The following is a 57,671-nucleotide window of genomic DNA, read 5'->3' on the forward strand; positions in this document are numbered from 1 at the left end:
CATTGCAAGGAAACATCATGGATACACAACTGGGTCTGGTGCATTTCTGGCAGCAGGGGGATGCGGTATCCCACGTGCTGGCCATCTTGCTGGTATTGATGTCGATTGCCAGCTGGAGCCTGTTGCTGATCAAGCTGCTGGAGCAGTGGCGCTTGCGCCAGGCCCTGCGTCATGCGCTGCCAGCTTTCTGGCAGGCAAGCAGCAAGCAGGCTGCCCGGCAGGCACTGGCAGCACGGGACGGCAGCCAGTTGCTCAGCGGTATTGCACAGCAGGCCGACGAGGCTGCACAGGCCTACGCGGGCAAGTCCGGCCTGGGCCTGGGTGGCGAGCTGGATGCGGGTGAGTATCTGGGCCGCACCCTGCAACAGGCCTTGTTGCAAGCGCAGTCCCGGCTGGAGCAGGGCCTCACCGTGCTGGCTTCCATCGGTGCCACCGCGCCTTTCATCGGCCTGTTCGGTACGGTATGGGGGATTTATCACGCCCTGATCAATCTGTCCGGCCATGGCCAGATGAATATCGATCAGGTGGCCGGCCCGGTGGGCGAGGCGCTGATCATGACCGCCATCGGCCTGTTTGTCGCCATTCCGGCGGTACTGGCCTACAACGCCTGCACCCGCAGCAACCGCCTGATGCTGGCTGCACTGGAAGGCTTTGCCCATGGCCTGCATGCCTATCTGGTGGCCGGGGTACGCCAGCCCCAGTCCCAAACCATGCCCGGCGGCTCATTGCAGCCGCAGTCTGCCGGCAAGGGGGCTTGAGCAATGGCATTCCACGGCTTTTCGTCTTCAGGCCAGCATGGCCAGCCCATGGCCGAAATCAACACCACTCCGCTGGTGGATGTGATGCTGGTGTTGCTGGTGGTGTTCATGATTACCGCGCCCTTGTTTCATCAGGCAGTGGGCATTGACCTGCCCAGAACGGTGGCCACGCAGGACAAGCCACAAGAGAAAGTGTTGCACCTGAGCTTGGCACGCGACGGCAGCGTGACGCTGGATGGCAAGGCCATCAGCCAGGCGGCCCTCAGTCCACAACTGCAAGCTGCCAGTGTGGGGAATCCGGAGCTGCAACTGCAGGCGGATCAGGCCACGCCGTATCAGGCGGTCGCGGCGGTGATGGCACTGGCCCAGCAGGCCGGGGTCAACCGCATTGCCTTTGTCACCCAGCCGCAGGCGCATTGAAGCGCCTGGGCCAATGCCCGCCACCCAGCGCAGGGGGCGCGACAGTTGACACCCGCTTGCCTACCTGCCAACCTGCCGCCTTTGTTTCCACGCTTATTTTGCTGCCATGAAAATCACCAAAAATTCCGCCGTTACGCTGCGCATGAAAGTGACCGACGCCCAGGGTCAGGTTTACGACGATGGCAAGCATCCGGTTTCCTATCTGCATGGCGATTACGACAATCTGTTTGCCAAGCTGGAAGAAGCACTGGAAGGTCAGGAAGCCGGTTTCCAGACTGCACTGGAACTGGCATGCGAAGACGCCTTTGGCGAGCGTGACGAAGCGCTGGTCACCACCATGCCCAAGGCTGAATTCCCGCCCGGTATCAAGGTGGGTGGCCAGATCCAGCGCATGGGCCCGGACGGCCAGCCGCGCTATTACTTTGTCACCAAGATCAAAGGCCCTACCGTGCTGCTGGATGGCAACCATCCGCTGTGCGGCAAGGCGCTGCGCTTTGCCATTACCGTGCTGAGCGTGCGCGAGGCGACTGCCGAAGAAATCGCCCACCAGCATGTACATGGCGAACACGGCCATCAGCATTGATTGACGGAGTTTTCCCGCCCGCCTGACGGCTTGATATCAAGCTGTCACATGAAAAAAGCCCTGAATGTTCAGGGCTTTTTCTTGTCCGTTTGCCGGTATCCAGCCTGTCGCTGCACAGAGAGCGGGCCTCACAGCGCGCGCATGTATTTGAAGCGGATATCAATGAATTTGCGCCGCCAGTCAAACAGGTCGGTGAGTGACATATTGTAAGGCTTGATGACGCAGCCTTCCTGATGGGCCCGTACCGGGACGCGCCACAAATTGCCCATATCGATGTCTTCAATGAACAGCTTGTCACGCACACACTGGTCAAACACCGGTGTGCCGGGGAAGGGAATCAGCGTGCCAACCCAGTTGCGATCCAGTTGCAGCTCATCAATCATGTCCATGGTTTCCTGCAGCGTTTCATTGGTGTCTTCAGGAAAACCCATGATCCAGTTACCGGCCAGACTGACGCGATGCTTTTTCAAGTCTTCAACGACTTTATAAATCGTGTCGCGCTTCAAGCCTTTTTTGATGACGGTATTGCGGATGTATTCTGATCCGTGCTCGGGTGCCAGCAGGGCGGAGGTCATGCCTGCCGCCACCATGGCATCAATCACCTCGGTTTTCAGGCTGTTCATGCCCAGGCCACCGGCAGTGGTGAACTGGATATCCAGGCCACGGCGCAGGATTTCATTGCAGATGCCCAGAATATGCTTGTTGTCGACCGTCAGGTTGTCATCCATGAAGGTGAAGAAGCGCTGGTTCTTTTCATTGACCAGATACTCCAGCTCATCAACAAAGCGCTGCGGAGTACGACGACGGAGTTTTCTGCCTTGCACGATATACATGTCGCAGAATGTGCATTTGAACGGGCAGCCACGCTCGGAGATGACAGGAACGACATTCTTGATATCGTGCCCTTTGAAGTTGGAATAGCCGCTCAAATCCATCTCGAATTCGGTGAAATCAACCATGTCCCATGCCTGCATGGGGAGGTCTTCATAGTTGATCCACTCGCGTTCTTGATTGACATGCACCTTGCCATCCTGGTCGCGGAAGGCGAAAGACTTAATTTCTTTCAGATTACCCAGCTCACCCGCGGCCATTCTGTTGGCAATGGCGACCATTTGCGGCTCACCCTCACCCAGTGCGATGTAGTCGAAATCCGGGCAGTTTTTCAGGATTTCATGCGGGTAGGTGGTGGCATGAATTCCCCCGGTAATGATTTTCAGGTCCGGGTTGGTCTGCTTTACCGTACGCGCATAATCCATGGCGGTTTGCATGAAACCGGAAAACAGAAACGAGATGCCTACCAGGTCGGGGTTTTCCTGTTTGATGGTCTGGATGATACGGTCATGGCAGTAACGGGTGGGTTCTGCCTGTTGGTGGGTTCTTTTACTGTTCAGGTCCAGCAGGATGGGCTGATGACCTTCATTGCGCAATACCGCAGCCAGGCTGAGTAATGCGGCAGAGGGAAGAAAATCGTTACGCTTGATGGTCGGGTCATCAAGGTAGGGACAGATTAATAAAACCTTCATGATATTCTCCCCATCCGGATCGGGATGTTAATTTCTTTTGTTGTTCAACTATTTTTACTCCAATTTTCAATCCTACCTGTTTTGCCATGGCTAAGCCATATTAATAAAATGGTATTTGTCATAAGCTATCGATATTTATTGATAATAGCCATTTTGTATTTCACTGGCATGTCAAAAACCAGACCCTCCACACTGCGTCGGGTCTGGTTTTTCAGTCTGGCTGCCTGATCAGTGCAGGTTCTGCTGGAAGAAGCGGGTGATCCGGTCGAAGGGGATTTTGTCCATGCGGTCATACAAATCCACATGGTTGGTATTTTTCAGGATCAGCAGCTCCTTTGGTTCGGCAGCAGCCTGATAAATATCCTCGCTGAAATAGCGGGAGTGGGCATTGTCACCGGCAATCAGCAAGATCGGGCGCGGGGAGATTTCCTTGATATAGCTGAGCAGCGGCATGTTCATGAAGGAAAGCGCACTGGTGGCGGTAAAGGCGCCGCTGGAGTTCACCGAATTCTGGTGAAAGCCGCGGGCAGTACGGTAGTAGTCGAAAAACTCCTTCACGACCGGGTGCGGGTTGTCCGGCAGGGTTTCCGGCAGCAAACGCGCGGGCATCACCACCTTGCCGTCTGCGGCGATGTAGATGCCGTGGCTGCCTGCTGTCGGGTAGCCATTTTGTGCATCCTGCCAGCGTTGCTGGCTGAGCATGTCGAGAATCTTGCTGCGGTCCGCCGCCGACAGGGTGTCGCCCAGCCCCCTGGCCATTACCCGCGACATGTCATACATGGAGGTGGTGACCACGGCCTTGATGCGCTTGTCCACGGCTGCTGCATTCAGGCTCATGCCGCCAAAGCCGCAGATGCCGATCAGGCCGATTTTTTCCCGGTCCACCTCGGGCAGCAGTCCCAGATAATTCACCGCCGCGCTGAAGTCTTCGGTATTGATTTCCGGGGACGACACATTGCGCGGTTCACCACCGCTCTCGCCGGTGTAGGACGGGTCGAACGCCAGGGTCACAAAACCGCGCTCTGCCATGGTTTGTGCATACAGGCCGGATGATTGTTCTTTCACGGCACCAAACGGGCCGCTGACGGCAAGGGCGGCCAGTTTCTGCTGGCCCCGGTTTTTCGGCAGGTAGAGGTCGGCGGCCAGGGTAATGCCGTAGCGATTGCGGAAGCTCACCTTGCGGTGATCGACCTTGCTGCTTTGCGGGAAGGTTTTGTCCCATTCCTGGGTCAGATGAAGCATGTTTTCTCCAGAGGATGTGCTGCTTGCTGCCTGTGCAGGCAGGGCGCTGATGAACAAGGCCGTGCAGGCGAGCAGGGCGGATTGCAAGAAGGCTTTGCGCGTGAGTTGCATGGTGTGACTCCTGAGTGAAGGCATGGCGTGCAAGAGGGCAGGTTTTCCTGCCACGTGTTGCTGCGTATTGTTCAGGAGGTGTGGCGCAGGCCGGTACATGAATCCTCGGCATTTCTTGCCCAATCCTCTGGTGGCGGGTGCCGGATGCCGGTGTGCAGTCTGTATGGACTGCAAGCAGGCTGTGCCTTGGCTTCAGCAAATACCCATGAAAAAAGCCCTGAATGTTCAGGGCTGCAGATGATTGAAAAATAAGCGGAGTGATGGCGAATCAGCGTGGAATCCGCACTGCGTCTTCGTTGAAATCGCCTTTGGCGGCACCGCTGTGGCAGGCCTGGCAATTGGCGGCACTGCCAACGGCTTTGCGCTTCCAGATTGCGGGGCTGATTTCATCATGCTTGCGCACAAACCAGCCGGTGCTGGTGATGCGCGGTGGCTCACCCTTGCTGTTGCTGTAGTCCGGGCCATTGCTGGCGGCTGCCATGCTCAGGTAGCTGCGGATGATTTTTTCGTCCTCGGCAGTGAGCGTGGCATTGACGCCATAGTGGTTCTGCAAATTATCCATCTGCTTTTTCCAGGCCGATGCCGGCAGCAAACCGGGCGGGTAGGCCATATGGCAGCTGCCGCACTCGGTTTTCCATACGGCAGGTGCTTGTGCCAGGTTGCGGCCCAGTTGTTTCGGTCGTTTACCTTCGTGGTGTTCCCCCTCATCGGCCATGCTCAGGCCAGCTCCCAGAGCAATGCACGCCACTACAGCGGCTAATAAAAGTTTGTTCATGACCGGCTCCTTATTTCACGCTGCTCAAATAGGTCAGGAAATCGCCTTTTTCCAGCGCTGTGCATTCACGTTTGAATACATCATCGCAATTGCGGCGGAACCATTTTTCCACTTTCTTGTTATCGCTAAAGCGGCTGGGTGTCACAGAAGTAGCCATTGGCTCAATACTGCGAAATGCCGGTGTTTTACCAGGCTGGCGTGGGTCGGCAGAATGACAGCTGGCGCAACTGATATTTTTGCCATTTTGCACGGTCTCCCGATAATAAAGCGCCTTGCCGCGCTCGGCGGAAAATCCGTTGAAAGCGGGATTGGCTTGTTTTGCTTGTGCGGCATATTCACTCAAGATGGCCGGTGCTGCATGGCTATATGTACTGGCCAGGGCCATGGCCAGGATAATGACGTTGCGCATGATGCTCTCCTGATATCCGGGAGCTTTTACCTTAAAAGCCAAAGCTTAATGCAGGATTAATTCATGGCTAAATCATTGATAATGAAACTGATTATTATTTGTTGTCTGCTGAATTAATTCAGGGTTAAGTTTCCGGCGGCACAGTAAATACCGTATGGCGGATTGCAAGGAGAACATCATGCGGAATTTACAGCGCTTTCACGTTTATCACTGGTTGCTGGCCGGTTTCTTTGTCGTGGCTTATCTGAGCGGAGACGACGCAGGCCTGGGTCATGCTTGGCTGGGTTATGGCTTGCTGCTACTGCTGTTGTTCCGGCTGGCCACCGTGCTGACCGGCAGCCGAGGTTTTCCCCGCTTGCGCCCTGTTGCAGGTGCCGCTACCGGGGGCTGGTCCGCAGCCATCTGGGGCAAGGGGCTGATCTGGAGCATGCTGCTGGCCTTTGTGCTTTTACTGGTGACGGGGGTGTTGATGGTAGACAACGCCGCCGTGGTGGACGCCGGTTTGCAACTGGTTCTGCCTGTGGCGATGGCTACTTCCATCAGCCAGTTGCTGGCAGGTTGGCCGCAATGGGATGCCGCGCAGTGGCATGAGCAGATTGCCAGCCTGAGCCTGGTGCTGATTGCCCTGCATATCGGCTGCTTGTTGTGTTTCCGGCTACCCATGGTGCGCTGGATGCTGGGGCTGGCCAGCCAGGGCAAGGCGGCACCGGACCAGGCTGCAGGTCACGCATTACCGCAGCCCGTTCCATACCGCCTGACGGTAAGCCGCTTGCGACCGGAAACAGCGGATACGCTCAGCATCGAACTGGCTTTGCCTGCTGCCTTGCAGCCATTGTTTTGTTTTCAGCCGGGGCAGTTTGTGAGCATTGGCGTGGAGGTGGATGGTGCGTGCTTGTGGCGCTGTTATTCCATTACCAGCCAGCCGGGAGAATCGACGCTGTCCATCACCGTCAAGCGGGTGCCGGGTGGCAAGGTTTCCGGCTATCTGCACGATGCCATGCAGGTGGGCATGACGCTGTTGGTGCTGCCGCCTGCGGGTAGCTTCCGTCCGCGCAGCCCGGCTGCGGATTTACTGCTGCTGGCCGGTGGCAGTGGCATCACTCCGCTTTATGCCATCCTGCGTCATGCCTTGCAGCAGGGCAGTGGCCGGGTGCGGCTGGTCTACGTCAGCCAGCAGTCGGACAGCGTCATCTTTGGCCCGGCCCTGGCCGCCTTGCAAGCACGCTATCCTGACCGGCTGTCGCTGACCCTGCACCTTTCCGCAAGCCAGGGACGCCTGGATGCCGCCGGGCTGACCACATTGCTGGCCGACGGCTGCCATGGCGAGGTTTTACTGTGCGGGCCGGAGGGCCTGCTGCAACTGGCGCAAGGCTGCCTGTTGCAACTGGGTGTGCCTGCATCCGCCATCCAGCAAGAGCGTTTTGGCCCGGCCGCTGCGCCGCTTGCTGACGGTGGCAATGCTGTTTCGGCGCAGATTACCCTGCACGGAAAACAGCATGCCATACTGCTGACACGGGGCAGCACGCTGCTGAATGCGCTGGAAGGGCAGGGGGTGCAGCCGCCCAGCCACTGTCGCGCCGGTGTATGCGGCACTTGCCGCTGCAAGGTCAGCCATGGCCGGGTAAGCATGCAGAGCAATCAGGTACTGACCGCCGAAGAGGTGGCATCCGGCTGGGCCTTGGCCTGTCAGGCCGAGCCCCTGGACAGTACGCTGCATGTATCGTTCGACGAGCCAGTGCCTGCTGCGCGTGCGCCAACCGCTGTCATCAGGAGTGTTGCGTGGGGAAAAAACAAAGTCTGATTCATGCCGTCTTGCTGCTGCCGCCGGTATTTGCCTTGCTGCTGTGGAGTGTGCAGCAAGTCCGGGACATTGCCTTGCCGGTGACCGGGCTGTTGTTGCTGTCTGCCATACCAGCCTTGTTGATGTTGTTGTCCGAGGCGGTCAGTGCCTTGCGGCGCAAGACGCTGGGGGTGGATCTGCTGGCCTTGCTGGCCATTGGCGGTGCCATGTGGCTGGACCAGGCGCTGACTGCGGCCATCATCGCTGCGATGGCAGCTACCGGGCGCTGGCTGGATGACTACGCGGCTGGCCATGCCGAACGGGAAATGAGCAGCCTGCTGGCCAAGGCACCGCGCCATGCCAACCGTCTGGAAGGCGGGCAGCAGCAGCGCGTGCCGCTGGATGCAGTACAGCCGGGGGACTGCCTGTTGGTGAAGGCGGGTGAAGTCATCCCGGTGGATGGCCGGCTGGACGATGCGCTGGCAGTACTGGATGAATCCACGCTCACCGGCGAGGCGGTCCCGGTTACCGTGCATGCTGCTGCCTTGCTGCGTAGTGGCAGCCTCAATGCGGGTGATGCCTTTCGCATGACTGCTACCGCCACCGCGGCATCCAGTACCTTCAGCGGCATTGTCCGCATGGTGGAGCAGGTGGGCCGTGCCAAGGCTCCGGTGATGCGGCTGGCAGACCGCTATGCCTTCTGGTTCATTCCGCTGGCCCTGTTGCTGGCGGGTGGGGCCTGGCTGGTCAGTGGCGATGTATTGCGTGCCCTGGCCGTGCTGGTGGTGGCGACACCTTGTCCCTTGCTGCTGGCGGTGCCGGTGGCGATGATTTCCGGCATTTCGCAGTGTGCTGGCCGTGGTGTGCTGGTGAAAAGCAGTGAAGTGCTGGAGGCGCTGGCGCGCGCCACGCTGCTGTTTTTCGACAAGACCGGCACGCTGACCGGTGGCAAGGCCAGGCTGGTGGCCATTCATGTGCCGGATGGCGCAGCAACCGACGATGTATTGCGGCTGGCCGCCGCGCTGGACCAGATGTCCAACCATGTAATGGCCACCGCAGTGGTGCAGGCGGCGCATGAACGCGGCCTGGGCAAGCTGCCGTTGCCGACGGCGGTCAACGAGGTGGCCGGTGCCGGGCTGAGCGGCGAGCTGGAAGGCCGGCGCGTGGTGCTGGGCAGTCTGGCTTATGTCAGCAGCCAGCTGCCGTCCTTGTCGCCCTGGGCGCAGTCCTTGCAGGCAAGGCTGGATATGGAAGGGGCCAGCGTGGTGTATGTTGCCTGCGATGGCGTATTGCTGGGTGCGCTGGAACTGGCCGACCGCTTGCGGCTGGAAACCCCGCGTGCGCTGCGCATGCTCAAGCGCTGCGGTGTCAGCCATATCGCCATGCTGTCCGGTGACCGGCAGGATGTGGCCGAGGCGATTGGCCACGGCATTGGCGTGGACGAAGTGTTTGCCGGTTTGCAACCGCAAGACAAGCTGGCCCACATCCATCAGGCCAGAGCGCGCGGTGTCACGCTGATGGTGGGGGATGGCGTCAACGACGCTCCCGCCTTGCGTGCGGCCGATGTCGGCGTGGCAATGGGTGCGCAAGGGGCTGCAGCCGCCGCGGAAAGTGCAGGGGTGGTGCTACTCAACGACCGGCTGGACCGGCTGGCCGAAACGGTGATGGTGGCCCAGCGCAGCATGGCGATTGCCCGCCAGTCGGCGGTGGCCGGCATGGGTCTTTCGCTGCTGGCCATGCTGGCCGCCGCGCTGGGCTGGCTGCCACCGGTATACGGTGCGGTGTTGCAAGAGCTGATCGACGTGGCGGTGATCGTGAATGCGCTGCGCGCCCTGTCGCCACCTGCCGGTCTGGGCCAGCAGCAGAAACTGACGGTGGAAACCGTGGCGCAACTGAACGAGGAACATGCGCTGCTCAACCCGCTATTGCAGCAACTGGCAGCACTGGCACGCGCCGTCCCGCAACTGGAGCACAGCCAGTTGCGGGCCGAACTGGACCAGTTGCAAACCCTGCTGCACGAGCGCCTGCTACCGCATGAGCAAAAGGAAGAAGGGCAGCTTTACCCGGCCATGGCGCGGCTGTTGGGCGGCGAGGACCCGCTGGCCGCACTCAGTCGCAGTCATCAGGAAATATTCCGCCAGTCGCGCCGCCTGACCATGCAGATAGAGGCCTTGCCGGTACCCGCCTCGCCGCTGGAATTACAGGAGTTGCAACGCACCCTGTACAGCCTGGACACCATTTTGCAGCTGCATTTTGCCCAGGAAGACGAGCTGTACCAGAGCATGAGCTGAACGCTCGCATCCCTTACAGGGGGGCGGGGGAGCGACTGCTGTCCTGGCCATGCAGTTGCTGACGGTACTGGCGCGGGGTAAAGCCGGTCAGCGCCTTGAACTGGCGGCTGAAGGCGCTGTGGTCGGTGTAGCCGCAGTGCAGTGCTACATCGGTGATGGCCATGTCACCGTGCAACAGGCGGTGGGCATGTTCCAGCCTGGCCTTGTGAATCATCTGGCGCGGGGTCAGGTGAAACACTTTCTTGCAGTAGCGTTCCAGCTGGGCGGGGGAGACGCCGGCAATGGCGGTCAGCTCGTCCATGCTGATGGAACGGCTGAAGTGGCTGCGGATGAACTCGTCCACCGCCACCAGCCGGGTGTAGGCGGGGTGGGTCTTGCTGGCGGCCTGCAAATCCAGCGAGATGCCGATCAGCCCGATGATGTCGCCCGCCGCACTGTATAGCGGCCATTTGTAAGTCAGGCACCAGCCGGGCTCCCGGCTGTTGAACAAATGCAGTTCCAGCTGGCTTTCCAGTACCAGCCCGTCCTTCAACACCTTGATGTCTTGCGCGGTATAGCCCGGCCCCAGCTGCGAGGGAAACACCTCGGCGCTGGTCTTGCCCAGCAAGGGTTGCAGGCTTTTCAGCCCGCAGCGTTCCACCAGTGTCTGGTTGGCCAGCAGATAGCGGGCCTGTGCGTCCTTGATGAAGATGGCGGCATTGGGGATCAGGTTCAGTACCGGCAGCAGCGGTCCCAGTGCGCCCAGCAGACTGTCCAGGCTGGCCGGACGTGTTTGTTGCTGCCAGTTGGCAATGCTGTCCAGCAGTTCCCCTGTCAAGGTTTTCCCTTCCTTGTCTTGTGCGTTTGTCCGGTCTGTCACCGGGCATGGCGGCACAGTCCTGTCTTGCCCATTGTGCTGCAAAAACAGCAATTGTGCTGATTTCGTCATTGTCGCTGATGATAAGCATCAAGATTCCCGGCAGCAATAACGCCATTCTATGCAGGTGCTGACGAAGACGGGTTCGGCGTGAAGATGCAATGGAATCAATACCCTGCATGGTATTGCTGCATCGGGTTTTCACAGGGCATGCCAAGGGTGCATTCCTGCCGACCGTCATTCAAGGTCTTACCGAATGGACAAGCTTATGCAAGAGATACACATCATCGATTCCCACACCGGCGGCGAACCCACCCGGCTGGTGATGCGAGGTTTTCCCGATATCGGCGGTGGCAGCATGGCCGATCAGCGCGACGCATTGCGCCAGCAGCACGACCAATGGCGCCGCGCCTGTTTGCTGGAGCCGCGTGGCAGCGAGGTACTGGTGGGCGCGCTGTATTGCCCGCCAGTGTCGCCGGACGCCACTTGCGGGGTGATCTTCTTCAACAACACCGGGTATCTGGGCATGTGCGGCCACGGCACCATCGGCCTGATTGCCTCGCTGCATTACCAGGGCCTGATTGCACCGGGCGTGCACAAGATCGACACCCCGGTGGGACAGGTCAGCGCCACCCTGCATGAGGATGGTGCGGTGACGCTGGGCAATGTACCGGCTTACCGTTATCGCCAGCAGGTGGCGGTGAACGTGCCCGGCTACGGCGTGTTTCACGGTGACATTGCCTGGGGTGGCAACTGGTTCTTCCTGGTGTCCGAACACGGCATGGTGCTGGACATGGCCAATGTCGAGGCACTCACCGCCTTCACCTGGGCCATGTTGCAAGCGCTGGAAGCACAGGGCATCACCGGGGCCGATGGCGCGCTGATCGACCACGTGGAGCTGTTTGCCGACGATGCCAGCGCCGACAGCCGCAATTTCGTGATGTGCCCGGGCAAGGCGTACGACCGCTCGCCCTGCGGCACCGGTACCAGTGCCAAGCTGGCTTGCCTGGCTGCCGACGGCAAACTGGCCGAAGGCGAAAGCTGGGTACAGGCCGGCATCACCGGCAGCCAGTTCATCGGCCATTACCAGCGTGAGGGCGATTTCATCCGCCCCTTCATTACCGGCCGCGCCTTCGTCACCGCCAGCGCCACGCTGCTGATCGACCCGCAAGACCCTTTCGCCTGGGGCATCTGAGCCCCGCGCTGCACAGACAACACCCCATACACACACATACAAGCTGCAAGGAGCAAAACAATGAGCGACAACATTTTCACCGGCTGCATCCCGGCCCTGATGACCCCGTGTACCGCCGAGCGCAAGCCGGATTTTGACGCGCTGGTGGCAAAGGGCCGCGAGCTGATTGCCGCCGGCATGAGCGCGGTGGTGTATTGCGGCTCGATGGGCGACTGGCCGCTCTTGACCGAAGCCGAGCGTCAGGAAGGCGTGGCCCGGCTGGTGGCTGCCGGCGTGCCTACCATTGTCGGCACCGGTGCGGTGAACACCCGCGAGGCGGTATCCCATGCCGCCCATGCCGCCCGCGTTGGCGCACATGGCCTGATGGTGATTCCGCGCGTGCTGTCGCGTGGTGCGTCCCCGACCGCGCAAAAGGCCCACTTTTCCGCCATTCTGGCCGCTGCGCCCAACTTGCCTGCAGTCATCTACAACAGCCCTTATTACGGCTTTGCCACCCGTGCTGATTTGTTCTTCGAACTGCGCCGCAGCTATCCCAACCTGATCGGCTTCAAGGAATTCGGCGGTGCCGCCGACATGCGCTACGCCGCCGAGCACATCACCTCGCAGGATGATCAGGTCACGCTGATGGTGGGGGTGGACACCCAGGTGGTGCATGGCTTTGTCAATTGCAATGCCACCGGCGCCATTACCGGCATCGGCAATGCGCTGCCGCGCGAGGTGCTGCATCTGGTTGCGCTGAGCAAGGCCGCCGCCCGTGGCGACGCAGTGGCCCGTCGTCAGGCGCGTGAGCTGGAATCGGCGCTGGCGGTGCTGTCCTCCTTCGATGAAGGCTGCGATCTGGTGCTGTATTACAAGTACCTGATGGTGCTGAACGGGGATACCGAATACAGCCTGCACTTCAACGAAACCGACGCCCTGACCGAAGCCCAGCGCCGTTATGCCGAAACCCAGTACACGCTGTTCCGCAACTGGTATCGCGACTGGTCGGCCGGGCTGAATGTGGCCTGAGCCAGACCCTGAGCAGCCGTGCCACGCCTGCTGCGTGGCCGGGCTTTTACTTCAAGCAGGAAATCTCATGAATCTGACAGGCAAGATGCTGATTGGCGGGCAATCCGTCAGCGGTACGCGTGAAGCGCTGCACGCCATCAACCCGTCCAGCGGCCAGACACTGCAACCGGGCTATGCCGGGGGCGATCAGGCACAGGTGGAGCAGGCGTGCGCGCTGGCCTGGGCCGCGTTTGATGCCTACCGCGAAACCACGCCGGCACAGCGGGCGCAGTTGCTGCAAACCATTGCCGGGGAAATCGAAGCACAGAGTGATGCGCTGATTGAACACGCCATGCTGGAAACCGGCTTGCCGCAGGCCCGTTTGCAGGGCGAGCGGGCCCGCACCTGCGGCCAGCTGCGCATGTTTGCCCGTACCGTACTGGCTGGTGAATGGCTGGATGTGCGGGTCGATCAGGCCCAGCCTGCGCGCCAGCCGCTGCCGCGTGCCGACTTGCGCCAGCGCCAGATCCCGCTGGGGCCGGTGGCCGTATTCGGGGCCAGCAACTTCCCGCTGGCCTTCTCGGTGGCCGGGGGGGATACCGCCTCGGCACTGGCGGCCGGTTGCCCGGTCATCGTCAAGGCGCACAGCGCCCATCCCGGCACCAGCGAACTGGTGGGCCAGGCCATTGTGCGCGCGCTGCAACAGTGCGGCCTGCCCGCCGGGGTATTCGCCCTGCTGTTTGGCAGTGGCCGCGAAGTAGGGCAGGCACTGGTGAACGATGCGCGCATCAAGGCGGTGGGCTTTACCGGCTCGCGTGCTGGCGGGCTGGCCCTGTGTCAGACCGCACAGCAGCGTGTAGAGCCGATTCCGGTATATGCAGAGATGAGCTCCACCAACCCGGTGTTCCTGCTGCCCGCTGCCTTGCAGGCCCGTGGGGATGCGCTGGCACAGGGCTTTGTCGGCTCGCTGACGCTGGGCGCAGGGCAGTTCTGTACCAACCCCGGCCTCTTGGTGGCGGTACAAGGGCAAGCGCTGGAAGCGTTTGTCGCCAGCGCGGCTGATTTGCTGCAACACAGTGCGGCGCAAACCATGCTCACACCCGGCATCTGGGCGGCGTATCAGGACGGAGTGGACAGTCTGTCCCGCCACGCCAGCACCGTGGCCAAGGGCGTGTTACCCACCGGGCCCAACCAGTGCCAGCCACAGCTGCTGAGGGCAAGTGCAGCAGAGTACCTGGCCAATCCGGCCTTGCAGGCCGAGGTGTTCGGCGCGGCCGCGCTGATCGTGCAATGCCGTGATGAGGCAGAACGCCTGCAACTGGCCGAGGCGCTGGAAGGCCAGCTGACAGCCACGCTGCAACTGGATGATGACGATATCGCGCTGGCACGCCGCCTGTTGCCGGTGCTGGAGCGCAAGGCTGGCCGCATTCTGGTCAACGGCTGGCCTACCGGGGTGGAAGTATGTGATGCCATGGTGCATGGCGGGCCATTCCCGGCCACGTCGGATGTGCGCTCCACCTCGGTGGGGACGGCAGCCATCCAGCGCTTCCTGCGCCCGGTGTGCTATCAGGACCTGCCGGATGCACTGCTGCCGACCGCCCTGAAACATGAGAATCCGCAGGGCTTGCCGCGCCTGCTGGATGGCGTGCGGGAGGCCTGAACCATGGCCGACACCCTTGTTGCGGGAGACGAAGTCATCGTGGTGGGGGCCGGGGTGGTCGGTATTGCCATTGCGCTGCAACTGCGGCTGGAAGGCTTTGCCGTCACCCTGCTGGACCGTGGCGAACCAGCCATGGAAACCAGCTATGGCAATGCCGGTGCCTTTGCCATCAGCGATGTGATACCGCTGGCCGAACCGGGCGTGCTGCGCAAGGTGCCGGGCTGGATGCTGGACCCGCTGGGGCCGCTGGCCCTGCGCTGGCGCTACCTGCCCAGCCTGATGCCCTGGTTGCTGCGTTTTCTTGCTGCCAGCCGCCCGAGCAAGGTGGCCACACTCACCCGCGATCTGTCTGCCTTGCTGGGACGGGTGAATCAGGACTATGCCGCGCTGATAGACAAGGCCGGGCTCACGGCCATGTGGCGACGCCACGGCAACCTCACCCTGTATCGCAACCAGCAGGAGTTCGATGCCGCCTTGCCTGCCTGGCAGGAAAAGCGCCGCCATGGCGTGCAGTGGCAGGCCTTGTCACGCAGCCAGTTGCTGGCGCAGGAACCGCTGTTGGCCGAGGAATGGCAATACGCGGTGCGGGTGCCGGACTGGTCGCATGTGGACGACCCCTACACCTTCAGCCGTGGCCTGTTCGATGCCTTTGTCCGTGCCGGTGGACGCTTTGTGCAGGATGAGGTGCTGGCTACGGTCGCAGGGGAGGGGCGTGTGAGCGGGGTGGAAACAGCCGGCCACGGCCGCCTGTCGGCTGCCGCCACGGTGATTGCCTGTGGCGTGTGGAGCGACCGCTTTACCCGTCAGCACCGCTACCGCGTACCGCTGGAGAGCGAGCGCGGCTATCACGTCAACCTGCCCAGGGCCGGAGTGAAGCTGCACCACTTCATCCAGTGCGCCAGCGAAAGCTTTGTCATTTTGCCCATGGCGGATGGTGGCCTGCGCCTGGCCGGCACGGTAGAGCTGGCACACCGCGATGCGCCACCCGACTGGCGGCGCGCCCACATCCTGCTGGACAAGGCGCGGCGCATCGTCGGCGATTTTTCCACCGCAGACATGACGGTATGGATGGGCAACCGCCCCTCGCTGCCGGATACCTTGCCCATCATCGGCCCGGCCCCAGGGCAGCCCGGCCTGTGGTTTGCCACCGGGCACGGCCATCTGGGCCTCACCCTGGCCGCCACCACGGCGGTGCTGCTGAGTGATGTGTTGCAGGGCCGCGCAGCGGAAACAGACATGCAGCCCTACCGTTTGCAACGGTTTTGATCCTGCCAGACACCGGCGCAGACCGGTCATGGCAGGAGAGCAGTAACAGGGGAAATCAGCTGGTTTCTCTTGAATGAATGCAGCGTCAAAGGAGAAATGACATGGCACAAAAGAAACTGTTGGCAGAACTTGGCCGGGTAGTGGCACTGGGCGGCATGATGGCCCCGTTTGCCATTGCTGCCGCACATGCCGATACGGTAGTGAAAATCGGCTTTTCCTCACCCTTGTCCGGCCCGCAGGCGCATTACGGCAAGGACAATGAAAACGCCACCAGGATGGCCATTGACGACATCAATGCCAAGGGCCTGGTGGTGGGCGGGCAGAGGATCAAGTTCGAGCTGGTATCCGAGGACGATCAGGCCGATCCGCGCATTGGCACCCAGGCTGCGCAGCGGCTGGTGGATGCCGGGGTGAAGGCGGTGATTGGCCACTTCAATTCCGGAGTGTCCATTCCTGCTTCACGCATTTACTCGGAAGCCGGTATTCCGCAGCTATCGGTGTCCACCAACCCGGCTTACACCCAGCAAGGCTACAAGACTACCTTCCGCCTGGTGGGCAGCGACAGCCAGATTGGCGGCTCGCTGGGCCAGTTTGCGGTAAAAACCCTCAAGGCCACGCGCATTGTGGCGATTGATGACCGCACCGCTTACGGCCAGGGTATTGCCGACGAATTCGTCAAGGCGGTGACTGCCAATGGCGGCAAGGTGGCACGGCGTGAATTCACCACCGACAAGGCAACCGATTTCACCTCCATCCTGACGGCGGTGAAAGCAATCAATCCGGAAGTGATTTTCTACGGCGGGGCAGATGCCCAGGCTGCGCCCATGGCCAAGCAGCTCAAGCGGCTGGGCCTGAAAGCCCGGCTGATGGGCGGCGACATGATGAACACTCCCACCTTCATCCAGCTTGCCGGGGCGGATGCGGCCGGACATTACTCGGCGGTGGCAGGTGGCGTGCTGACTGCCCGTCCGGCGGGCAAAGCGTTTGAAACCCGTTACAAGGCCCGCTTCCATCAGGATGTGGTACTGCTGGGGCCGCAATTCTACGACGGGGTGATGCTGGTGGCCGAAGCCATGAAGCAGGCGGGTTCTGTCGAGCCGGCCAAGTATCTGCCCAAGCTGGCCGCTATCCGTTACAGCGGTGTCACCGCCGACTTTGCCTTTGCGCCCAATGGCAACCTGCTGAAGGCCCCGGTGACGCTGTCCGAGGTCAAGAACAACGCCTGGCAGGTACAGGCGGTGGTGAACTAGCTGGTGTAGTCCTGACGGTATTTCCCTGAATTCTCATCAGTCTCATGCCTGGGTTGGCCTTGCTTGCGGGGTCAGCCCTTTTTTTCATGCTGGCCTACCATCCACATGAAAACGGCCCTGCATGTGCAGGGCCGGGGCAGAAAAGGGAAGTGCAGGGGTTTGCTTCAGAAACCCAGGCTGTCCAGCAAATCGTCCACTTGCTGCTGGCTGGACATCACATCCGGGTTGCCTTCCTGATTGATGGCCGGGCCGTTGAGCAGGCTGCTGTCCAGCGCGCCCTTCTTGTGTTCCGGCGAGAATTCCACCAGCAGGTTCAGCATTTCGGCTTCCAGCGTCTTGAACATGTCCATCATTTTCTTGATGACCTGGCCGGTAAGGTCCTGGAAATCCTGTGCCATCACGATTTCCAGCAGCTGGGTGCTGGTTTCATGGGTTTGCTGCGGCACCTGGTTCAGGTACTGGCGGGTGTCATTGGCCAGCTGCTTGAATTCCTCGGTGGAGAGCTGGTTGGCATACAGCAGGTTCCAGCGCTCGGACAGGCTTTGCGAACTGCTACCCAGGGTGTCCTGCAAGGGCTGGGCCACGTCGATGGCATTGAGTACCCGGTCGGCCGCGCTCTTGGTAAGCGAGGCGATGTAACTGAGCCGGTCACGCGCATCAGGAATGGCATCGGCCACGCGTTCCAGTGACTTGTCGTAACCCATGTCACGCAGGGTGTTGTGCATCTTGCGTGTGATCTGGCCAATCTGCTCGTACATTACTTCACTGTCGCTGTGTGCACTTTCTGCAGTTTGTGCAGCAGGTGCATCCTCAGTGGTCGCCTCTTTCTGCTGGCTGGCAATGCTGTCGAACAGTGCTTCGAGATCCGGGGAATCTCCGCTATCTAGAATGTGATCCGGCACGATAGCTTCTCCTCTTTGCTGACCTGGCAAGTACGCTTGCCATGTATATATGCGTTTACTTGTTCAGGGTCTGGAAGATCTTGTTCATCTTTTCTTCCAGCGTGGCCGCGGTAAACGGCTTCACGATATAGCCGCTGGCACCGGCCATGGCTGCCTCGATGATGTTTTCCCGCTTGGCTTCGGCGGTGATCATCATGAAGGGAAGATGCTTGATCTGCTGGTCGGCTCGCACCGCCTTGAGCAGCTCGATACCCGTCATGTTGGGCATGTTCCAGTCAGACACGATGAAGTCGAAATGCTGGTTTTTCAGCTTGTGCAGGGCAACCTGGCCGTCTTCCGCTTCGTCGACATTGGTAAAGCCCAGCTCTTTGAGCAGGTTGCGCACAATGCGTCTCATGGTCGAGAAGTCGTCGACGACCAGAAACTTCATGTTCTTGTCCACCATAAATGAGGCTCCAAAGAGTTGATTCGTTAGTGGCGTCCACCCGCCCGGCACAGGCCAAGGCGGGGACAGCGTTATCTTTGAAGGTAGGGCAGCAGGGTTTCAGCCAGGATTGCCGGGTCGAATTTGGCAACATAGGCATCCACCCCCACGCTGGAACCCATGGCCTTGTTGGCATTGGACGACAGCGAGGAGTGCATGATAACCGGGATGCCTTTGAAGCGGACATCGGATTTGATCAGCTTGGTCAGCACATAGCCGTCCATCTCCGGCATTTCCGCATCCACCAGAATGATCTTCAGGTAATCGTGCAGGCACTCGTCCTCACCCCAGGTGCGGCTGGCCAGCACCTGCAGGCGCTCCCAGGCTTCGCGGCCATTGGTGGCCTGCTGGAACTTGATGCCCATCTTCTCCAGTACGCTGGTGATTTCCTTGCGGGCCACCACCGAATCATCCACGAAGAACAGGTACTGGTCGCTCTCCAGCTGGGCTTGCGGAATTTCCGGCAGACGCGGTTCGCCCACCACCGTGGCCAGGATCTGCTCCACGTCCAGGATGGAAACCAGCTTGCCGTCTTCCAGCTCGGTGATGGCGGTGATCAGGTTGGAGTTGGTGGCGCTGCTGTTCATCATGTTTTCCGGGGCGCGCACGCGGTCCCAGTCCACCCGGATGATGCGGTCTACCGAATCCACCAGGAAAGCCTGGGTACTCTTGTTGAATTCGGTGACGATCATGGTGTCGAACTTGCGGCCGCTTTGCTCGGAACCGACAAAACGGGCCAGCGAAATCACCGGAATGATATTGCCGCGCAGCGACAGCACGCCCTGCACGCCAAAGGGCATGTTGGGGGTTTTGGTGATGGCGGGGGTCTGCGACACCTCGCGCACCTTGAATACATTGATGCCGAAGGTTTCGCGGGTACCCAGCGAAAACAGCAGGATTTCCATCTTGTTGGAGCCGGCAAGCTTGGTGCGGGCGTCCACGCTGGCAAGCAGGGATGCGTCAGTGGCTGACATATGAATACCTCTCCCGGATGAAGTCTGTTCTGGTTTAGTTGTTGGTCAGCTTGAGCATTTCGCGCAACTTCATCGACAGCTTCTGGGCTTCGAACTTGGACACATACTCATCCACGCCCACCGACTGGCCGAGCTTCTGGTTGGAGCTGCCGGACAGCGAGGAGTGCATCAGCACCGGAATGCCGGCAAAACGCGGGTCGCTCTTGATCAGCTTGGTCAGCATGTAGCCATCCATTTCCGGCATTTCCACATCGGTCAGCACCAGATGCAGGGTTTCGTTCAGGCGCTTGCCGGAGAGTTCGGCCTGCATGGCCATTTTTTGCAGCTCTTCCCAGGCACGCATGCCGTTGATGGCGTAAGCGTATTTCACCTGCATGGCGTCCAGCGTACGCTCGATCTGCTTGCGGGCGACGGCGGAATCGTCGGTGAAGAAGATCATGCGTTCTTCTTTCACCGGCTCGATATTGATGAAGTGATGGGAGTCGTCCACCAGCGAGGTTTCCGCCAGCACTTTTTCCACGTCCATCATCATCACCAGCGTGCCGTGATCCAGCTCGGTGACAGCGGTGACCAGGCCGGCCATGCGGTTGGTGATCATGTCCGGCGGCACGCGCATGGCAGACCAGTCCAGACGCAGGATGGTATCAACCGCCTCGACCAGGAAGCCCTGGGTGTGGCCGTTGTACTCGGTGACGATCATGATTTCGGGCTTGTTGCTGGTGACGATGCCGGCGTACTTGGCCAGGTCGATGACCGGGACCAGCGAGCCACGCAGGCTGACCATGCCTTCAACCGAGGAGGGCATTTCGGGTGCGGAAGTGATTTCGGGCGTCCGCATGACTTCGCGGACCTTGAAGACGTTGATGCCGAAGACTTCCTTCCTCCCGGTACGCTGGTCGTGACCCAGGGAGAACAGCAGGATTTCCAGCTTGTTGGTCCCTGCCAGTTTTGTTCTGGCATCGATTTTTTTTAGCAGATCTGACACGAAAGCACCCTAGGCAATAAGTGGAAGAAATACGGCACACAAACAGACCGGTTTGCCTTGCGGGCCCGGCTGGCGCTGTGCAGCATTCAGATATTCACGGTATAGCGGAAACGGCTCCAGTTGGCTGCTGGCTTTGCATGTGCCGATGCTTGAACTGGATTTTTTAGAATTCATTTAAATTTATTCTGGTTTTTATTGATTGTTCAGTATTGCCCCAATAAACCACACTATAGCCACTGTCATTGAAAACAGCCAAGCACTGTCAGATTATTTATGCGGCAGGTCAAATGAACGGATACGGCGGGTCAGTATAAACATTTCCGCATGACATGATTTGTCTGTACGCATGGAAAAACAATATGTCTTCATGGTGGGTTGGACATACCCTCATTTTGCGAAGGCAGGCGGCACATCACGCTGCTGCGCAGTTGCTTGCGCTGGCTGTCCGCTGCCAGGTCGACAATCCAGCCGCCGGGGGCATTGGACATCAGCAAGGCCAGACGCTGTCCCTTGCCTTGCATGATGTCACGGTAAACCGTGGCGTCATCCACATGCAGCTGCCCCTGATCGGTAGTAATGCTGTAACTGGTGACAAATGCACTGCCTCTGGCTTCCGGATATTCCCGCCCCCAGCCAATCAGGAAATGGCGGGCCTGGCAAAGCCCGGACGCCTCGGATGGCGCATGGGGTTTGGCCGGGGCCGACCAGGATTGCAGCAAGTCCTTGCCGCTTTGCAGCCAACTGCTGCAGCCAGCCAGCAGCAAGGAACACAGAATGAGTATGGCCCGCATGGGACTCCGGATATTCAACAATACCGCCATGTAGCGGTGTTGCAATGGAATATGGCAACAGGATGGCATTGCAATGTGTCACGTCATGGTTGGCGCATGCTACCGTAAATTTGCCGCTCTGCGGAATGCCTGCCCATGTAAATCCTGCGTGCAGGGGGATGGCCCCTTTTCTGGTGCGGGCATGTTTATTGCTGCGGTTTATCCCATCCTGTTACCGACAACGCATGTACAGCCCGATGCCCAGCACACAATCCTTGCGTCCTGTTTCCCTGCATGCCCATGCCGTGAACGGTTTCCAGCCGGCGGCACTGGAAAACCTGATTCATCATCTTGATGGCATGGCCTATCGCGGTCGGCATGACCCGGAGCGTCACATGCAGTTTGTCAGCCGTGGTTGCCTGGCCTTGTGTGGTTACAGCGCGGCCCAGCTGACCGCCAGCAGTGACGGCTGGATGGGGGTGATCCACAAGGATGACCGCCAGGCGGTGGCCGAGGCGCTGGCCAGCAGCCTGCGTGGCAATGGCCGTTTTGCCTTGCAGTACCGGATACGGACTGCGGGTGGCCAGCTGCGTCATGTACGGGAAAGCGGGGTGGCGTCGCCGGACGGCGATGGCATGGTGCTGGAAGGCTTCGTGATGGATGTCACCAGCCAGCAGCGCACTATTCGTGCATTGGCGCAGGCCGAGATGCGATATCGCACCATTTTCGAGCATGCGCAGGAAGGTATCTTCCAGAGCAGCAAGACCGGCCGTTACCTGGCTGCCAATCCGGCCCTGGCACGGTTGTATGGCTATGCCACGCCGGAGGAGCTGATCCTGAATCTGTCCGACATCAGCTGCCAGCTGTATGTCGAAGCCGGTCGGCGCGAGGAATTCCTGCGGCTGATGGAAACGGCGGGCGAGGTGGTGAATTTCGAGTCCGAGGTATACCGCAAGGATGGCCAGCGCATCTGGATATCCGAGAATGCGCATGTGGTGTCATCGGAACACGGCCGTTTCCTGTATTACGAGGGCACGGTGCAGGACATTTCCGAACGCAAGCATTACCAGCAACAGCTGGAAATGCAGGCCAATTTTGACGCGCTCACCGGGCTGCCCAACCGTGCCTTGCTGTACGACAGGCTGAAGCAGAGTGTGGCCAGGGCCGCACGGACGCAAAGCAGGCTGGCGGTGGTGTTCATCGATCTGGACAACTTCAAGTTCATCAACGACAACCTGGGGCATGACGCGGGCGACCAGTTGCTCAAGACCGTGGCCGGGCGTATTGCCGGCAGCATCCGCAAGCTCGATACCGTGGCCAGGCTGGGCGGGGACGAGTTTGTGCTGATCCTGAATGATCTGGACAGCGAGGAGGGCCTGTGGACCTTGCTCGAACGCATCCGGCTCAAGACCAGCCAGCCGGTGCTGCTGCAAGAGCACAGCTGCAATGTCAGTGCCAGCATGGGGGTGGCCCTGTACCCGCGCGACGGTGTGGACGAGCAGACCTTGCTGCGTCACGCCGATGTGGCCATGTATGCCGCCAAGGCGGCAGGCAAGGATAATCTGCATTTCTTTACCGGCAAGCTGGACCAGCAGTCGGACGAGCGCTTCACGCTGGAGCGCGAAATGCGGCTGGCGCTGGAGCAGGATGATTTCAGCGTGGCCTATCAGCCCAAGTTCGACCGGCACGGCAAGATGGTCGGCGTGGAGGCGCTGGCGCGCTGGCACCACGTCCAGCTGGGCGATATCGGGCCGGACCGCTTCATTCCGGTGGCAGAGGAGTGCGGCTTGATCCTGCCGCTGACCATGTCCATCCTGCGCAAGGCCAGCATGGCCATTGCCCGCTATAACCGCATGGCGGCCAGCAGCATCAGTCTGGCGGTCAACCTGTCGCCACGCCTGTTCGAGCGTGACCACCTGTGCCGCGAGCTGGCCAGCGCACTGGCCGACAGCGGCTTGTCACCTGATTTGCTGGAGCTGGAAATCACCGAATCCCTGCTGCTGGGCGATACCGAACACATCATCAGCCAGATGCAGGAATTGCAGGGCTGGGGCGCGCAACTGGCGATGGACGATTTTGGCACCGGTTATTCCTCGCTGGCTTATCTGGTGCGCTTTCCGCTGGGCATCATCAAGATAGACCGCAGCCTGGTGGCAGGCATTGAAAGCAATGAGCAGCAACGCATGGTGGTGAGCGCGGTGGTGACGCTGGGGCGCAATCTGGGCAAGACGGTGGTGGCCGAAGGCGTGGAAACGGCAGAGCAATTGCAGTTGCTGCGCGAGATGGAATGTTGCCAGTACCAGGGTTTCGGCCTGTCGGTGCCGCTGAGTGAGGCGGCCTTGCACGGCCGCCTGCAACAAGAGGCGGCCTGCTGTGGCTGAAGTCCTCAGCCCTGCTGTGCGGCCAGTGCCAGTTGTTGTTGCAGCTGCAGCCAGCCGGCCTCGGCAGCACTGCCGTCCTTGAGTGCCACGCCGGTGCCGCTGTGGCGACCTGCGCGGATCAGCCAGGCCAGCTTGTAGGCGGCCAGAGGGTAGGGCAGGCCTTGCGGACGCACATTGGAAATGCAGTTGCGCGCCGAATCCATGCAGCCCACCCGTGGTGCGCTGGTGAGATATACCCCAAGGCTGTCCGGTGAGCTCAGGCCGGGGCGCTCGCCAATCAGCATCACCACCATGGCCGCCTGCAGGCATTCACCCACTTCATCGGCCAGGGCCACACGCGCTTCGGTGGCCAGTACCACCGGCCCCACCCGCAAGCCCTGCTCCTGCAACAGCGGCAGGGTGGCGGCAATCAGCGGCACGGCATGGCTGGCCACGGCGCGGGCCGACAAGCCATCTCCCACCACGAACAGCACATCACAGGGTTCCACTCCGGCAGCCAGCAGGCTGGCGCGGCTGTCCGGGTGCAGGCGACGGCCCTGGTCCGGCCGTTGCAGATAGGCTGCGCGGCTGGGTGCGGCACTGCGCACTTGCAGGCTGGGCAATTGCAGGTCTTGCAGGGATGCGCCCAGCGTGGACAGGTCCAGCGGCGTGTGCACGGCATCGCGGGCCTGGGCATGGGCCAGGGCAAAGCGCAGGGTTTCGCGCGTGGGCAGGCTGGAACCCACCCGTCCCAGCGCAATGCGCGCCACGGTATGGCTGGCCAGCTCCTGCCAGCTGTCTTCGGTGATGGCACTGTTGGCGGTGGTGGCCGGGCTGAACGGGGCATTCATCGGAAGGTCTCCATCAATTGCAGCAAGGCTTGCTGGCGGTCTTGTGCCTGCAGCTTGCCGGCACGGGTAATGGCCATGCTTTCCAGCCAGTCTTCAAACTCCGGAGCCCGTTTCAGGCCCAGCAGCTGACGCAGGTAGAGTGCATCGTGAAACGAGGTGCTCTGATAGCCCAGCATGATGTCGTCGGCACCGGGCACGCCAATGATGAAGTGGATGCCCGCCGTGCCCAAGAGGGTGAGCAGGCTGTCCATATCGTCCTGGTCGGCCTCGGCATGGTTGGTATAGCAGATGTCGCAGCCCATGGGCAGGCCCAGCAGCTTGCCGCAGAAGTGGTCTTCCAGCCCGGCGCGGATGATCTGCTTGCCGTTGTACAGGTATTCCGGGCCGATGAAGCCCACCACGGTATTCACCAGCAGCGGCGAGAAATGCCGCGCCACTGCATAGGCGCGCACTTCGCAGGTTTGCTGGTCCACGCCCCAGTGGGCGTTGGCCGACAGTGCGCTGCCCTGGCCGGTTTCGAAGTACATCACATTGTCGCCCACCGTGCCGCGGCGCAGCTCCAGTGCGGCCTGTTGTGCTTCGCCCAGCACCGCCAGATTGATGCCGAAGCCGCTATTGGCTTTTTCCGTGCCGGCAATCGACTGGAACACCAGATCCACCGGTGCGCCGCGCCGGATGAGTTCCAGCGTGCTGGTGACGTGGGTGAGCACGCAGCTCTGGGTGGGAATGGCATAGCGCTGGCGTACTTCGTCCATCATCGCCAGCATGGTGTGGATGGCTTCCGGGCTGTCGCTGGCCGGATTGATGCCGATCACCGCATCGCCAGCGCCGTACAGCAGGCCGTCCAGCATGGCGGCGGCAATGCCGCGTGCGTCGTCAGTGGGGTGGTTGGGCTGCAGGCGCACGCCCATGTGGCCGGGCAGGCCCTGCGTGTTGCGAAAACGGGTGATCACCCGGCATTTGCTGGCCACCCATATCAGGTCCTGGTTGCGCATCAGCTTGCTGACGGCGGACACCATTTCCGGCGTCAGGCCGGGCGCCACGGCGGCCAGCGTGTTGCTGTTGGCGGCATCGGACAGCAGCCAGTCGCGCAGGCCACCCACGGTCAGGTGGCGGATGGGGGCAAAGGCGTGGGCGTCGTGGCTGTCGATGATCAGGCGGCTGACTTCGTCTTCTTCGTAGGGAATCAGCAGCTCTTGCAAGAAGGTGGTGAGTGGTACATCGGCCAGACACATTTGTGCCGCCACACGCTCTTCGGCGCTGCTGGCGGCTATACCGGCCAGCTGGTCGCCCGAACGCAAGGGCGTGGCGCGGGCCAGCAGGGTTTTCAGGTCGTCAAACTGGTAACGGCGCGGGCCGATGGTGATGGCGTAGGACATGGTTTACCGGGGTGTGCCGGGCACACCCCGCCTCTCTCTTATTCGCTACGGGCAACAGCAGGTTTCAGCGTGGTGGCATCGCCACCTTCCAGCAGATGATCGCTGGCGGCAGCAGCACGCTGGCGATGGGTCAGCAGGTAGTAGGCATAGGCCACGGCCAGGCTGCCGGCAAAAATCAGCGCCAGCAACTGGTTGTACCAGATCATGGCCACCAGGCATACCACCGCGCAGGCCAGTGCCAGGCCGGGCAGCAGCGGGTAGGCCGGTGCGCTGAACGGACGGGTCAGGGTTGGTTCGCTGCGGCGCAGCTTGAACAGTGCCAGCATGGACACGATGTACATCACGATGGCACCGAACACCGACAGGGTGACGATGTTGGCGGTCAGCGGCTGACCGGCAATCTGGATCAGGTCGTCACTGAAGATGGCGGCAATGCCGACAATCCCGCCCACGATGATGGCGCGATGCGGTGTCTTGAAGCGCGGGTGGATGACCGCCAGCATCGGCGGCAGGTAACCGGCACGGGCCAGCGCGAAGATCTGGCGCGAATAGCCCATGATGATGCCGTGGAAGCTGGCAATCAGGCCCAGGAGGCCCAGCCATACCAGCATGTGCAGCCAGCCGCTGTTGCTGCCCACGATCAGCTTCATTGCCTGCGGCAGCGGGTCGTTGATGTTGGCCAGCTTGCTCCAGTCACCGGCACCGCCAGCCATGATCATCACGCCCATGGCCAGCGCCACCAGGGTGAGGATGCCGGCTACATAGGCGCGCGGAATGGTACGGCTGGGGTCCTTGGCTTCCTCGGCGGCCATGGCAGCGCCTTCGATGGCCAGGAAGAACCAGATGGCAAACGGAATGGCGGCAAACATGCCACCGATGGCGCTCAGGCTGAAGCTGTCGCTACCAGCCCAGCCGTGGTGGGTGAAGTTGTCCCAGCTGAAGCCCGGCGATACCACGCCCATGAACAGCAGCAATTCAAAGATGGCCAGCAGGGTGACTACCAGCTCGAAGGCTGCGGCCACGCTGACGCCCACGATATTCAGCGCCATGAACACGATGTAGGCGCCACAGGCAATCCACTTGGCGCTCAGCTCGGGAAACTGCACGTTCAGGTAGGCGCCAATGGCCAGCGCAATGGCTGGCGGAGCAAACACGAATTCGCACAAGGTGGCATAACCGGCCAGAAAGCCGCCAACCGGGCCAAAGGCGCGGCGGGCATAGGCAAACGGGCCGCCCGCATGCGGAATGGCGGTGGTCAGCTCGGTAAAGCTGAAAATGAAGGCGGTATACATGATGGCGACAAACACCGAGCTGAGCAGAAAGCCCAGCGTACCGGCCTGGGCCCAGCCATAGCTCCAGCCGAAGTATTCTCCCGAGATCACCAGCCCGACGGCGATCCCCCATAGTTGCCAGCCGCCCAGCTTGCGCGCCAGGCCGTGATTGCTGTTGCTCATGACATTTCCTCTTTTTTGACTCACTTCTCCCTGCCCGGTGCGGTGGCTCCGGGGCCTGACAAGCATGCTAGGCAGGGTGTGGCGGTGGCCGTTATCGAAAATCGGAAAACAGCAAAGCCGTCCGTGACAGCCAACTGCCGCCGGGCATGTCTGTGAGCGACAGTTTTGCAAGCCGCATGCCAGCTGAGGGCTGCCTGATAGTGCAGAGTGTGGCAATTTTTGCTGTGAATCAGCACCGTGATGAGGCATGCAAGCCCCGTGTTTGCACCGTGACGGTGAAATTTCCGATTTATGACAGCAAGAAGTCGCAAATACACAGGCAAAGCTGGTGTGTTTCTTGCTATATCCTTGCAGATCAATGTATTGGGAGCCGCACATGGACCCGCTAAGCCAAGGATTGTCCCTGCAGTTTGTTACCCGCCTGGCGGATGACGCGGCGGATCAGGCTGCCTTCATCAGCGGCTGGGAGCAGGATTACGCGCAAATCTCCTGTGGCCGTTTTTCCGGGCGGCTGGATGAGCTGTGCCTGGGACGCTTGCAGGTGTTCCGTGAATATTCGGCCCGCGAAACCTACCAGCAATGCCAGCCCTGGCGTGGAGCCATCTGGTTTGGCATACCGGCACCGGGCAGTGGTGAGCGCTTGCGCTTTCATGGCCGCAGCGTGCCGCCTTCCGCCGTGCTGGTGGCCATGGGCGGCAGTGACTTCACCTTGCGCACGCCGGACGACTTCACCATTTACGGCATCGTGCTGGAGCAGGAAGTGCTGGCCTTGCGTCATCAGCAACTGTTCGGCCGTGACTTGCCTGCGCACTGGCTGCAAAGCGCTGCGGTACGCCTGCCCGAAGCCAGCCACCGGCTGCTGTGTGGCCAGATTTACGAGCTGCTGGCGCTGGCACGGCAAACGCCGGACAGCATTGGCCGCCAATTGCTGCTGGATTGTTCGGTGGATGCCTTGTTGCTGGCCTTGAGCGAAGGGCAGGCGGAAGCCTCGCTGCGGCGCGAGGGCAGCAGCCAGCGTCATTGGCAATGGGTGGAGCAGGCAAGGCAGCGTGCATTGCAACCGGCCAGCCAGTGGCTGACGGTGGAAGGACTGTGCCGCGAACTGCATGTGACGCGCCGTACCTTGCAAAACGGTTTTCAGGAAGTCACCGCCATGAGCCCGCTACCCTTCCTGCGGGCACTGAGGCTTAATCAGGTGCGCCGTCTGCTGCGCTCGCCACAGGGCAGCGCGGACAGCATCCAGCAACTGGCGGAAGATTGGGGCTTTGCCAGCCCCAGTCATTTCAGCTACGACTACCGCCGCCTGTTTGGCGAAACCCCCAGCCAGACCCGTCAGCAGCCGCAGCGCCTTGGCGCTTTCAGGCTGGACGCGGCTTGAGCTGTTGCTGGGCCAGCATGCCCACCCGGGTGAGGGCGGCGACATAGCGTTCATCCAGCGGATAGCAGCAGGACAGGCGCATGGCATTGCGGTAGCGCCCGCCGGGTGAATACAAAGGCCCCGGCATGATGCTGATGTTCTCGGCAATGGCTGCATGAAACAGCGCCACGCTGTCGCAGCCTTCCGGCAGTTCCAGCCAGATCAGAAAGCCGCCGGCCGGGTCGGTGGCGCGCGTGCCGGCCGGGAAGTGACGGGCAATCAGGCCACGCACTTTTTCCACATGCTGGGCGTAGTGGCGCTTGAGTGCGCGCAGGTGGTGGTCGTAGCCGCCGGATTCCAGAAAAGCCCCCAGCGTTTCCGACAGCACCATGGGCTGGGCGACGGAAGACGCAAATTTCAGCTTGCGCAGTGCCGGGCCAAAGCGCCCGCCCTCCATCCAGCCGATGCGAAAATCTGGTGCCAGTGTCTTGGTATAGCTGGTGCAGAAGATGATCCAGCCGTCTTCGTCAAAGGCCTTGGCCGCCGGGGCCTGGGTGTCGCTGAACTGCAACTCGGCATACAGCCCGTCCTCGATCAGCGGCACCTGATAGTGATTCACCAGCCGCGCCAGCCGCTTCTTGGCCTCCAGCGGCATGCTGCAACCCAGCGGATTGTGCACATTGGGCATGGCCACCAGTGCGCTGATGCGCCCTTCGGACAGCAGCAGTTCCACTGCATCCACCGAAATGCCGTGCTGCGGGTCGGTGGGAATCTCCACGGCTTTCAGACCCAGGCTGGCAAACAGCGGCAAGAGGTTGAAATAGGTGGGCGATTCCAGCCCCACGGCGTCGCCCGGCTTGGTAACAGCGCGCAATGCCAGTTGCAATGCCTCCATGCAGCCATTGGTCAGGATGATGTTTTCCGCCTGCAAGGCCATGCCCAGTTCCAGGCTGCGGCGGGCAATCTGCACCCTTAGCCGCTCGGAACCCGGTGGCAGGGCGTAAGTGCTGACCATGCCGGGCTGACGCCGCAATATCTGCCCCATCAGCCTGGCCAGCTTGTTGCCGGGGTAGAAGTCGCTGCCACGCGGGCAGGCCAGCGCCAGGTCGATGAAGCCGGGGGTTTGCTGTGCATCCAGCACTGCGCCTATCAAATCCAGTACCTTGCTTTCAGTGGGCTTGGCGACACTGCTTTGCGTCATGGCCGGGCGAGCGGGCGAGGGCAGCCTTGCCCGTACGTAATAGCCGGATTGCGGCCGGGCCTCGATCAGCCCGCGGTCTTCCAGCACCCGGTAAGCCGCCACTACGGTGTTCAGGCTCAGTTGCCGGCTTTGCGAGGTGCGCCGCACCGAAGGCAGGCGCGAGCCTGGCGGCAAGGTGCCACGGGCAATGGCCAGCGACAGGTCTTCGGCCAGTTGCTGGTACAAGGTGGCATTGCCGGCTGGGCTGTGGGGCAGGTTTTCGGGTGGCATGGCGAATGTTCCGGGCATTACTGAGGCAAGGTTCAACAATGCCGCAGCATCGTGGCTGGCGACAGTGACAGTGCTCATCATAGTGTGTGGTGACAGTTGGGGTAAACCGATCACTGTCACCATCACAATAGTAAATTGCTGAATCTGTCACCATCGGTCCAGGCTCCGTAGCATGAAGGTGTAGCAGCGCCATCCGGCGCATGCACGGTGACAAGGAGCCCTGACATGCTGGAGTTTGCCCTGATGTCTTATGTGGGGGTGATGTCCATCACGCCCGGTCCCAACAACCTGATGCTGGCCACCTCCGGCGTCAATTACGGCTTTCGCCGCACCTTGCCGCACATGCTGGGTATCAGCATCGGCTGTTCGGCGCAGGTGTTCATCACAGCCTGTTTGCTGGCCTGGGCCTTGCAATGGGTACAGGCGGCCCGTTTGCCACTGGCGGTGGCCGGTTGTATCTACTTGCTGTACCTGTCGTGGAAAATTGCCCGCTCTGCCGCGCCGCAGGGTGGAGAAACCGGCCGGCCCATGGGTTTCTGGGCGGCGGCCTTGTTCCAGTGGGTCAACCCCAAAGCCTGGGTGATGGTGCTCAATGCTTCCATCCTGTTCATGCCGGCATCGGCGGAAACCCGGCTCAGTGCCGCCTTGTTGATGGCGCTGGTGTTTGCCGTGGTCAACCTGCCCTGTATCAGCCTGTGGGCCTGGATGGGGGAGCGGCTGCGCCATCTGCTCAGCGGTGCGCGCGGCCTGATGCTGTTCAATCTGGGCATGGGGCTGTTGATGGCGGGAACCGCACTCTTCCTGTTGCTGGACGAAGTGCAGCGCGCCTGGCCGGGCATGCTGTGATGCCTGATGTCCTGATTTGACAGTATCTTGTCTGGCACCAGCATGCCGCCTGACTTTGCAAGCGCCTAGACTGTGTCCATCAACTGCAACAGGGAGTGGATGACATGGATGCAAACAAGGCGGCCTTATTGGTGATTGATGTGCAGGATTCCTTCTTGCAGCGCGACTACTGGGACGAAACGGCCTTGCCGCCGTTTCGCCAGCGTATGCTGGCACTGATTGCCGGTGCGCGGGCGGCGGGTATTCCGGTGGTGTATGTGCTGCACGAGGATGGCGACGGCCCGTTTGCCGCGGCAAGTGGCTTTGTGCGGCCCATGGACTGGCTGCCGGCCAATCCGGATGCCATCTTCATCAAACACGTGCACAATGCCATGCTGGATTCCGGCCTGCAGCCCTGGCTGGCCGAGCGTGGCATCGGCAAGTTGCTGGTGTCGGGCATCCGCACCGAGCAGTGCTGCGAAACCACCACCCGGGTGGCGTCCGATCTGGGTTTTGCGGTGGACTTTGTCAGTGAAGCCACCTTGACGTTTGCCATGCGCCATCCGCTCAGCGGCAAGCTGTTCAGTGCAGACGAAATCCGCGAAAAAACCGAGCTGGTGCTGGCCGGTCGTTTTGCCGACATCGTAACCGTGGAACAGGCGCTGGCGCGGCTGTAGACGATTCATTTATCCGGCAGGCAGGCCATGGCGGCCTGCTGCTGTTTTGGAGCAAGTTTCATGCCCTTGAAGGATGTATTGCAGGCGCTGGCCATCGTGCTGATCTGGGGCGTCAATTTCGTGGTGATCAAATACGGCGTGGCCGACGTGCCGCCCTTGTTGCTGGGTGCCTTGCGCTTCATGCTGGCAGCTTTTCCTGCGGTGCTGCTGGTGCGCCGGCCAACGCTGCCCTGGGGCTGGGTGGCGGCATATGGCTTGAGCGTGGGTGTGGGGCAGTTTGCCTTCCTGTTTTCCGCCATCAAGCTGGGCATGCCGGCCGGGCTCGCCTCGGTGGTCTTGCAGTCGCAGGCCTTCTTTACCCTGATCCTGGCCGGGCTGATGCTGCATGAGCGCTGGCAGGCGGCGCAAATCCTGGGCCTGTTGTGTGCCTGTGCCGGGCTGGCGCTGATCGGGCTGGCCAAGGGCGGCAGCATGACCGCCATCGGCTTTGGCCTGACGCTGGCGGCAGCGTTCTGCTGGGCCTCGTCCAACATCATCGTCCGGCTGATGGGCAAGGCCGGGCACAAGGTGGAACCGCTCAATCTGGTGGTGTGGTCCAGTCTGGTGCCACCGCTGCCCTACCTGGCCTTGTCCTGGTGGCTGGAAGGGCCGCAGCGCATGGAAATCGCCTTGCGCCATTTCTCGCTCGGTTCCTTCCTGGCGGTGGCCTATCTCGCCTTCATGGCCACCCTGCTGGGTTATGGCATGTGGAGCCGCTTGCTCAGCCGTCATCCGGCCAATAAAGTGGCCCCGTTCTCGCTGCTGGTGCCGGTGGTGGGGGTGCTTACCTCCGCGCTGTTGCTGGGCGAAAGGCTGAGCCTGCTGCAGGCGGCGGGCAGTGTGCTGTTGCTGGCTGGACTGGTGGTGAACGTGTTTGGTGGCTTGTTGCTGGCACGCTGGCGGCGCGGGGTGGTGGCCCATGGCACGTGATATCTGGTTTGTGCTGCCGCCGCGCTTCATGCTGCTGGACTTTGCCGGTCCGGCTGAAGCGTTTCGTATTGCCACCGAGTTCGGTGCGCCATTCCGCCTGCACTATGCGGCCTGTGACACCGCCACGCACTGTTCGCTCGGCCTGCCTGTGGGCGGGCTGCATCCCTTGCCCCGGAACTTGCCCGAGGGCAGCCTGATTCTGATTCCCGGTGCCGACTGCTCGGCCGAGGCGTACGCCATGCCGGAAGCGCAGCAGATTGTCAGCTGGCTCTCCAGCAGCTTCCAGCCCCAGCATCATCAGCTGGCCACCATTTGCTCGGCTGCCTTGCTGGCCGGCATGGCCGGATTGCTGGCACACCTCCAGTGCACCACCCATCACAGCCTGATTGAACGGCTGCGCCAGACCGACAACAGTGCCCAGGTGCTGGAGAACCGCGTTTTCGTGCAGGATGGCAGCGTGTGGACCAGTGCGGGCATCACGGCTGGTATTGATCTGGCCTTGCAGCTGATCAGCCAGCTGGCCGGTGCCGCCACGGCGCGCGAGGTGGCACGCGAGATGGTGGTGTATTTCCGCCGTGCCGGTCAGGATGCCCAGCTTTCACCGTGGCTGGCGCACCGCAATCACCTGCATCCGGCTGTGCACAAGGTGCAGGACCTGATAGCCGCCAGCCCTGAGCAGGACTGGAGCCTGGCCACCCTGGCCGATCAGGTGCATGTCAGCGTGCGCCATCTGTCCCGCCTGTTCCGCGAGCATGCCGGGGTGTCGGTGCACGATTACCACCTGGGCTTGCGCGCCGCGCTGGCCGGGCAATGGCGGGCCAGTGGCCTGTCCAAGGAAAAGGCCGCGCTGGCCGCCGGGTTTTCATCGGCCCGGCAGTGGCAGCGGGTACAGCAGACAGCATCGGCATCCTGACGAAAATTAACTAAAGTTAACCTTGTTGCTGTCGATATAATGCTGACGCTACGCCCGCGTGCGCCTGCTTTTGTCCCAAGAACAAGTAGAAATGGTCACCGTCATGAACACCTGCACTCGTCATTTGGCCGCCGTATCCCTGTTGCTGGGTCTTACTGCCTGTGCCTCTGCCAGCCAGCCTGTTGCCGAAGCGCCGCGCGCTGCACCCGAACCTGCTGCCAGCAATACCGCGTTTACCGGTGTGGGCTATGCCGGTGCCGGCATCGAGCCGGAAGCACCCCGTGTGGTGGTGAAAGAGGTCAACCCCAATGCGCCCATCGTGATTCGTGCTACGGGTAGCGGGGCTGCACCGTATTCTTCTTCCCTGACACCGTCCCAGCGCAAGCTGCTGTCCATGCGTGCCGCCCGGCTGGATGCCTTCCGCTCCATTGCCGAACAGGTGCAAGGCCTGAAGCTGGTGGGTAACAGCTCGGTCGCCAATATGGTGGCCACCAGCGACGGCTTCCGCACTTACGTGGATGCCTATCTGCGCGGCGTGCATCTGGTTTCCACCACCATGCAGCCGGATGGCACCAGCGAAGCCGTGGCGGAAATCACGCTGGATCAGGATTTCTACAAGCAATACAAGAACGCGCTGGAAAAAACTGGTAGTGTGATGAAGGCTGCCCAGCAAAATGGCGTGGCCGGTCTGGAGTGCGCCGAAGGCAACTGCGGTGCCACCCGTTACGAAAGCAATTACTACGTAGCCCACTGATGATGACACGGCGTGTTTACTGCTTGATGGCCGCCCTTGTGGCGGCTTTTGCATTCTCTGCCCCGCTGCTGGCTGCGCCCATCGAGGCGGAAGGGGTTGCCGACATGGAAGCCGGCAGCCCGGCCGCGCGCGAAATGGCCATCCGTGATGCCCTGCAGCAGGCGGCAATTAGCAATGGTGCCGAGCTGCAATCGCTGCAACTGATGCAGTCCGGCACGCTCAGCGAAAGCAGTGTGCTGTCCGCACCAGCCTTGCAAGGCAAGGTGAAAATCCTGCTGGAATACACCAAGAACGGCATGTATCACGTGCGGCTGAGCATAGACCCGCAAGCCAGTGCTGCCGGACCGGTAGCCGGTGCGCCCAAGCCAGCGCAGAACGCCAACTGCGGCATGCCCGCTGGCCGCACCCTGCGGCGCAAATTGCTGACCACCTACTTTTATGTGGTGAACCCGTCCGAAGCCAACGACCTGCGCAATCTCGCCACTGCGCTGCCGGCCGACCTGGCGCGCCGCCTGCGCCAGCAAAACCAGTTTGACGTGCGCAATGCCGGGCATCTGACCGTGCTGAGCAATATGGCGGCGGACGAGCCGGTGGCCGGCTGGGAAACCGTGCGCGAACTGGGGCGGCGTGAGGACGTGCAGTTCGTGGTGGCCGGTCGGGTGCTGTCCACCGGCGTGGTGGCCAAGAGCGTGCGTCACACCATGTTCGAGTCCAACAATACCAGCCAGCAAGGTGCGTATTACACCGGGCCGTTGGCCGGGATGTTCGGGCAGGCGTTCAAATATGAGCCCTCGGCACGGCAGTTTGATCTGGAAGTCTGGGTGTACGATGCCCTGACCGGTGCGGTGCTGGCCGACCAGCGCATCAGCCAGGTTGCCCGCGGCAAGGTGGTGGCACAGCTGCCGGTGGATTTTGCCACTGCCGCATTCTGGGACGGCGACTATGGCAGTGTGGTGAATGCGCTGCTGGATCAGGCCACCCGTCAACTGGGTGACGTGCTCAGCTGTATTCCCTTATCGGCCAAGGTGGTGAAAGTGGAAGACGGCCGTCAGGTGTTCATCAATGCCGGTGGCCTTGATGGCATGAAAGTTGGCGACCAGATGCTGCTGTACAAACCGCGTTCGGCGCAGATCGTGCGCAGTGGCGGCGGCGTGCGGGAACTGGGTGTGCCGGAGGATCTGTCCGGCACCATTACCCTGACCCAGGTGCAGCCGAATTTTTCCATTGCCCAGGTGCAAAGCGCCCGGCTCAAGGTGGAAGAGGGCGATTACGTCCGCTTCATGACCCGGCGTTAAAACGTAGTAAAGAAGCCCCGCAAGTGCGGGGCTTTTTGCTGGAGCTGGTTTCTTCAGGCCTGCTCGGCAAACTGCAGCAGCGCATCGCCAGCCAGCCGGTATTTCACCCATTCGGACTGGGCGGCGGCGCCAAAGGATTCGTAAAAATCGATGGCTGGCTGGTTCCAGTCCAGCACGCTCCATTCGAAGCGGCCACAACCGCGGGCTACGGCCAGCTGCGCCAGGTGACGCAACAGCTTTTTGCCGGCACCACTGCCACGCGCCGCCGGGGTGATGTAGAGGTCTTCCAGATACAGGCCGGACTTGCCCTGCCAGGTGGAATAATTGAAGAAATACACCGCATAGCCCACCGGCTGCTCGTCTTGCAGGCAGATCAGGCCATGGGCAGTGCTGTCAGGGCGGAACAACGACTGTTCGATATCGGCCACACTGGCCACCACTTCGTGTTCGGCCTTTTCATAAATGGCCAGTTCGCGGATATAAGCCAGAATCAGTGCGGCATCGTCATGGGTGGCGGGGCGGATGGTAATGGTCAACGGTGACTCCTGATGCGGGCTTGCGAGCCCGTCTGCCTTGTCATGATGAAAAAAGGCCGGTTGCCCGGCCCTGTGTCTGTACCTGCAGGGTTCAACCTGCCAGCCAGTTGCCCGGATGCGACTCCAGCCAGGTCTTGATGTTGCGCGCATCATTGACGCGGGCAGAGTTGCCGCCTGCAGCCAGCAGCACGATGATCAGCGGCTGCGAACCCACGGTAGTCTGCATCACCATGCAGCGGCCGGCTTCCTGGATGTAACCGGTTTTCTGGACGCTGATGTCCCAGTTGCCTTCACGTACCAGTGCATTGCTGTTGCGATACTGCAGCACGCGGTTGCGTACCGACACGATCTGGTGCTCTGGCGTGGTGGTAAAGGCGCGGATCAGCGGGTAGTTGTGTGCCGCTTTTACCATGCGCGCCAGGTCATTCGCGGTGGAAGTGTTACGCAGGTCCAGGCCGGTCGGGTCGTAGAACACCGTTTCGTTCATGCCCAGGCTGCGTGCCTTCTTGTTCATGCGCTCGACAAAGGCCGCGGTACCGCCTGGCAGGGCGGTGCGTGCCAGTGTGGCGGCTGCACGGTTTTCCGAGGACATCAGCGCCAGCAGCAACATTTCCTTGCGCGGCAGGGTGGTGCCCACGGCCAGACGCGAGGTGGTGTTCTTCAGGCGGTCGATTTCCGCATCGGAAACCGATACTTCCTGATCCAGCGAAACCCCGGAATCCAGCAGCACCATGGCGGTCATCAGCTTGGTGATGGAGGCAATGGGCATGCGCTGGTGGATGTTCTTTTCGTACAGCGGTTCACCCGTGTTGCCGTTAAGAACCAGCACCGAATGCGAATTCAGGCGCGGAACGGCGTGGTTGGCCATCTGGCTGGCAACCATGACGCCAGCAGGCGGCGCGGCCACTGCCGGCATCGCCAGGGCGGCGGAAACCAGCAGGGCGGCAAATTTTCTCAGCATAAGAGATACACTCCCGTGTCTTGTCGGTGGAGATACAGCCTTGCAGAAACGCCTGTCACCACCATGTTGATGGGCAAGGATTCTTCATCTCGGCTCGTGATCGGGTTGCCTACATTTTAAACAATGTTTTGCCTCTGTGGCAGGCAATTTCACAGATAAAAATCAATGATGCGCCGGGAGTGAGTTCATCCTGTTATCGGCGTAAAATCGTCACACTTGAATCGCGCGAAAACACCATGCTGCTTACCTTTCCGGATAGTCCCTTCCGTTTGCACCAGCCCTTCCCGCCAGCAGGCGACCAACCCACCGCCATTGCCCAGCTGGTGGAGGGCCTGGAAGACGGCTTGTCCTATCAAACCCTGCTGGGGGTCACCGGTTCGGGCAAAACCTTCACCATGGCCAATGTCATTGCCCGCACCGGCAGGCCGGCCATCATCATGGCGCACAACAAGACGCTGGCGGCGCAGCTGTACAGCGAAATGCGCGAGTTTTTCCCGGAAAATGCTGTCGAGTATTTTGTTTCCTACTACGACTACTACCAGCCGGAGGCTTACGTTCCCAGCCGCGACCTGTTCATTGAAAAGGATTCCAGCATCAATGAACACATCGAACAGATGCGCCTGTCTGCCACCAAATCCATTCTGGAGCGGCCGGACTGCATCATCGTGGCCACCGTGTCGGCCATTTACGGTATTGGCGATCCATCCGACTACCACCAGATGATCCTGCATCTGAAGGAAGGGGAAACCACGCCACAGCGCAGCATCATCAGCCGCCTCACCACCATGCAGTACGACCGCAACGATGTGGATTTCGGCCGTGGTACTTTCCGGGTACGCGGCGATGTAATCGACATCTTCCCGGCAGAAAGCAGCGATACCGCCTTGCGCGTCAGCCTGTTTGACGATGAGGTGGAAACGCTTACCCTGTTCGATCCGTTGACAGGCGTCACCAAACAGCGGGTTGGCCGCTATACCGTGTTTCCGTCCAGCCACTATGTGACGCCGCGCGACACCGTGCTCAAGGCCTGCGAGAAAATCAAGCTGGAACTGGCCGAGCGTATCGAGTGGTACCAGAAGGAAGGCAAGCTGGTGGAGGCGCAGCGCATCGAGCAGCGCACCCGCTTCGACCTGGAAATGCTGTACGAGATGGGCTTTTGCAAGGGCATCGAAAACTACTCGCGCCACTTTTCCGGCCGGGCGCCGGGCGATGCGCCACCGACGCTGATTGATTACCTGCCCAAGAATGCGCTGATGTTCATCGACGAATCCCATGTCACCGTGCCGCAGGTGGGGGCGATGTACAAGGGCGATGCCGCGCGCAAGAGCAATCTGGTGGATTACGGTTTCCGCCTGCCGTCCGCCGTGGACAACCGGCCGCTGAAATTCCACGAATTCGAAAAGCTGATGCCGCAGACGGTGTTTGTGTCTGCCACACCGGCTGCCTACGAAAAAGAACATGCCGGGCAGGTGGTGGAGCAGGTGGTGCGTCCTACCGGCCTGGTGGACCCGGTGATTGAAATCCGTCCGGTAGCCACTCAGGTGGACGATTTGCTGTCGGAAATCCGCCTGCGCATGGACCTGGGCGAACGGGTGCTGGTAACCACGCTCACCAAGCGCATGGCCGAACAGCTGGCGGACTATTACACCGAGCACGGCGTGAAGGTACGTTACCTGCACAGTGATATCGACACCGTGGAGCGGGTGGAAATCATCCGCGATCTGCGCCTGGGCATGTTCGACGTGCTGATCGGCATCAACCTGCTGCGCGAGGGGCTGGATATCCCCGAAGTCAGCCTGGTGGCCATTCTGGACGCCGACAAGGAAGGCTTCCTGCGCTCGGACCGCTCGCTGATCCAGACCATAGGCCGCGCCGCGCGTAACCTCAACGGCAAGGCCTTGCTGTACGCCGACCGCATCACCGACTCAATGCGTCGCGCGATGGATGAAACCGAACGACGCCGCGCCAAGCAGCTGGCCTTCAATGCCGAGCATGGCATTGTGCCGCAGGGTATCAACAAGAAGATCAAGGACATCATCGACGGCGTGTACAGCATGGAAGACCAGCGCAAGAAACTGGTGGATGAAGCGCAAGTGGCGATGATGGACGAGAAGACGCTGGCCAGGGAAATCAAGCGTCTGGAGAAGGAAATGATGGAAGCGGCGCGCAATCTGGAGTTCGAAAAAGCTGCCCGCCTGCGCGACGAGTTGAAGGCGCTGAAGGAAAGGATGTTCATCAGCGATCTGTAAGTGCCGTACTCAGGCAAACGAAAAGCCCCGCCAGTGTAATGCTGACGGGGCTTTGTCCTGAGTGAGCCGTATTTATGCCCCCTGGGCTGCCAGTTGCTGCTTGCGGTAGCGTTGCGCCAGTACTGCGCAGGTCATCAGCTGGATCTGGTGAAACAGCATCAAGGGCAGCACGATGGAGCCGATGGGGTGGCCGGCAAACAGCACCTTGGCCATCGGCACGCCACTGGCCAGGCTTTTTTTCGAGCCGCAGAACACGATGGTGATCTGGTCGGCACGGTCAAAACCCAGCTTGCGGCTGGAGTAGGCGGTCAACCCCAGCAGGATGGCCAGCAGCAGGCCACACACGACCAGCAGGCCCAGCAAGGATTGCGGCGGGGTTTGCTGCCACAGGCCGGTTATCACCGCTGCACTGAAGGCGGTGTACACCACCAGCAGGATGGAGCCCTGGTCCACATAGCGCAGCAGCGGCTTGTGCTTGTCCACCCAGCCGCCTATCCAGCGCCGGGCAATCTGGCCGGCAATAAAGGGCAGCAACAGCTGCAACACGATGTCGGTGATGGAGCCCATGCCCTGGTCGCTGCCGTGATGGCTGATCACCAGCATGCCCACCAGCAAGGGCGTGATGAAAATGCCGAAGATATTGGACGCTGTGGCGCTGCAAATGGCCGCCGGGATATTGCCTTGCGCCATCGAGGTAAAGGCAATCGACGATTGCACGGTGGACGGCAGCATGCACAGGTAGAGCACGCCCAGATACAGCTCCGGCGTCACCAGCGGGCCCAGCAGCGGCTTGAGCGCCAGCCCCAGTACCGGGAACAGCACAAAGGTGCAGGCCATTACTGTCAGGTGCAGCTTCCAGTGGGTGGCACCGGCAATCACGGCCTCGCGCGACAGCTTGGCCCCGTGCAGGAAAAACAGCAGGCCGATGGCCAGGGTGGTAATCAGGTTCATGGCCTGGGCCACCTCGCCCTGACAGGGCAGCAGGCTGGCCAGGGTGACCGTGGCAATCAGCGCCAGGGTGAAGGAATCAATCATTTTCAGCATGAGGATGCCCTATTGCAGCGGGAAATCAGCTTGCTATTGAACCGCGAAAGCATTCAGACTACAAATTGATTTATCAGATCAATAGATAAGAAAAAGTCATGAATGTCAGTTTGCGCCAGTTACAGGTGTTCCGGGCGGTGGCACGCCTGCGCAGTTTCAGCCGGGCCGGGGACGAAATCGGCCTGACCCAGCCCGCAGTCAGCCGTTGCATTCGCGAGCTGGAAGCAGAACTGGGCATGCGCCTGCTGGACCGCACCACGCGCGAGGTGGAGCTGACCGCCGCCGGCCTGCGCTTTGCCGGCCAGCTATCCCGCTTGCTGGATGAATTGCAGCTGCTGCTGGAAGAGGCGCGCAAGGAAGGCGAACAGGCGCATGGCACCGTGCATATCGCCAGCAGCCCCACCTTGTCCGCCAGCTTGCTGCCCAGCTTGCTGGCGCAATGCGCCCGCCAGTTTCCACACATCCGTCCGGTGCTGCACGACCAGGTGCAGCGCCTGAATGTGGAAAGCGTGCGCAGCGGCGAGGTGGATTTCGGCATCGTGGTGGAGCCGGGCGTAGTGGATGATCTGGAATGCCAGCCTTTGCTGGATGACGGTTTCTGGCTGATCTGCCGCGACGACCATCCGCTGGTCACCATGGATGCCGTGCCGTGGCAGGCACTGGACGGGTTGCCGTTGGTATTGCTGGATTACAGCTCCGGCAGTCGCCCGGTGATAGACCGCATTCTGGCCAGCCAGGGGGTGCACTGCCCGGTCGCCCAGCAACTGGGGCACTCCAGTTCGGTTTTCCAGATGGTGCAGGCCGGCATCGGCATCAGCGTGTCGCCGGGCCTCGCACTGCCGCTGCCTGCCGGAGCCAGTCTGACCGTGCGACCGCTGTTGCCGGAACAGCGCCGCAGCATCATGCTGATCCGCCGACGCCATCGTTCGCTGTCGCCAGTGGCAGAGCGCTTGTGGCAGCTGGCCTTGCAACTGGGGCCGCAATTGCAGACGCTGGCCAGCCAGCATGTGGGTGGGGTGGTGGCCTGAGCCCAGGCCGACGTGATTGGTCAGTAGCGCTGGTTTTCTGCTAGCCTGCCAGCATTTTCTGCCAGCAGGCCTTACCGGATCATCCTGATGAAAAAAACACTGACTTCCCTGACCTTCTGTGCCGGCCTGTTGCTGGCAGGCTCCAGTCTGGCCGATGAAACCATTGTGCTGTTCCGCCATGCAGAGAAGCCTGCCGCTGGACTCGGGCAGCTCAGTTGCCAGGGGCTGAACCGGGCATTGGCACTGCCTGCAGTACTGGCCGCCCGCTTTGACCGACCGGCCGCCTTGTTCGCCCCCAATCCCGGCATCCGCAAGAAAGACGGCGGCGTGCCGTACAACTACATCCGCCCGCTGGCCACCATTGAACCCACCGCCATCCGTCTTGGCTTGCCGGTGAACACCGACTTTGGCCTGGATGAACTGGACGCGCTGGAGGCAGCCATCACCAGCCCGGCCAACCGGGACGCCACGGTGTTCGTGTCCTGGGAGCACCGGCTGGTGGCCAAAATGGCGGCGCAACTGCTGGCACGTTACGGCGCAGACCCGGCCCAGGTGCCGGATTGGCATTACAGCGATTTCGACAGCCTGTATGTCGTCACTCTGCAGCAGCAGGATGGACGCACCATCGCCCGCTTCCGTGTGGAAAAGCAGGGCTTGAACAATCAGGCGCAGACCTGCCCTGGTTGAAATTGATTCGGCATAATATGGCCTTGCCCATGCCAGCTTGATGCTATCGGCGACAGCTTGAGCATGTGCATATCAGGTGCGATGACGCCTTGCTGCGATGCAATATAGGTCAGACTTTTCCGAGTGATGACAGGCAGGTATAGTGCTGCCCGGCGGCATCCGTAGCGCCAGCATGCAGGCTGGCCGCGGTGCAGTCATACAGCCATGGCCGCTACTGGCCTGCACCTGGTCCATCACTTTGTCTGACACGCTCAATGATGAACGCTCCTGCCACTGTCACATTAAATCCCTGTCTGGATTGCGGCGCCTGTTGCGCCAGTTTTCGTGTTTCCTTCTACTGGTCCGAGGCGGTCAGCCTTGGCCTGCCCGATACCGCGCTGGAGCAAGCCAGCCCCTGGCATGCCTGTTTGCGCGGCACCAATCAGCCTGCACCACGCTGTATGGCCTTGCAGGGCGAAGTAGGGCAGTCCGTGTCCTGCAGCCTGTATGCCCAGCGCCCCTCGCCATGTCACGAGGTGCAGGCGGGCGATGCCCAATGCCGCAAAGCCCGGCACAAGCATGGCCTGCCGGAGCTGCCCGTTCTGGCACTCCGCCACGGCTGAAACCGGCAGCATGCCCGGGATGGTGAGATCCTCTGCCTGCCTTGCACGGTAGCCGGCTTGCTGTTGGTCTAAATCGTGATAAAGCCATGATTTAAATCCTAAGTGGCTTAATAACCGGTGTCTTTTCCAGTTTAATGCTGTATGAGTTTTGCTGCCTGTATTGTTCCGTGCACAGGGTGTGCATCGCTCAGGTCGGCTCAGCCTGATCAAATCAGCTACCGCAAAGCCTGTTTTCTTTCTATAACCCTGATATTGGGAGCGGGTAATCTTCATTCATTAATTTAAAGTTGAACAAAAATGACGAACAGAAGCCGGTCGCCGTGGAAGGTTTTCCTGTTTGCCCGCTTGTGCTATCTGCTGCTTGGTTTTGCCATTGTGCTGATTGCCAGCGAGTGGGCCATGCAGCGCTGGTCCGCCGGGCGTCTGGCTACTGCGCGCGAGCAGGTGATCCAGCAAGAAGCCATGCCGCAGCTGGAACACAAGCAAAAGCTGGTGCAGGACATGTTCAATACCATGTATGAAAACACCCGCACCATCAGCCTGATGCCCAGCGTGCGGCAAATCCGCGGGGGTAACCGGGCGGATGAAAAAGAAGATGTGGTGGCCAATCACCGCTTTACCGCCGATGCCTTCCTGACCGTGCAGCAGGTGTTCAACAATCTGGTCAGCCGTACCCGGGTGTCAGAAGTTTATGCAGTCATGGACGGGCTGGACTTCAAAAAAGGCCAGGTGCCTTTTTTCATGTTTGATACCGTGCGACTGGAGCCGGAAGCTGCGAAAAAAGAGGAAGACGAAGCCAAAAGCAAGGACCCGGACGTCCCCGAGCAACTGGAAGACGAGGAATACAGCTATTTCCCCACCCAGTTGGCCGAGCTCAAGGCAGCGCACCCGCGCTTTGATTTCAAGGTGCTGGATGATATCCCGGCGGTCACTTCGCCGCTGATGCGCACCTGCGACAATACCCAGTACTACTCCAAATCCCAGTGCAATGTGTATGACGCTTCCGGCTTCCTGTATTCCGTGCCGGTCTACGATATGCAGCACCAGTTCATCGGGGTGGTGTCGTCCATCGTGCGCGCCAATGTATTCGAGGCAGCGTTGCTCAACATGCCTTTCCTGGTTCTTACCCCCAAAGACAAGGAAGAAGCGGCCAAAACCGGGCTGAAAATGCCGGAGGAGGCCGGTAATTTTGCGCTGGTGAATGCCGAGCGCGGCATCCGTATTTTCGACCGCCGCAATACCGTACTGCCCGACTTGCTCAGTGGCAAGCAACAGGCGGCTGCGCTGGGTGGTGCCTGGCTCAGCCTGCCCGTGAAAATCCATAGCGACAAGCCGTGGACGCTGTACTACTACCTGACTCCGGCGCAGCTGGAACGGGAGCTGGCTCCCTTGTATGCCAGTCAGCGCAATACCATGCTGGTGGTGCGACTGGTGCTGGGCCTGCTGTTCCTGTTCGGGCTGTTCGTGGTGTACCGCCAGTATCAAACCTTCAAGCAGATTTACGATCTGCGCCGCATCGAATCCACCATGATTGCCGTGGCGGAGAACTTCGACCTCACCCGGCGGGTGGAAGGCCTGTGCAGCAAGCAGGCGGCCAGGGCAGGCGAGGCCCTCAATCGCCTGTTGCAAGCCCTGCAGGACGGCATGTTGCAAGTGGAAACCTGCCTGCAGGCCGTGGTGGAAGCTAACCGCAATATGGGCGTTACCTCACAGCATTTGAGCACGGTGGCCGAAACGGGCGAGCGGGCGTCGCAGCATATTGACCAGTCCTTGCAACAATTGAACGGAGGCATGCTGGACATCCTGCGCAAGGTGGACAAGGCCGCCACGCTGTGTAGCGATTCGGCCGAGCGTGCACACCAGAACAAGGCCATCATTCATACCGCGCTGAATGACATCCGCTCGGTGTCTGCTGCGGTGGGACAAACCGCCAGCTGCCTGCATCAGTTGCAGGACTCCAGCGCCGCCATTACCAGGATTGTCGCCGTCATCGAATCCTTGGCCGCGCAAACCAATCTGCTGGCACTCAATGCCGCCATCGAAGCTGCGCGTGCCGGTGAAGCCGGGCGCGGTTTTGCCGTGGTGGCCGACGAAGTGCGCAAGCTGGCGGATTCCACCAGCCGTTCCACTGGCGAAATCGAGACCATCGTCAAATCCATTGGCAGTCAGGTGCAGCTTGCCGTGGCGGACATGCAGCAAGTGGAAGACAGCGTGGCCACCAGTGTGGACAACATCAACCTGGCTGGTGAGTCGGTACAAACCATCAGCCAGCAGGCGACAGAGGTGGTGCAACTGGTGGGCGGGGTCAGCCAGAACGTGGCCGAACAACAACAAAGCTGCGCCGAACTGGCGGATGATGTAAGCGGTATTGCCGGTGGTGCCTCGGAAACCCGCAGCGAGGCCGATGCCACGGCCCATGCGCTGGCCAAGCTGGATGGGCAAGTCGAACAGATACATGGCATTGTCAGCCGCTTCCGCCTGCGCTGATCATGATCAAGGCTCGCCGGGTCATGCAGCTGCCCTACTACCGATGGTGTATGGCAATGTGGTGTGAGTGCATTTATGTTCGACTGCACCGGGCTGTGTGTCATGCTCAGTCAACAAGGCATATCAACAAAACAGTATCTGCTGTCCTTACATCTTGAATTAGGGTCATCGCAGCATGGTTGCTCCCGCAAGAACCCGTTTCATCCGGCTGGTGGTCTGTGCCTATTGCGTGCTGGCCATGCTGTGGATATTGCTGTCCGACAGTCTGCTTTCCTTGCTGGCCGACCCCGCCACCATGCTGGAACTCTCCACCTGGAAAGGTACTGTCTTCGTGCTGATGACGGCAGCGCTGCTGTATTTCTCTTTGCGTGCCGTACCACCTGCCGAACACAATGCCGCTGCCGGCCTGCTGGAAAGCTGGTCGGAGCGCATGAGCAAGGAACGCATCCCTGCCTGGCTGGGCTATGTGTTTGCCATTGTTGCCGTGCTGGCGGCATTGGGCCTGCGCCAGCTGGTGCCCATCAGCATTTATCAGCGGCCCATGTTCATCATGCTGATGTTCCCGGTATTGGTGACTGCCTTGTTGGGAGGCATGGGGCCGGGCTTGCTGGCTACCTTGCTGGTCATGCTGGGTACAGACCTGATGGCCACGCCACACTTCCACAGCCCGGAAAGTACGCCGGTTTATACCTTGCAATGGGGTTTTCTCGGCCTGTGCGGCGTCACGGTCAGCCTGTTCAGTGGCATGCTGCGACGACTGGCACAGCGCAACGAAACCCATCGTAACCTGCTGGATGCCGTGGTCAGCGGCACTTCCGATGCGGTGTTCGTCAAGGACAGGCAGGGCCGTTACCTGCTGGTGAATGAAGCGGCTTGCCGTTTTGTCGGTCACACGGCAGCAGAAATCATCGGGCAGGATGACCGCGCCTTGTTCGATGCCGAATCGGCTGACAGCCTGATGCGCAGTGACAGCGCCATCATGCAGGCAGGCACATTGCATGCGCATGAGGAGCATCTGTGGCTGCAAAGTGGTGAGGACATGGTGTTCCAGGTCAGCAAAGGACCGGTGTTCGATCTGGACGGCCAGGTGGTGGGCCTGTTCGGTATTTCGCGTGATATCTCGCGGCACAAGCAGGCCGAGCAGCGCCTGCGCGACAGCGAGGCGGAGCTGCGGGCAGCGCAGCGGCTGGCCGGTATCGGCAACTGGAGCTGGGATGTGCTGCAGGACAAGCACAACTGGTCCAGTGAGATCTACCACATCTATGGCCGCTCGACGGACTTGCCGCCGGCGGTGTATCCGGAAGTGGCCAGCTACTTTACCCCGGAGAGCTGGGTCAGCCTGTCGGCGCTGGTGGAACAGTGCCTGCATGACGGCCATGCCTACCAGTGTGATGCCGAGGTGATTCGCCCGGATGGAGAGCACCGCTGGATCACCGCCCGCGGCGAGGCGGTGTGCGATGAAGATGGCCGCGTGGTGCGTTTGCACGGCACGGTGCAGGACATCAGTGAGCGCATGCGCCTGACCATGCAGATCCGCAGCAGCGAACGCCGCCTGCAACAAGTGGTGGAGGCCACCAGCGACGGTTTCTGGGACTGGGACCTGCGCACCGGTTATGTCTATCGTTCGGCCCGCTATTTCTCGCTCACCGGCTATGCGCCGGAAGACGATACCCATGACGTGTCTTTCTTTCGCAAGCTGTTGTTCAGCGATGACCTGGAAGTCTGGCAGCAGGCCCTCAACGCCCACCTGCGCGGCGAAACCAGCCAGATGGAGTTTGACATCCGCCTGATGACCCGCAGCGGCGAGTTGCTCTGGGTACGCGTGCGGGGCAGGGCGGTGGAACGCAGCCCCAGCGGCGAGGTGTGGCGGCTGGTGGGCACGCTGTCCGACATTACCGAACGGCGGCGGCTGGATGAAGACCTGCATCTGGTGCTGAATGAAGCAGGCGATGCCATCTGGATTGCCGATGAAAACGGCCATTACCTGTTTGCCAATCCTTCTGCCTGCCGCATGACCGGCCACAGCCAGTCGCAGATACTGCAAATGCACATTGTCGATTTGCTGGCACCTTCCAGCCAGGCCACGCTGCCCGCACATCTGCTGGCCTTGCAGGACCAGCGCTTCATCCGCTCCGAATGGGAGCTGAACCGTGCCGATGGCGGCGTGGTGGTGACCGAGCTGACCACCGTGCGCATGCAGGATGGCCGTTACATGGCCTTTGGCCGCGACCTGACGGAAAAGAAAGCGGCCGAGCAAAGGCTGTTGTCTCGCGAGCAGCAACTGGCGCGGGTGATTGAAGGCTCCGACCAGGGCTATTGGGACTGGAACGTGCAAACCGACGATTTCCAGGTCAGCCACCGCTGGAAAGCCATGCTGGGCTACACGGCAGACAGCGGCCCGGTCAGCCGGCAGCAGTGGTTGTCCCACATCCACCCGGAGGATTTGCCGCAGGTGGAAAGCAGCATGCAGCGCCATCTGGATGGTCTCAGCCCGACATATGAAATGGAAATGCGCTGCCACAGCCTGAGCGGTGGCTGGCGCTGGGTGCTGTCACGCGGCCGGGTGGTGGAGCGCGATGCCGAAGGCCGGCCATTGATGATGTCCGGCACCCATACCGACATTACCGAACACAAGATTCATGCCCAGGCGCAAAAAGAAGCCGCCGTGGTGTTCGACAGCAGCTACGAAGGCATCATGGTGGTGTCGCCGGCAGGGCGCATCACCAAGGTCAATTCCGCCTTTACCCGCATCACCGGGTATGCCGAACACGAAGCCATCGGCAGCTCACCCGCGCTGTTGTCCTCCGGTCAGCACGGACCGGCCTTCTATCAGGACATGTGGGCCATGGTGCGCCAGCATGATTTCTGGCGCGGCGAAATATGGAACCGGCGCAAGAATGGCGAACTGTATGCCGAGTTGCTGTCCATTTCGGTGGTGCGTGATCAGGCCGGCCAGATCCAGCACTATATCGGCATTTTTTCCGACATCACCCAGCTCAAGGCGCATGAGGCCGAACTGGATCGCATTGCCAACTTCGACCCGCTCACCGGCGTACCCAACCGCCGGCTGCTGTCAGACCGCATGGAGCAGGCGCTCACCCGCAGCCGTCGCACCGGACAGTGCTGTGCGGTGTGTTTTCTCGACCTGGACGGCTTCAAGACCGTCAACGACCTGCACGGCCACGAAGCGGGCGACCAACTGCTGATTGCCGTGACCGAGCGGCTGAAGTCGGTGCTGCGTGCTGGCGATACCCTGGCCCGGCTGGGTGGCGACGAGTTTGTACTCTTGCTCTGTGACCTGACCGACAACGAGGAGTGCATGCCGATTCTGGATCGCATTCTGGCAGCAGTGGCAGAGGAAGTAGCGCTGGCCAGCGCCATCATCCGTACCAGTGCCAGCGTGGGTGTCACCCTGTTTCCGCAAGACGATGCCGATGCCGACACCCTGTTGCGACATGCCGATCAGGCCATGTATCAGGCCAAGGAAGCAGGCAAGAACCGCTACCAGCTGTTCGACCCGGAGGGCGACCGCAAGGCACAGCTGCATCGCCGCATGTTGGAGGCCTTGGGGCAGGCTTTGCAGCAACAGCAATTCCTGCTTTACTACCAGCCCAAGGTGGATCTGCAAGACGGTCGGCTGATCGGTCTGGAGGCACTCATCCGCTGGCAGCATCCGGAACGGGGCCTGCTGGCCCCGGCAGACTTCCTGCCGGTGTTGCAGGGCAGTGCGCTGGAAATCACCTTTGGCCGCTGGGTGCTGGAGCAGGGCGCGGCCCAGGCTGCCAGCTGGCAGCAGCAGGGCATGCCGCTGGCGGTCAGCCTGAATGTCAGCGCCAACTATCTGCTGCACCCGGATTTCTGCCCGGACTTGCAACAGGTATTGCGCAGCCATCCGGCGCTGGATCCGTCCTTGCTGGAACTGGAGGTGCTGGAGTCAGCTGCGCTGGATGACATGGACCAGGCATTGTGGGTCATGCAGCAATGCCGCACCCTGGGTGTGCATTTTGCACTGGACGATTTTGGCACCGGCTATTCCTCGCTGACTTATCTGCGCAAACTGCCGCTGGATACCCTGAAAATCGACCAGAGCTTTGTCATGGGCATGCTGGATGATGCTGACGACCTGGGCATCGTGGCCGGGGTGATTCAACTGGCTGCCGTGTTCAAGCGCCAGGTGATAGCCGAAGGCGTGGAAACCATGGCGCATGGCATGGCCCTGCGCAAATTGGGCTGCAGCCTGGTGCAAGGTTATGGCATTGCGCGGCCGATGCCGGCACAAGCACTGCCGGACTGGATGCGGCAGTGGCAGCAGCAGGCGGCCTGGCAGCAAATGGATCAGGGTCCGGCTATCTGAAGCATTGAGCAAGGGCAAGAATGATAACAAGACGAAATGCCGTGTTTGGCTTGTGTACATTGTTGTGCAGTGTGTTGCCGCAAGGCGTGAGCGCGGGGAGTGGTCGCGCCGTGGTGTTGCAGATCGGCTTTGGCAGCAACAAGCCTCCCTATGTGTTCGAGGCTGAGCGGCGCGGACTGGAGTTTGACATCGTGGTGGCCGCAGCACGCCGGGCCGGTATGGAAGTACAGCCTTTCTTTGCCCCGATGGAGCGCTTGCAAGGCATGTTGCAGCAAGGGCGTCTGGACGGTATTGCCACCACCAATCCCTACAGCAGGCTCAAGGCTTATTTCTCCCAGCCCTATATGGAATACCACAATGTGGCGGTCGCGCTGGCGCAGCGCAAACTGGTGCTAAACGATATTGCCGACCTGTCACGTTACTCCGTCAGCTCATTCCAGCGCTCCCGCCAGTTGCTGGGGCCGCAATTCGAAGCCATGGCCAATGGCAACCCGCGTTATCGCGAAGAGGGTGACCAGCAAATCCGCAACCTGCTGCTGTACGCTGGCCGGGTGGATGTCATTGTTGGCGATTGGCGCATCATCCAGTATTTCAACCGCCTGTTACCTCCCGATCTGGTGGCCAGACAAGCCCTGACCGTCTATCCGCTGTTTCCGGCCACCCCCTACCAGATGGCCTTTCGCTATCAATGGCAGCGTGACAATTTCGACCGGGGCCTGGAAATGCTGCGCAAGTCTGGCGCATACCGCGAGATCGAAGCGCGTTACGACCATGTGCCATAGCGACTGCGCCGGACAGCCGCCCGGAATGCTGGCACAATGCCGCCTTTTCGCCGATCTCCCCGTCGTCAAGGAAGCCGCATGACCGCCAAGCCGCCTGCCCGGCACAAACCCGCCCCTGCCGGGCTGCATCCGCGTAATCGCCATCAGGGACAGTATGATTTTGCGGCGCTGATTGCGGCCTGCCCGGCGCTCAAGTCACATGTCAAGGCCAATCCGCACGGCCTGCCCAGCATTGATTTTGCCAACCCGCAGGCGGTGAAGCTGCTCAACCGGGCCTTGCTGGCCCAGCAGTATGGCGTGCAGCAGTGGGATATTCCGTCAGGCTATCTGTGCCCACCCATTCCGGGGCGTGCCGATTACATTCATGCCCTGGCCGACCTGTTGGCCGGGCCGGGTGGTACGGTGCCACGTGGCAGCCAGATCCGCCTGCTGGATATCGGTACCGGTGCCAACCTGGTCTATCCCTTGCTCGCCCATGCCGAATACGGCTGGGATTGCGTGGGTAGCGATATCGACCGCCCGGCGCTGGACAATGCCCAGGCCATCTTGCAGGCCAATCCGGCCTTTGCCGCCCATATTGCCTTGCGCCACCAGATGCGGGACGACGCCATGTTCAGTGGCATCTGGCAAAAGGGCGAGCGCTTTGACCTCACCCTGTGCAACCCGCCGTTTCATGCCAGCCGTGCCGCCGCCGCCGCAGGCAGCGAGCGCAAATGGCGCAACCTGGGCAAGGGCAAGCAACTGGCCAGTGCGCGTGCACCAGCGCTGAATTTTGGCGGGCGTGATCGTGAGCTGTGCTATCCGGGCGGTGAAGTTGCTTTTGTCAGCAGGATGATTGAGGACAGCCGCCGTTTTGCCCGGCAATGCCTGTGGTTTACCAGCCTGGTTTCCAGTGCCGACAGCCTGCCCGCCTTGCAAGCCGCCTTGCGTCATGCCGGAGTGAAACAAAGCCAGCTTGTTGCCATGGCGTAAGGACAAAAGCGCAGCCGTGTGCTGGTATGGAGCTTTCTGGATCAGGCCGCCCGGCAAGCCTGGGTCGCCGGACGCAATCAGCAAGACAGCCGGGATGCCAGCGCCTGCTGATTGGTTTATGTTGAAACAACAGCGCCTTCTGCTTTTGTGGTGGAGGCCGACAAGCAAGAACGGGAAGTCATGGACAAGCCATACGCGATTCTGATGGTCTGCATGGGCAATATCTGCCGTTCACCTACGGCGGAAGGCGTGTTGCGTGCCAGATTGCAGCAAGCCGGACTGGCGGAGCGGGTGCAGGTGGATTCCGCCGGTACGCATGCCTATCACGTGGGCGAAGCGCCGGATCCGCGCAGCTGTCAGGCCGCCCGTCGGCGCGGTTACGACCTGAGCAGCCAGTGTGCCCGGCAGGTCACCGTAGCCGACTTCAGCCGCTTTGACCTGATTCTGGCCGCCGACCGCCAGAACATGAGCGCACTGCGCGCCATCTGCCCGGCCACGGTACAGGCGAAACTGGATTACATCCTGGCCCCGCTGGGCGGGAAAACCGCACAGGAAGTGCCCGATCCCTACTATGGTGGAGAGCAGGGCTTTGACCGGGTACTGGACCTGATCGAAGCCGCCAGCGATGGCTGGATACGCCAGCTGCAACAGGACGGAATCCTTCCGCCCGCCAGGTGATTGTATTGGCATAATGCCGGGCTGGGCTTAAGCTAGGCTCCCACAGCAAGGCCGATACGGCTGGAATCATTGCAAGGAAATAAATGGGACAGTTTTCTCGGGAACCAATCGCACCAATGGAAGTGGTGCCCAGTCACAGCGCGGACGTCATCCTGCCGCGTCAACCGGGGCGAACCCCGCTGGCGCGCCAGACCGTCATCGTGGTGGGCTCCTCCACCGGGGGCACCGAAGCATTGCGCGTCCTGCTCACGGCCCTGCCGGCCAACATGCCGCCCATTCTCGTCACCCAGCACATGCCGGAGCTGTTCACCAAGTCCTTTGCCGCACGGCTGGACTCGTTGTGCCAGCTGCATGTGAAAGAAGCCGAAGATGGCGAGCGGCTGCAGGCCGGCACGGTATACATTGCCCCCGGCCACTCCCACCTGCTGGTCAAGTCTGCTCCCACCATCGGCTACTCCACCTCGCTGCATCACGGGCCGCCGGTCAACCGGCACCGTCCTTCTGTCGATGTGCTGTTCCGTTCGGCGGCCAATCTGGTGGGCAAGAACTGTATCGGCGTCATCCTCACCGGCATGGGGCGGGATGGCGCGCAAGGCATGCTGGAACTCAAGGAGGCCGGGGCCTATAACATTGCCCAGGACGAAGCCAGTTGTGTGGTGTTTGGCATGCCCAAGGAAGCCATCGCCCTGAAAGGCCAGCACGAAATCCAGCCTCTGACATCGATTGCCAGCCGCCTGGTGGCGCTGGTGGCCCAACGTCAGCCAACTGCATAAGCACATACAAGCAAACATGATGAAGTTGCCCATTCTCGTTGTCGAAGACGACGCCGATCTGCGTGAAGCGATTGTCGATACCCTCAGCCTGGCCGGTTATCCCACGCTGGAAGCCGGTGATGGCAGCGCTGCCTTGCAGCAACTGAAAAAAGCACCGGTCGGCCTGATCATTTCCGATGCGCAGATGGCCCCAATGGACGGCTACACGCTGTTTGAAGAAGTAAAAATCCGTTATCCGGGCGTGCCCTTCATCCTGATGACGGCCTACGGCATCATCGAACGCGCTATCGCTTTGTTGCGCGCCGGCGCCACCCACTATCTGCTCAAGCCATTCGAGCCGGCCAGCCTGATTGCCGAAGTGGAAAAGCACATCCTCAAACTGCCGGAGGGCGAGCGCGACGAAGCCGTGGCCGAATCGCCGCAAATGCGCCAGCTGCTGGCACTGGCCAGCCGTGTGGCCGGCAGCGATGCCAGCGTGATGATCACCGGACCCAGCGGCGCGGGCAAGGAAGTTCTGGCGCGCTACATTCACCGTCACTCCAAGCGCCACGACGGCCCCTTCGTGGCGGTGAACTGTGCCGCCATTCCGGACAATTTGCTGGAATCCACGCTGTTCGGCCACGAAAAAGGCGCATTTACCGGCGCGGCACAAGCCTTGCCAGGCAAGTTCGAACAGGCGCAGGGCGGTACCATCCTGCTGGATGAAGTCACCGAAATGCCCTTGTCGCTGCAAGCCAAACTGCTGCGGGTGCTGCAGGAGCGCGAAGTGGAGCGGGTGGGCAGCACCCGCACCATCAAGCTGGACATCCGCGTGCTGGCTACTTCCAACCGCGATGTTGCCGGTGAGGTGGAGGCCGGTCGTTTCCGCGAAGACCTGTATTTCCGGTTGAATGTTTTCCCGCTGCGCATTCCGGCGCTCGCCGAGCGGCGCGAGGATATCCTGCCGCTGGCACGGCTTGTGCTTAACAAATACGCTGAAGCGGCCGGACGTTCCGGATTAAGCCTCTCCGAAGAGGCGGAACGTCAATTGACGGCCTATAGTTGGGAAGGTAACATCCGCGAATTGGAAAATGTCATGCAGCGGGCGGTGATTCTTGCCGCCGGGCCGGTAATTATTGCCGCCGACCTGTTGCTGGATGATGTTTCCGGTTCGACACCGCTTACCCGGACAGAAACCACAGTCCAGCCTATCGTGACGGCAGAGTCCGACATGAAAACGCTGGAAAAACGTCATATTCTGGATACACTGGCAGCAGTGGGAGGCATCAAGAAGCTCGCTGCTGAAAAACTGGGCATCAGTGAACGCACCTTGCGCTACAAATTGCAGCGCTACCGCGAAGAAGATGGCCAGGATGAGGATCCGGATGACCTGGACGTACGCAGTACGGAGTAGCCATGTCGATCAATAATGTAGACCAGATGTTGAGCGAACTGCGGGCCGCATCGGCCCTGGCCGGTGGCAAGCCGGCCGCGCAGACGCAGGAAACGTCGCAAGTTGACTTTGCCGATGTTCTCAAATCCACCATTGAGCAGGTGAATTCTGCTCAGCAAACTTCGCAGGAAATGCAGAAGCAGTTCGAGTTGGGAGATGAGGGGGTTAACCTGCAGGACGTGATGGTCTCCTTGCAGAAAGCCAGCCTGTCGTTCCAGACCATGGTCCAGGCGCGCAACAAGCTGGTGTCCGCCTATCAGGAAATCATGAATACCCAGGTATAGCCTGGCCGTCACCCCATGCTGTGGTTGCCGGCAGTGGCTGTGCCTGAAACTAAAACCACTGTATGGCTGATCTGGCAGAACAAAACCCGACTCCTGTTTGGCGAACCCGGCTCAATGAAGCAACCGACCGCTTCAAGTCGCTTCCCAACAATAAAAAGATCCTCTTCCTGGTGGCCCTGGCCGCCATTTTCTCTGTCATTGTCGGTGCAGTTGTCCTGAACCGGCAGCCCAGCTATAAAATCCTGTTTTCCAATATTGCCGACCGCGACGGCGGTCAGGTCACGGCTGCCCTGCAGCAAATGAACATTCCTTATCAGCTGGGCGATGGCGGGACCGTATCCGTGCCGGCTGACAAGGTATATGACGCCCGTTTGCGTCTGGCTGCCCAGGGCCTGCCCAAGGCCGGGGGTGTCGGCTTCGAACTGATGGGCAACCAGAAGTTCGGCATCAGCCAGTTTGCCGAACAAGTCAATTACCAGCGCGCCATTGAGGGCGAGCTGGCCCGCACCATCGAAGCCATCGGTTCGGTGGAATCGGCCCGCATCCACATTGCCATTCCCAAGCAAAGCGTATTTGTGCGCGACCAGCAACAGCCAACCGCCTCGGTGATGCTGAACCTGTTCCGCGGCCGCACGCTGGATCAGGGCCAGGTGGCCGGCATCGTGCACCTGGTGTCCAGTGCCGTGCCCAATCTGCCGGTGAAGAATGTCACGGTGGTGGATCAGGACGGCAACATGCTGTCCAAGCTGTCCGACAAGGACACGGCCGGCATGGACCAGACCCAGCTTGGCTATGTGCGCCAGGTGGAAGATGGCTACGTTAAGCGTATCGAAAGCATTCTGGAACCCATATTCGGCCAGGGAAACATTCATGCTCAGGTAACGGCCAATGTGGATTTCTCCGAAGTGGAGCAGACTTCGGAGAGCTATCGTCCCAACTCTTCACCCAATCCGTCCGCCACCCGCAGCCAGCAAATCGTGGAGCGGCTGGGTAGTGGCGCTGCCAATGCTGGTGGCGTACCCGGAGCACTGTCCAATCAGCCTCCATCTGGTGCTTCCGCTCCGATTACCTTGCCGCCGGGTGCTGCGCCGGGTACCGCCACCTTGTCCGGTCAGGCCATGGGCCAGTCCGGTGCGCTGGAGCGCGACATCACCACCAATTACGAGGTGGACAAGACCATTCAGCACACCAAGATGCCGCAAGGCGTGGTGAAGCGTCTGTCTGCAGCCGTGGTGGTGAACTACCGCAAGATGCCGGACAAGAACGGCGAGATGAAACCGACGCCGCTGACTGCCCAGGAAATCCAGCAGATCAACAATCTGGTCAAGGAAACCATGGGCTACAACAGTCAGCGTGGTGACACGCTGAACGTGGTGAATGCCGCCTTTGCCGATGCGGCGGTGCCAGTGACCATGCAGGAGAAAGTCACCGACTACCTCACCAACAATGCCTCCAGCCTGATCAAGTACGCCTTGCTTACCATTGCCGTACTGTATTTGCTGTTTGGTGTGGTGCGGCCTATCGTCAAGGACCTGGTCAAACCGCAGGATGCCGTCAAGAAAGGCCCGGATGGCAAGCCGCTGGTAGATGCCGGTGGGCGCTTGCTGGCCGTTGCCGGTGACGATGAGGGTGGTGCCGAGGGTGCGGCTGCCGGCGGCAAGGGTGCCGTGGCGACCAACCCGGATGGCACGCAGGAAAATCCGAAGGATGCCCAGATGCGTCAGTACAACCAGAATCTGGAAGCCGCTCGTGAGCTGGTGAAATCTGACCCGCGCATGGCAGCCCAGATCATCAAGGAATGGATAAGCTCCGATGAGTGATAACGGTGTGCACCGCAGTGCGGTTCTGCTGTTCAGCCTGGGGCAGGCCGAAGCGGTTGAAGTGTTCAAGTATCTGGGCCCCAAGGAAGTGCAGAAGATTTCGCTGGCCATGGCGGCCATCAATAATCTGAGCTACGACCAGATCGATGACATTGTCGGCAAGTTCCGCGAAGAGTGTGCGGCACGGGCCAGCATCGGCGCGTCGGACGAATACCTGCGCAATGTGCTGATCGAAGCCCTTGGCCCGGACAAGGCGGCCAACCTGCTGGACAAGATCATGCAGGGCAACGATCACAGCGGTATCGAAAGCCTGAAGTGGATGGACCCGTCCTCGGCAGCCGACCTGATCCGCCACGAGCACCCGCAGATCATTGCCACCATCCTGGTGCATCTGGAGCCGGACCTGTCCAGCTCCATCCTGTCCTTCTTCCCGGAGCGGCTGCGCAACGAGGTACTGATCCGTACCGCCACGCTGGAAGGCGTGCAGCCGCAGGCGCTGCGCGAACTGAACGACGTGCTGACCCAGCTGTTGTCCGGCTCGGACCGCATCAAGAAGAGCGCCTCCGGCGGCATCAGCCTCACGGCGGAAATCCTCAACTTCATGGGTTCCAATGTGGAAGGTTCGGCGCTCAACTACATCCGCGAGTACGACCCGGAACTGGCGCAACGCATCCAGGACAAGATGTTCGTGTTCGAGAACATTCTCGACATCGACGACCGCTCCATCCAGACCATCCTGCGCGAAGTGCAGTCCGATTCGCTGGTGGTGGCGCTCAAGGGCACCAGTGCCGAACTCAAGGACAAGATCTTCCGCAACATGTCGCAGCGTGCGGCCGAAATGCTGCGTGACGATCTGGAATCCAAGGGACCGGTCAAATTGTCCGAGGTGGAAGCCGAACAGAAGGAAATCCTCAAGGTTGTCCGCAAGCTGGCCGACGATGGCCAGATCGTGCTAGGCAGCAAGGGTGGTGACGAAGGCCTTGTCGAATAATCCCATCATTCCGGGTGAGCAACTGCAAGGCTGGCAAAGCTGGACGCCAACCGAGCTGACCCAGGGCGACGACGGTTTCAGCCCGACCCAGCTGGCCGGGCTGGAAGCCCTGCGCCGCCATCTGGAGCAGGCACCCACGGTAGCCGATGCCCAGCGGGCAGAAGGGGAGGAGGAGCCATCTTCCCCGGGCGAAAATGCGCCTGAAGCCGAAGAGCCGGCTGCTTCCGGTTATCCCACGGCCTCCGAGCTGGAAGCCATTCACCAGGAAGCGTGGCAGACCGGTTACGACGAAGGGGCGCAAGCGGGCCATGCCGAAGGTTTGTCCATGGGCTTGCAGCAGGGGCATGATCAGGCTGCGGCGCAATTTGCCCAGCTGTGGACGCCGATGCAGGATCTGGCTGCCAGTTTTGCCCGTGAAATCAACCGGGTGGAAGAGGAGCTGTCCGGCACCTTGCTGTCACTGGC

General features: G+C 60.9%; 50 protein-coding genes (1 of these 50 cut by a window edge). 33 read left to right on the top strand and 17 right to left on the bottom strand.

The genetic code is table 11. The features are described from left to right. Window positions 1-17: 17 nt before the first annotated feature. From ACE3SE_RS03605 to ACE3SE_RS03615, 3 genes are all read left to right on the top strand, one after another. Complete coding sequence (locus tag ACE3SE_RS03605; RefSeq protein ID WP_374553933.1) at window positions 18-758, top strand: MotA/TolQ/ExbB proton channel family protein; 741 nt, start codon at window positions 18-20, stop codon at window positions 756-758. A gap of 48 nt (window positions 759-806) precedes the next feature. After that, a complete protein-coding gene (locus ACE3SE_RS03610) occupies window positions 807-1,178 on the top strand; it encodes an ExbD/TolR family protein (protein ID WP_374553934.1) in 372 nt (123 codons plus the stop codon). Between the two features lie 106 nt (window positions 1,179-1,284). Beyond that, the gene (locus tag ACE3SE_RS03615) at window positions 1,285-1,761 is read left to right on the top strand and encodes an FKBP-type peptidyl-prolyl cis-trans isomerase (protein ID WP_045848513.1); all 477 of its coding nucleotides are present in this window, start codon (window positions 1,285-1,287) and stop codon (window positions 1,759-1,761) included. Between the two features lie 128 nt (window positions 1,762-1,889). On the opposite strand, the gene ACE3SE_RS03620 is transcribed toward ACE3SE_RS03615, so the two are convergent. The 4 genes from ACE3SE_RS03620 to ACE3SE_RS03635 form a co-directional block, all read right to left on the bottom strand. Further along, complete coding sequence (locus tag ACE3SE_RS03620; RefSeq protein WP_131354660.1) at window positions 1,890-3,284, bottom strand: B12-binding domain-containing radical SAM protein; 1,395 nt, start codon at window positions 3,282-3,284, stop codon at window positions 1,890-1,892. Between the two features lie 228 nt (window positions 3,285-3,512). Beyond that, complete coding sequence (locus ACE3SE_RS03625; protein ID WP_374553935.1) at window positions 3,513-4,637, bottom strand: alpha/beta hydrolase; 1,125 nt, start codon at window positions 4,635-4,637, stop codon at window positions 3,513-3,515. A gap of 268 nt (window positions 4,638-4,905) precedes the next feature. Continuing rightward, on the bottom strand, window positions 4,906-5,412 hold the full coding sequence (locus ACE3SE_RS03630; RefSeq protein WP_374553936.1) for a diheme cytochrome c: 507 nt from the start codon (window positions 5,410-5,412) through the stop codon (window positions 4,906-4,908). 10 nt (window positions 5,413-5,422) lie between these two features. Then, window positions 5,423-5,821, bottom strand: coding sequence for a DUF1924 domain-containing protein (locus ACE3SE_RS03635; protein ID WP_131354650.1), 399 nt, complete (start codon window positions 5,819-5,821; stop codon window positions 5,423-5,425). 178 nt (window positions 5,822-5,999) lie between these two features. Between ACE3SE_RS03635 and ACE3SE_RS03640 the strand changes: the two genes are divergently transcribed. Beyond that, window positions 6,000-7,622 (top strand): 2Fe-2S iron-sulfur cluster-binding protein, encoded by a 1,623-nt coding sequence (locus ACE3SE_RS03640; protein WP_374553937.1) that lies wholly within the window; start codon window positions 6,000-6,002, stop codon window positions 7,620-7,622. Further along, window positions 7,601-9,892 (top strand): heavy metal translocating P-type ATPase, encoded by a 2,292-nt coding sequence (locus ACE3SE_RS03645; protein ID WP_374553938.1) that lies wholly within the window; start codon window positions 7,601-7,603, stop codon window positions 9,890-9,892. The genes ACE3SE_RS03640 and ACE3SE_RS03645 overlap by 22 nt, the downstream gene beginning before the upstream one ends. 13 nt (window positions 9,893-9,905) lie before the next feature. Here ACE3SE_RS03645 and ACE3SE_RS03650 read toward each other — a convergent pair whose 3' ends face one another. Next, window positions 9,906-10,709, bottom strand: a complete 804-nt coding sequence (locus tag ACE3SE_RS03650) for an AraC family transcriptional regulator (protein WP_374553939.1) — start codon at window positions 10,707-10,709, stop codon at window positions 9,906-9,908. Window positions 10,710-11,016: 307 nt separating this feature from the next. Between ACE3SE_RS03650 and ACE3SE_RS03655 the strand changes: the two genes are divergently transcribed. The 5 genes from ACE3SE_RS03655 to ACE3SE_RS03675 all read left to right on the top strand — a co-directional run bounded on the left by ACE3SE_RS03655 (window position 11,017) and on the right by ACE3SE_RS03675 (window position 17,106). Then, entirely contained in the window at window positions 11,017-11,943 is a 927-nt protein-coding gene (locus ACE3SE_RS03655; RefSeq protein WP_374553940.1) for a 4-hydroxyproline epimerase, read from the top strand. A gap of 60 nt (window positions 11,944-12,003) precedes the next feature. Continuing rightward, window positions 12,004-12,951 (top strand): dihydrodipicolinate synthase family protein, encoded by a 948-nt coding sequence (locus tag ACE3SE_RS03660; RefSeq protein ID WP_374553941.1) that lies wholly within the window; start codon window positions 12,004-12,006, stop codon window positions 12,949-12,951. Between the two features lie 67 nt (window positions 12,952-13,018). Further along, window positions 13,019-14,590 (top strand): aldehyde dehydrogenase (NADP(+)), encoded by a 1,572-nt coding sequence (locus tag ACE3SE_RS03665; RefSeq protein WP_374553942.1) that lies wholly within the window; start codon window positions 13,019-13,021, stop codon window positions 14,588-14,590. 3 nt (window positions 14,591-14,593) lie between these two features. Continuing rightward, a complete protein-coding gene (locus ACE3SE_RS03670; protein WP_374553943.1) occupies window positions 14,594-15,856 on the top strand; it encodes an NAD(P)/FAD-dependent oxidoreductase in 1,263 nt (420 codons plus the stop codon). A 101-nt stretch (window positions 15,857-15,957) separates the two neighbouring features. Continuing rightward, a complete protein-coding gene (locus ACE3SE_RS03675; protein WP_374553944.1) occupies window positions 15,958-17,106 on the top strand; it encodes a branched-chain amino acid ABC transporter substrate-binding protein in 1,149 nt (382 codons plus the stop codon). A gap of 164 nt (window positions 17,107-17,270) precedes the next feature. On the opposite strand, the gene cheZ is transcribed toward ACE3SE_RS03675, so the two are convergent. The 5 genes from cheZ to ACE3SE_RS03700 form a co-directional block, all read right to left on the bottom strand. Beyond that, complete coding sequence (cheZ, locus tag ACE3SE_RS03680) at window positions 17,271-18,008, bottom strand: protein phosphatase CheZ (protein ID WP_374553945.1); 738 nt, start codon at window positions 18,006-18,008, stop codon at window positions 17,271-17,273. Window positions 18,009-18,063: 55 nt separating this feature from the next. Then, window positions 18,064-18,453 (bottom strand): chemotaxis response regulator CheY, encoded by a 390-nt coding sequence (gene cheY / locus ACE3SE_RS03685; RefSeq protein WP_082696227.1) that lies wholly within the window; start codon window positions 18,451-18,453, stop codon window positions 18,064-18,066. 71 nt (window positions 18,454-18,524) lie between these two features. Continuing rightward, window positions 18,525-19,466 (bottom strand): chemotaxis protein, encoded by a 942-nt coding sequence (locus ACE3SE_RS03690; protein WP_374553946.1) that lies wholly within the window; start codon window positions 19,464-19,466, stop codon window positions 18,525-18,527. 34 nt (window positions 19,467-19,500) lie between these two features. Continuing rightward, window positions 19,501-20,451 (bottom strand): chemotaxis protein, encoded by a 951-nt coding sequence (locus ACE3SE_RS03695; RefSeq protein WP_374553947.1) that lies wholly within the window; start codon window positions 20,449-20,451, stop codon window positions 19,501-19,503. A gap of 365 nt (window positions 20,452-20,816) precedes the next feature. Then, window positions 20,817-21,242, bottom strand: a complete 426-nt coding sequence (locus ACE3SE_RS03700) for a hypothetical protein (protein ID WP_374553948.1) — start codon at window positions 21,240-21,242, stop codon at window positions 20,817-20,819. A 236-nt stretch (window positions 21,243-21,478) separates the two neighbouring features. Between ACE3SE_RS03700 and ACE3SE_RS03705 the strand changes: the two genes are divergently transcribed. After that, window positions 21,479-23,602, top strand: coding sequence for a putative bifunctional diguanylate cyclase/phosphodiesterase (locus ACE3SE_RS03705; RefSeq protein ID WP_374553949.1), 2,124 nt, complete (start codon window positions 21,479-21,481; stop codon window positions 23,600-23,602). Between the two features lie 5 nt (window positions 23,603-23,607). On the opposite strand, the gene eutC is transcribed toward ACE3SE_RS03705, so the two are convergent. The 3 genes from eutC to eat are packed head-to-tail and all read right to left on the bottom strand — an operon-like array spanning window position 23,608 to window position 27,265. Continuing rightward, the gene (gene eutC, locus ACE3SE_RS03710; protein ID WP_374553950.1) at window positions 23,608-24,432 is read right to left on the bottom strand and encodes an ethanolamine ammonia-lyase subunit EutC; all 825 of its coding nucleotides are present in this window, start codon (window positions 24,430-24,432) and stop codon (window positions 23,608-23,610) included. Continuing rightward, complete coding sequence (locus ACE3SE_RS03715; RefSeq protein WP_131354612.1) at window positions 24,429-25,811, bottom strand: ethanolamine ammonia-lyase subunit EutB; 1,383 nt, start codon at window positions 25,809-25,811, stop codon at window positions 24,429-24,431. Before ACE3SE_RS03715 ends, eutC begins: the two co-directional genes overlap by 4 nt. Before the next feature lie 38 nt (window positions 25,812-25,849). Then, window positions 25,850-27,265, bottom strand: a complete 1,416-nt coding sequence (gene eat, locus ACE3SE_RS03720) for an ethanolamine permease (RefSeq protein ID WP_045848372.1) — start codon at window positions 27,263-27,265, stop codon at window positions 25,850-25,852. 376 nt (window positions 27,266-27,641) lie between these two features. On the opposite strand from eat, the gene ACE3SE_RS03725 reads away from it, so the two are divergent. Next, the gene (locus ACE3SE_RS03725; RefSeq protein ID WP_374553951.1) at window positions 27,642-28,643 is read left to right on the top strand and encodes a helix-turn-helix domain-containing protein; all 1,002 of its coding nucleotides are present in this window, start codon (window positions 27,642-27,644) and stop codon (window positions 28,641-28,643) included. Here the strand turns inward: ACE3SE_RS03725 and ACE3SE_RS03730 are convergent. Further along, entirely contained in the window at window positions 28,624-30,093 is a 1,470-nt protein-coding gene (locus ACE3SE_RS03730) for an aminotransferase-like domain-containing protein (RefSeq protein ID WP_045848371.1), read from the bottom strand. The two genes, ACE3SE_RS03725 and ACE3SE_RS03730, sit on opposite strands and share 20 nt — an antisense overlap. A gap of 225 nt (window positions 30,094-30,318) precedes the next feature. Between ACE3SE_RS03730 and ACE3SE_RS03735 the strand changes: the two genes are divergently transcribed. The 6 genes from ACE3SE_RS03735 to ACE3SE_RS03760 all read left to right on the top strand — a co-directional run bounded on the left by ACE3SE_RS03735 (window position 30,319) and on the right by ACE3SE_RS03760 (window position 35,526). Then, entirely contained in the window at window positions 30,319-30,939 is a 621-nt protein-coding gene (locus ACE3SE_RS03735; RefSeq protein ID WP_374553952.1) for a LysE family translocator, read from the top strand. Window positions 30,940-31,043: 104 nt separating this feature from the next. Beyond that, the gene (locus ACE3SE_RS03740) at window positions 31,044-31,595 is read left to right on the top strand and encodes an isochorismatase family protein (protein WP_374553953.1); all 552 of its coding nucleotides are present in this window, start codon (window positions 31,044-31,046) and stop codon (window positions 31,593-31,595) included. Between the two features lie 60 nt (window positions 31,596-31,655). Further along, complete coding sequence (locus tag ACE3SE_RS03745) at window positions 31,656-32,564, top strand: EamA family transporter (protein WP_131354600.1); 909 nt, start codon at window positions 31,656-31,658, stop codon at window positions 32,562-32,564. After that, on the top strand, window positions 32,554-33,477 hold the full coding sequence (locus ACE3SE_RS03750) for a GlxA family transcriptional regulator (protein ID WP_374553954.1): 924 nt from the start codon (window positions 32,554-32,556) through the stop codon (window positions 33,475-33,477). Before ACE3SE_RS03745 ends, ACE3SE_RS03750 begins: the two co-directional genes overlap by 11 nt. A gap of 103 nt (window positions 33,478-33,580) precedes the next feature. Continuing rightward, window positions 33,581-34,231, top strand: coding sequence for an LPP20 family lipoprotein (locus ACE3SE_RS03755; RefSeq protein WP_045848385.1), 651 nt, complete (start codon window positions 33,581-33,583; stop codon window positions 34,229-34,231). A gap of 26 nt (window positions 34,232-34,257) precedes the next feature. Further along, window positions 34,258-35,526, top strand: coding sequence for a flagellar assembly protein T N-terminal domain-containing protein (locus tag ACE3SE_RS03760; protein ID WP_374554050.1), 1,269 nt, complete (start codon window positions 34,258-34,260; stop codon window positions 35,524-35,526). 53 nt (window positions 35,527-35,579) lie between these two features. Here ACE3SE_RS03760 and ACE3SE_RS03765 read toward each other — a convergent pair whose 3' ends face one another. After that, a complete protein-coding gene (locus ACE3SE_RS03765) occupies window positions 35,580-36,062 on the bottom strand; it encodes a GNAT family N-acetyltransferase (RefSeq protein ID WP_374553955.1) in 483 nt (160 codons plus the stop codon). Window positions 36,063-36,153: 91 nt separating this feature from the next. After that, the gene (locus ACE3SE_RS03770) at window positions 36,154-37,023 is read right to left on the bottom strand and encodes a serine hydrolase (protein WP_374553956.1); all 870 of its coding nucleotides are present in this window, start codon (window positions 37,021-37,023) and stop codon (window positions 36,154-36,156) included. Window positions 37,024-37,259: 236 nt separating this feature from the next. Here ACE3SE_RS03770 and uvrB point away from each other — a divergent pair, with 236 nt between their 5' ends. After that, window positions 37,260-39,272, top strand: coding sequence for an excinuclease ABC subunit UvrB (gene uvrB / locus ACE3SE_RS03775; RefSeq protein WP_374553957.1), 2,013 nt, complete (start codon window positions 37,260-37,262; stop codon window positions 39,270-39,272). Between the two features lie 72 nt (window positions 39,273-39,344). On the opposite strand, the gene ACE3SE_RS03780 is transcribed toward uvrB, so the two are convergent. Further along, window positions 39,345-40,316 carry a bile acid:sodium symporter family protein gene (locus ACE3SE_RS03780; protein WP_374553958.1) on the bottom strand — a complete coding sequence of 324 codons (972 nt, stop codon included), beginning with the start codon at window positions 40,314-40,316 and terminating at the stop codon, window positions 39,345-39,347. A 98-nt stretch (window positions 40,317-40,414) separates the two neighbouring features. Between ACE3SE_RS03780 and ACE3SE_RS03785 the strand changes: the two genes are divergently transcribed. The 14 genes from ACE3SE_RS03785 to ACE3SE_RS03850 form a co-directional block, all read left to right on the top strand. Beyond that, window positions 40,415-41,344, top strand: a complete 930-nt coding sequence (locus ACE3SE_RS03785; RefSeq protein ID WP_374553959.1) for a LysR family transcriptional regulator — start codon at window positions 40,415-40,417, stop codon at window positions 41,342-41,344. Window positions 41,345-41,431: 87 nt separating this feature from the next. Beyond that, complete coding sequence (locus tag ACE3SE_RS03790; protein ID WP_374553960.1) at window positions 41,432-42,031, top strand: hypothetical protein; 600 nt, start codon at window positions 41,432-41,434, stop codon at window positions 42,029-42,031. Between the two features lie 254 nt (window positions 42,032-42,285). Further along, a complete protein-coding gene (locus ACE3SE_RS03795; RefSeq protein WP_374553961.1) occupies window positions 42,286-42,633 on the top strand; it encodes a YkgJ family cysteine cluster protein in 348 nt (115 codons plus the stop codon). Window positions 42,634-42,930: 297 nt separating this feature from the next. Next, entirely contained in the window at window positions 42,931-45,120 is a 2,190-nt protein-coding gene (locus ACE3SE_RS03800) for a methyl-accepting chemotaxis protein (RefSeq protein ID WP_374553962.1), read from the top strand. A 175-nt stretch (window positions 45,121-45,295) separates the two neighbouring features. After that, complete coding sequence (locus ACE3SE_RS03805; RefSeq protein WP_374553963.1) at window positions 45,296-49,474, top strand: PAS domain S-box protein; 4,179 nt, start codon at window positions 45,296-45,298, stop codon at window positions 49,472-49,474. Window positions 49,475-49,494: 20 nt separating this feature from the next. Next, window positions 49,495-50,256 carry a substrate-binding periplasmic protein gene (locus tag ACE3SE_RS03810; protein ID WP_131354570.1) on the top strand — a complete coding sequence of 254 codons (762 nt, stop codon included), beginning with the start codon at window positions 49,495-49,497 and terminating at the stop codon, window positions 50,254-50,256. 78 nt (window positions 50,257-50,334) lie between these two features. After that, window positions 50,335-51,228, top strand: a complete 894-nt coding sequence (gene rlmF, locus ACE3SE_RS03815; protein WP_374553964.1) for a 23S rRNA (adenine(1618)-N(6))-methyltransferase RlmF — start codon at window positions 50,335-50,337, stop codon at window positions 51,226-51,228. Window positions 51,229-51,408: 180 nt separating this feature from the next. Further along, entirely contained in the window at window positions 51,409-51,906 is a 498-nt protein-coding gene (locus tag ACE3SE_RS03820) for a low molecular weight protein-tyrosine-phosphatase (protein ID WP_374553965.1), read from the top strand. 83 nt (window positions 51,907-51,989) lie between these two features. Continuing rightward, window positions 51,990-52,679: a chemotaxis protein CheB gene (locus tag ACE3SE_RS03825; RefSeq protein WP_045848358.1), complete on the top strand. Its 690-nt coding sequence runs from the start codon at window positions 51,990-51,992 to the stop codon at window positions 52,677-52,679. Window positions 52,680-52,695: 16 nt separating this feature from the next. Continuing rightward, complete coding sequence (locus tag ACE3SE_RS03830) at window positions 52,696-54,072, top strand: sigma-54-dependent transcriptional regulator (RefSeq protein ID WP_374553966.1); 1,377 nt, start codon at window positions 52,696-52,698, stop codon at window positions 54,070-54,072. 2 nt (window positions 54,073-54,074) lie between these two features. Continuing rightward, on the top strand, window positions 54,075-54,395 hold the full coding sequence (gene fliE, locus ACE3SE_RS03835; protein WP_045848356.1) for a flagellar hook-basal body complex protein FliE: 321 nt from the start codon (window positions 54,075-54,077) through the stop codon (window positions 54,393-54,395). A 62-nt stretch (window positions 54,396-54,457) separates the two neighbouring features. Next, window positions 54,458-56,215 (top strand): flagellar basal-body MS-ring/collar protein FliF, encoded by a 1,758-nt coding sequence (gene fliF / locus ACE3SE_RS03840; protein ID WP_374553967.1) that lies wholly within the window; start codon window positions 54,458-54,460, stop codon window positions 56,213-56,215. Then, window positions 56,208-57,206, top strand: a complete 999-nt coding sequence (gene fliG / locus ACE3SE_RS03845; protein WP_045848354.1) for a flagellar motor switch protein FliG — start codon at window positions 56,208-56,210, stop codon at window positions 57,204-57,206. The genes fliF and fliG overlap by 8 nt, the downstream gene beginning before the upstream one ends. Continuing rightward, a protein-coding gene (locus ACE3SE_RS03850; protein WP_239689611.1) for a FliH/SctL family protein crosses the window boundary here: on the top strand, window positions 57,196-57,671 show its 5' portion. The gene runs 334 nt beyond the window's last position; only the first 476 of its 810 coding nucleotides appear in the window; its start codon is at window positions 57,196-57,198; the stop codon falls past the right edge of the window. The genes fliG and ACE3SE_RS03850 overlap by 11 nt, the downstream gene beginning before the upstream one ends.

This window comes from Aquitalea pelogenes, from assembly GCF_041914625.1.
In the GTDB taxonomy this organism is placed as follows: Bacteria; Pseudomonadota; Gammaproteobacteria; order Burkholderiales; family Chromobacteriaceae; genus Aquitalea; species Aquitalea pelogenes.

Coding starts and splice junctions, on each gene's coding strand:
- ACE3SE_RS03605 (WP_374553933.1), top strand. CDS start 18: ATGGATACACAACTGGGTCTGGTGCATTTCTGGCAGCAGGGGGATGCG.
- ACE3SE_RS03610 (WP_374553934.1), top strand. CDS start 807: ATGGCCGAAATCAACACCACTCCGCTGGTGGATGTGATGCTGGTGTTG.
- ACE3SE_RS03615 (WP_045848513.1), top strand. CDS start 1,285: ATGAAAATCACCAAAAATTCCGCCGTTACGCTGCGCATGAAAGTGACC.
- ACE3SE_RS03620 (WP_131354660.1), bottom strand. CDS start 3,284: ATGAAGGTTTTATTAATCTGTCCCTACCTTGATGACCCGACCATCAAG.
- ACE3SE_RS03625 (WP_374553935.1), bottom strand. CDS start 4,637: ATGCAACTCACGCGCAAAGCCTTCTTGCAATCCGCCCTGCTCGCCTGC.
- ACE3SE_RS03630 (WP_374553936.1), bottom strand. CDS start 5,412: ATGAACAAACTTTTATTAGCCGCTGTAGTGGCGTGCATTGCTCTGGGA.
- ACE3SE_RS03635 (WP_131354650.1), bottom strand. CDS start 5,821: ATGCGCAACGTCATTATCCTGGCCATGGCCCTGGCCAGTACATATAGC.
- ACE3SE_RS03640 (WP_374553937.1), top strand. CDS start 6,000: ATGCGGAATTTACAGCGCTTTCACGTTTATCACTGGTTGCTGGCCGGT.
- ACE3SE_RS03655 (WP_374553940.1), top strand. CDS start 11,017: ATGCAAGAGATACACATCATCGATTCCCACACCGGCGGCGAACCCACC.
- ACE3SE_RS03660 (WP_374553941.1), top strand. CDS start 12,004: ATGAGCGACAACATTTTCACCGGCTGCATCCCGGCCCTGATGACCCCG.
- ACE3SE_RS03665 (WP_374553942.1), top strand. CDS start 13,019: ATGAATCTGACAGGCAAGATGCTGATTGGCGGGCAATCCGTCAGCGGT.
- ACE3SE_RS03670 (WP_374553943.1), top strand. CDS start 14,594: ATGGCCGACACCCTTGTTGCGGGAGACGAAGTCATCGTGGTGGGGGCC.
- ACE3SE_RS03675 (WP_374553944.1), top strand. CDS start 15,958: ATGGCACAAAAGAAACTGTTGGCAGAACTTGGCCGGGTAGTGGCACTG.
- cheY (WP_082696227.1), bottom strand. CDS start 18,453: ATGGTGGACAAGAACATGAAGTTTCTGGTCGTCGACGACTTCTCGACC.
- ACE3SE_RS03690 (WP_374553946.1), bottom strand. CDS start 19,466: ATGTCAGCCACTGACGCATCCCTGCTTGCCAGCGTGGACGCCCGCACC.
- ACE3SE_RS03700 (WP_374553948.1), bottom strand. CDS start 21,242: ATGCGGGCCATACTCATTCTGTGTTCCTTGCTGCTGGCTGGCTGCAGC.
- ACE3SE_RS03705 (WP_374553949.1), top strand. CDS start 21,479: ATGCCCAGCACACAATCCTTGCGTCCTGTTTCCCTGCATGCCCATGCC.
- eutC (WP_374553950.1), bottom strand. CDS start 24,432: ATGAATGCCCCGTTCAGCCCGGCCACCACCGCCAACAGTGCCATCACC.
- ACE3SE_RS03715 (WP_131354612.1), bottom strand. CDS start 25,811: ATGTCCTACGCCATCACCATCGGCCCGCGCCGTTACCAGTTTGACGAC.
- eat (WP_045848372.1), bottom strand. CDS start 27,265: ATGAGCAACAGCAATCACGGCCTGGCGCGCAAGCTGGGCGGCTGGCAA.
- ACE3SE_RS03725 (WP_374553951.1), top strand. CDS start 27,642: ATGGACCCGCTAAGCCAAGGATTGTCCCTGCAGTTTGTTACCCGCCTG.
- ACE3SE_RS03730 (WP_045848371.1), bottom strand. CDS start 30,093: ATGCCACCCGAAAACCTGCCCCACAGCCCAGCCGGCAATGCCACCTTG.
- ACE3SE_RS03735 (WP_374553952.1), top strand. CDS start 30,319: ATGCTGGAGTTTGCCCTGATGTCTTATGTGGGGGTGATGTCCATCACG.
- ACE3SE_RS03740 (WP_374553953.1), top strand. CDS start 31,044: ATGGATGCAAACAAGGCGGCCTTATTGGTGATTGATGTGCAGGATTCC.
- ACE3SE_RS03745 (WP_131354600.1), top strand. CDS start 31,656: ATGCCCTTGAAGGATGTATTGCAGGCGCTGGCCATCGTGCTGATCTGG.
- ACE3SE_RS03750 (WP_374553954.1), top strand. CDS start 32,554: ATGGCACGTGATATCTGGTTTGTGCTGCCGCCGCGCTTCATGCTGCTG.
- ACE3SE_RS03755 (WP_045848385.1), top strand. CDS start 33,581: ATGAACACCTGCACTCGTCATTTGGCCGCCGTATCCCTGTTGCTGGGT.
- ACE3SE_RS03760 (WP_374554050.1), top strand. CDS start 34,258: ATGGCCGCCCTTGTGGCGGCTTTTGCATTCTCTGCCCCGCTGCTGGCT.
- ACE3SE_RS03770 (WP_374553956.1), bottom strand. CDS start 37,023: ATGCTGAGAAAATTTGCCGCCCTGCTGGTTTCCGCCGCCCTGGCGATG.
- uvrB (WP_374553957.1), top strand. CDS start 37,260: ATGCTGCTTACCTTTCCGGATAGTCCCTTCCGTTTGCACCAGCCCTTC.
- ACE3SE_RS03780 (WP_374553958.1), bottom strand. CDS start 40,316: ATGCTGAAAATGATTGATTCCTTCACCCTGGCGCTGATTGCCACGGTC.
- ACE3SE_RS03785 (WP_374553959.1), top strand. CDS start 40,415: ATGAATGTCAGTTTGCGCCAGTTACAGGTGTTCCGGGCGGTGGCACGC.
- ACE3SE_RS03790 (WP_374553960.1), top strand. CDS start 41,432: ATGAAAAAAACACTGACTTCCCTGACCTTCTGTGCCGGCCTGTTGCTG.
- ACE3SE_RS03795 (WP_374553961.1), top strand. CDS start 42,286: ATGATGAACGCTCCTGCCACTGTCACATTAAATCCCTGTCTGGATTGC.
- ACE3SE_RS03800 (WP_374553962.1), top strand. CDS start 42,931: ATGACGAACAGAAGCCGGTCGCCGTGGAAGGTTTTCCTGTTTGCCCGC.
- ACE3SE_RS03805 (WP_374553963.1), top strand. CDS start 45,296: ATGGTTGCTCCCGCAAGAACCCGTTTCATCCGGCTGGTGGTCTGTGCC.
- ACE3SE_RS03810 (WP_131354570.1), top strand. CDS start 49,495: ATGATAACAAGACGAAATGCCGTGTTTGGCTTGTGTACATTGTTGTGC.
- rlmF (WP_374553964.1), top strand. CDS start 50,335: ATGACCGCCAAGCCGCCTGCCCGGCACAAACCCGCCCCTGCCGGGCTG.
- ACE3SE_RS03820 (WP_374553965.1), top strand. CDS start 51,409: ATGGACAAGCCATACGCGATTCTGATGGTCTGCATGGGCAATATCTGC.
- ACE3SE_RS03825 (WP_045848358.1), top strand. CDS start 51,990: ATGGGACAGTTTTCTCGGGAACCAATCGCACCAATGGAAGTGGTGCCC.
- ACE3SE_RS03830 (WP_374553966.1), top strand. CDS start 52,696: ATGATGAAGTTGCCCATTCTCGTTGTCGAAGACGACGCCGATCTGCGT.
- fliE (WP_045848356.1), top strand. CDS start 54,075: ATGTCGATCAATAATGTAGACCAGATGTTGAGCGAACTGCGGGCCGCA.
- fliF (WP_374553967.1), top strand. CDS start 54,458: ATGGCTGATCTGGCAGAACAAAACCCGACTCCTGTTTGGCGAACCCGG.
- fliG (WP_045848354.1), top strand. CDS start 56,208: ATGAGTGATAACGGTGTGCACCGCAGTGCGGTTCTGCTGTTCAGCCTG.